The organism is Croceicoccus gelatinilyticus (genome assembly GCF_018398395.1).
Lineage (GTDB): Bacteria > Pseudomonadota > Alphaproteobacteria > Sphingomonadales > Sphingomonadaceae > Croceicoccus > Croceicoccus gelatinilyticus.
The window spans coordinates 1-53,227 of sequence record NZ_JAHCBF010000013.1 but is presented as its reverse complement, the minus strand read 5'-3'; the positions used below and the strand labels follow the sequence as shown (position 1 = coordinate 53,227).

At 59.4% G+C, this 53,227-nt stretch carries 60 protein-coding genes and 3 pseudogenes; 10 read left to right on the top strand and 53 right to left on the bottom strand.

All coding sequences use genetic code 11. From position 1 onward, the window contains the following. Nucleotides 1-19 precede the first annotated feature (19 nt). From KIH45_RS17590 to KIH45_RS17575, 4 genes are all read right to left on the bottom strand, one after another. On the bottom strand, nucleotides 20-745 hold the full coding sequence (locus KIH45_RS17590; protein WP_213177309.1) for a CHC2 zinc finger domain-containing protein: 726 nt from the start codon (nucleotides 743-745) through the stop codon (nucleotides 20-22). Continuing rightward, nucleotides 745-1,731, bottom strand: a complete 987-nt coding sequence (locus KIH45_RS17585; RefSeq protein WP_213177308.1) for a Rad52/Rad22 family DNA repair protein — start codon at nucleotides 1,729-1,731, stop codon at nucleotides 745-747. The genes KIH45_RS17590 and KIH45_RS17585 overlap by 1 nt, the downstream gene beginning before the upstream one ends. A gap of 73 nt (nucleotides 1,732-1,804) precedes the next feature. Next, nucleotides 1,805-2,653 (bottom strand): hypothetical protein, encoded by an 849-nt coding sequence (locus KIH45_RS17580; protein ID WP_213177307.1) that lies wholly within the window; start codon nucleotides 2,651-2,653, stop codon nucleotides 1,805-1,807. A gap of 57 nt (nucleotides 2,654-2,710) precedes the next feature. Then, a complete protein-coding gene (locus KIH45_RS17575) occupies nucleotides 2,711-4,861 on the bottom strand; it encodes a DNA topoisomerase (RefSeq protein WP_213177306.1) in 2,151 nt (716 codons plus the stop codon). Nucleotides 4,862-5,029: 168 nt separating this feature from the next. Between KIH45_RS17575 and KIH45_RS17570 the strand changes: the two genes are divergently transcribed. Beyond that, a complete protein-coding gene (locus KIH45_RS17570) occupies nucleotides 5,030-6,127 on the top strand; it encodes a hypothetical protein (RefSeq protein ID WP_213177305.1) in 1,098 nt (365 codons plus the stop codon). An 84-nt stretch (nucleotides 6,128-6,211) separates the two neighbouring features. Here KIH45_RS17570 and KIH45_RS17565 read toward each other — a convergent pair whose 3' ends face one another. The 10 genes from KIH45_RS17565 to dgt form a co-directional block, all read right to left on the bottom strand. Beyond that, complete coding sequence (locus KIH45_RS17565) at nucleotides 6,212-6,664, bottom strand: DUF805 domain-containing protein (protein ID WP_213177304.1); 453 nt, start codon at nucleotides 6,662-6,664, stop codon at nucleotides 6,212-6,214. 71 nt (nucleotides 6,665-6,735) lie between these two features. After that, the gene (locus tag KIH45_RS17560; protein WP_213177303.1) at nucleotides 6,736-8,751 is read right to left on the bottom strand and encodes an ATP-dependent helicase; all 2,016 of its coding nucleotides are present in this window, start codon (nucleotides 8,749-8,751) and stop codon (nucleotides 6,736-6,738) included. A 53-nt stretch (nucleotides 8,752-8,804) separates the two neighbouring features. Beyond that, nucleotides 8,805-11,996 carry a type IV secretory system conjugative DNA transfer family protein gene (locus tag KIH45_RS17555; RefSeq protein ID WP_213177302.1) on the bottom strand — a complete coding sequence of 1,064 codons (3,192 nt, stop codon included), beginning with the start codon at nucleotides 11,994-11,996 and terminating at the stop codon, nucleotides 8,805-8,807. 48 nt (nucleotides 11,997-12,044) lie between these two features. Then, nucleotides 12,045-12,581, bottom strand: a complete 537-nt coding sequence (locus tag KIH45_RS17550) for a hypothetical protein (RefSeq protein ID WP_213177301.1) — start codon at nucleotides 12,579-12,581, stop codon at nucleotides 12,045-12,047. 175 nt (nucleotides 12,582-12,756) lie between these two features. Further along, nucleotides 12,757-13,140 (bottom strand): hypothetical protein, encoded by a 384-nt coding sequence (locus KIH45_RS17545; protein ID WP_213177300.1) that lies wholly within the window; start codon nucleotides 13,138-13,140, stop codon nucleotides 12,757-12,759. A gap of 26 nt (nucleotides 13,141-13,166) precedes the next feature. Further along, nucleotides 13,167-13,583 carry a hypothetical protein gene (locus tag KIH45_RS17540; protein WP_213177299.1) on the bottom strand — a complete coding sequence of 139 codons (417 nt, stop codon included), beginning with the start codon at nucleotides 13,581-13,583 and terminating at the stop codon, nucleotides 13,167-13,169. A gap of 66 nt (nucleotides 13,584-13,649) precedes the next feature. Beyond that, entirely contained in the window at nucleotides 13,650-14,261 is a 612-nt protein-coding gene (locus tag KIH45_RS17535) for a hypothetical protein (protein WP_213177298.1), read from the bottom strand. A gap of 47 nt (nucleotides 14,262-14,308) precedes the next feature. Further along, nucleotides 14,309-14,935 (bottom strand): hypothetical protein, encoded by a 627-nt coding sequence (locus KIH45_RS17530; RefSeq protein ID WP_213177297.1) that lies wholly within the window; start codon nucleotides 14,933-14,935, stop codon nucleotides 14,309-14,311. Between the two features lie 73 nt (nucleotides 14,936-15,008). Continuing rightward, nucleotides 15,009-15,266: a hypothetical protein gene (locus KIH45_RS17525; protein WP_213177296.1), complete on the bottom strand. Its 258-nt coding sequence runs from the start codon at nucleotides 15,264-15,266 to the stop codon at nucleotides 15,009-15,011. A 4-nt stretch (nucleotides 15,267-15,270) separates the two neighbouring features. Further along, nucleotides 15,271-16,572 carry a dGTP triphosphohydrolase gene (gene dgt, locus KIH45_RS17520; RefSeq protein ID WP_213177295.1) on the bottom strand — a complete coding sequence of 434 codons (1,302 nt, stop codon included), beginning with the start codon at nucleotides 16,570-16,572 and terminating at the stop codon, nucleotides 15,271-15,273. A 198-nt stretch (nucleotides 16,573-16,770) separates the two neighbouring features. Here dgt and istA point away from each other — a divergent pair, with 198 nt between their 5' ends. From istA to KIH45_RS17505, 3 genes are all read left to right on the top strand, one after another. Next, nucleotides 16,771-18,297 carry an IS21 family transposase gene (gene istA / locus KIH45_RS17515; RefSeq protein ID WP_213177311.1) on the top strand — a complete coding sequence of 509 codons (1,527 nt, stop codon included), beginning with the start codon at nucleotides 16,771-16,773 and terminating at the stop codon, nucleotides 18,295-18,297. Then, a complete protein-coding gene (istB, locus tag KIH45_RS17510; protein WP_213177294.1) occupies nucleotides 18,287-19,093 on the top strand; it encodes an IS21-like element helper ATPase IstB in 807 nt (268 codons plus the stop codon). The genes istA and istB overlap by 11 nt, the downstream gene beginning before the upstream one ends. 371 nt (nucleotides 19,094-19,464) lie before the next feature. Then, nucleotides 19,465-20,634, top strand: a complete 1,170-nt coding sequence (locus KIH45_RS17505; RefSeq protein ID WP_213177293.1) for a helix-turn-helix domain-containing protein — start codon at nucleotides 19,465-19,467, stop codon at nucleotides 20,632-20,634. A gap of 178 nt (nucleotides 20,635-20,812) precedes the next feature. Here the strand turns inward: KIH45_RS17505 and KIH45_RS17500 are convergent, their stop codons facing one another. Continuing rightward, entirely contained in the window at nucleotides 20,813-24,529 is a 3,717-nt protein-coding gene (locus KIH45_RS17500; protein ID WP_213177292.1) for a MobA/MobL family protein, read from the bottom strand. A gap of 93 nt (nucleotides 24,530-24,622) precedes the next feature. On the opposite strand from KIH45_RS17500, the gene KIH45_RS17495 reads away from it, so the two are divergent. Next, a complete protein-coding gene (locus tag KIH45_RS17495) occupies nucleotides 24,623-25,210 on the top strand; it encodes a hypothetical protein (RefSeq protein WP_213177291.1) in 588 nt (195 codons plus the stop codon). Between the two features lie 554 nt (nucleotides 25,211-25,764). Then, on the top strand, nucleotides 25,765-27,606 hold the full coding sequence (locus tag KIH45_RS17490; protein WP_213177290.1) for a hypothetical protein: 1,842 nt from the start codon (nucleotides 25,765-25,767) through the stop codon (nucleotides 27,604-27,606). Between the two features lie 232 nt (nucleotides 27,607-27,838). On the opposite strand, the gene KIH45_RS17485 is transcribed toward KIH45_RS17490, so the two are convergent. The 23 genes and pseudogenes from KIH45_RS17485 to KIH45_RS17375 form a co-directional block, all read right to left on the bottom strand. Further along, entirely contained in the window at nucleotides 27,839-28,087 is a 249-nt protein-coding gene (locus KIH45_RS17485) for a hypothetical protein (protein WP_213177289.1), read from the bottom strand. A gap of 505 nt (nucleotides 28,088-28,592) precedes the next feature. Continuing rightward, nucleotides 28,593-29,669, bottom strand: a complete 1,077-nt coding sequence (locus KIH45_RS19225; RefSeq protein ID WP_225900024.1) for an RNA ligase family protein — start codon at nucleotides 29,667-29,669, stop codon at nucleotides 28,593-28,595. 178 nt (nucleotides 29,670-29,847) lie between these two features. Then, nucleotides 29,848-30,147, bottom strand: a complete 300-nt coding sequence (locus tag KIH45_RS17475; RefSeq protein WP_213177288.1) for a hypothetical protein — start codon at nucleotides 30,145-30,147, stop codon at nucleotides 29,848-29,850. An 88-nt stretch (nucleotides 30,148-30,235) separates the two neighbouring features. Next, nucleotides 30,236-30,580, bottom strand: coding sequence for a hypothetical protein (locus KIH45_RS17470; protein ID WP_213177287.1), 345 nt, complete (start codon nucleotides 30,578-30,580; stop codon nucleotides 30,236-30,238). A gap of 245 nt (nucleotides 30,581-30,825) precedes the next feature. After that, nucleotides 30,826-31,128 carry a hypothetical protein gene (locus tag KIH45_RS17465; RefSeq protein ID WP_213177286.1) on the bottom strand — a complete coding sequence of 101 codons (303 nt, stop codon included), beginning with the start codon at nucleotides 31,126-31,128 and terminating at the stop codon, nucleotides 30,826-30,828. A 16-nt stretch (nucleotides 31,129-31,144) separates the two neighbouring features. Next, entirely contained in the window at nucleotides 31,145-31,567 is a 423-nt protein-coding gene (locus KIH45_RS17460; RefSeq protein ID WP_213177285.1) for a hypothetical protein, read from the bottom strand. Nucleotides 31,568-31,603: 36 nt separating this feature from the next. Then, on the bottom strand, nucleotides 31,604-32,206 hold the full coding sequence (locus KIH45_RS17455) for a hypothetical protein (RefSeq protein ID WP_213177284.1): 603 nt from the start codon (nucleotides 32,204-32,206) through the stop codon (nucleotides 31,604-31,606). A gap of 111 nt (nucleotides 32,207-32,317) precedes the next feature. Next, nucleotides 32,318-32,605 (bottom strand): hypothetical protein, encoded by a 288-nt coding sequence (locus tag KIH45_RS17450; RefSeq protein WP_213177283.1) that lies wholly within the window; start codon nucleotides 32,603-32,605, stop codon nucleotides 32,318-32,320. Further along, complete coding sequence (locus KIH45_RS17445) at nucleotides 32,602-33,099, bottom strand: hypothetical protein (RefSeq protein ID WP_213177282.1); 498 nt, start codon at nucleotides 33,097-33,099, stop codon at nucleotides 32,602-32,604. The genes KIH45_RS17450 and KIH45_RS17445 overlap by 4 nt, the downstream gene beginning before the upstream one ends. Before the next feature lie 73 nt (nucleotides 33,100-33,172). Continuing rightward, nucleotides 33,173-33,346 (bottom strand): hypothetical protein, encoded by a 174-nt coding sequence (locus KIH45_RS17440; RefSeq protein ID WP_213177281.1) that lies wholly within the window; start codon nucleotides 33,344-33,346, stop codon nucleotides 33,173-33,175. A 75-nt stretch (nucleotides 33,347-33,421) separates the two neighbouring features. After that, nucleotides 33,422-34,879 (bottom strand): hypothetical protein, encoded by a 1,458-nt coding sequence (locus KIH45_RS17435; protein WP_213177280.1) that lies wholly within the window; start codon nucleotides 34,877-34,879, stop codon nucleotides 33,422-33,424. Nucleotides 34,880-34,949: 70 nt separating this feature from the next. Then, nucleotides 34,950-35,933, bottom strand: coding sequence for a hypothetical protein (locus tag KIH45_RS17430; RefSeq protein ID WP_213177279.1), 984 nt, complete (start codon nucleotides 35,931-35,933; stop codon nucleotides 34,950-34,952). 118 nt (nucleotides 35,934-36,051) lie between these two features. Continuing rightward, the gene (locus tag KIH45_RS17425) at nucleotides 36,052-36,324 is read right to left on the bottom strand and encodes a hypothetical protein (protein WP_213177278.1); all 273 of its coding nucleotides are present in this window, start codon (nucleotides 36,322-36,324) and stop codon (nucleotides 36,052-36,054) included. 83 nt (nucleotides 36,325-36,407) lie between these two features. Next, nucleotides 36,408-37,232 carry a hypothetical protein gene (locus tag KIH45_RS17420; RefSeq protein WP_213177277.1) on the bottom strand — a complete coding sequence of 275 codons (825 nt, stop codon included), beginning with the start codon at nucleotides 37,230-37,232 and terminating at the stop codon, nucleotides 36,408-36,410. A gap of 177 nt (nucleotides 37,233-37,409) precedes the next feature. Continuing rightward, the gene (locus tag KIH45_RS17415) at nucleotides 37,410-37,712 is read right to left on the bottom strand and encodes a hypothetical protein (protein WP_213177276.1); all 303 of its coding nucleotides are present in this window, start codon (nucleotides 37,710-37,712) and stop codon (nucleotides 37,410-37,412) included. A 135-nt stretch (nucleotides 37,713-37,847) separates the two neighbouring features. Further along, on the bottom strand, nucleotides 37,848-38,186 hold the full coding sequence (locus tag KIH45_RS17410; RefSeq protein WP_213177275.1) for a hypothetical protein: 339 nt from the start codon (nucleotides 38,184-38,186) through the stop codon (nucleotides 37,848-37,850). Between the two features lie 142 nt (nucleotides 38,187-38,328). Beyond that, on the bottom strand, nucleotides 38,329-38,520 hold the full coding sequence (locus tag KIH45_RS17405) for a hypothetical protein (protein ID WP_213177274.1): 192 nt from the start codon (nucleotides 38,518-38,520) through the stop codon (nucleotides 38,329-38,331). A gap of 45 nt (nucleotides 38,521-38,565) precedes the next feature. Further along, entirely contained in the window at nucleotides 38,566-38,922 is a 357-nt protein-coding gene (locus KIH45_RS17400; RefSeq protein ID WP_213177273.1) for a hypothetical protein, read from the bottom strand. Next, nucleotides 38,919-39,443, bottom strand: coding sequence for a hypothetical protein (locus KIH45_RS17395; RefSeq protein ID WP_213177272.1), 525 nt, complete (start codon nucleotides 39,441-39,443; stop codon nucleotides 38,919-38,921). The genes KIH45_RS17400 and KIH45_RS17395 overlap by 4 nt, the downstream gene beginning before the upstream one ends. A gap of 92 nt (nucleotides 39,444-39,535) precedes the next feature. Continuing rightward, nucleotides 39,536-39,709, bottom strand: a complete 174-nt coding sequence (locus tag KIH45_RS17390) for a hypothetical protein (RefSeq protein WP_213177271.1) — start codon at nucleotides 39,707-39,709, stop codon at nucleotides 39,536-39,538. A 200-nt stretch (nucleotides 39,710-39,909) separates the two neighbouring features. Next, nucleotides 39,910-41,175, bottom strand: coding sequence for a hypothetical protein (locus KIH45_RS17385; RefSeq protein WP_213177270.1), 1,266 nt, complete (start codon nucleotides 41,173-41,175; stop codon nucleotides 39,910-39,912). Between the two features lie 199 nt (nucleotides 41,176-41,374). Further along, nucleotides 41,375-41,947, bottom strand: coding sequence for a hypothetical protein (locus KIH45_RS17380; protein ID WP_213177269.1), 573 nt, complete (start codon nucleotides 41,945-41,947; stop codon nucleotides 41,375-41,377). A 154-nt stretch (nucleotides 41,948-42,101) separates the two neighbouring features. After that, a pseudogene (locus KIH45_RS17375) lies at nucleotides 42,102-42,868 on the bottom strand (IS5 family transposase). 437 nt (nucleotides 42,869-43,305) lie between these two features. On the opposite strand from KIH45_RS17375, the gene KIH45_RS17370 reads away from it, so the two are divergent. Then, the gene (locus KIH45_RS17370) at nucleotides 43,306-44,256 is read left to right on the top strand and encodes a hypothetical protein (protein WP_213177268.1); all 951 of its coding nucleotides are present in this window, start codon (nucleotides 43,306-43,308) and stop codon (nucleotides 44,254-44,256) included. 25 nt (nucleotides 44,257-44,281) lie between these two features. On the opposite strand, the gene KIH45_RS17365 is transcribed toward KIH45_RS17370, so the two are convergent. The 7 genes and pseudogenes from KIH45_RS17365 to KIH45_RS17335 form a co-directional block, all read right to left on the bottom strand. After that, entirely contained in the window at nucleotides 44,282-45,235 is a 954-nt protein-coding gene (locus tag KIH45_RS17365; RefSeq protein ID WP_213177267.1) for a hypothetical protein, read from the bottom strand. Between the two features lie 100 nt (nucleotides 45,236-45,335). Continuing rightward, nucleotides 45,336-46,102, bottom strand: a pseudogene (locus KIH45_RS17360) (IS5 family transposase). Between the two features lie 84 nt (nucleotides 46,103-46,186). Next, complete coding sequence (locus KIH45_RS17355; protein WP_213177266.1) at nucleotides 46,187-46,621, bottom strand: hypothetical protein; 435 nt, start codon at nucleotides 46,619-46,621, stop codon at nucleotides 46,187-46,189. 4 nt (nucleotides 46,622-46,625) lie between these two features. Then, entirely contained in the window at nucleotides 46,626-47,006 is a 381-nt protein-coding gene (locus KIH45_RS17350) for a hypothetical protein (RefSeq protein WP_213177265.1), read from the bottom strand. Nucleotides 47,007-47,030: 24 nt separating this feature from the next. Next, nucleotides 47,031-47,300, bottom strand: a complete 270-nt coding sequence (locus KIH45_RS17345; RefSeq protein WP_213177264.1) for a hypothetical protein — start codon at nucleotides 47,298-47,300, stop codon at nucleotides 47,031-47,033. Nucleotides 47,301-47,354: 54 nt separating this feature from the next. Next, nucleotides 47,355-47,537, bottom strand: a complete 183-nt coding sequence (locus KIH45_RS17340) for a hypothetical protein (RefSeq protein WP_213177263.1) — start codon at nucleotides 47,535-47,537, stop codon at nucleotides 47,355-47,357. A gap of 48 nt (nucleotides 47,538-47,585) precedes the next feature. Continuing rightward, complete coding sequence (locus KIH45_RS17335) at nucleotides 47,586-47,924, bottom strand: hypothetical protein (RefSeq protein WP_213177262.1); 339 nt, start codon at nucleotides 47,922-47,924, stop codon at nucleotides 47,586-47,588. 59 nt (nucleotides 47,925-47,983) lie between these two features. Between KIH45_RS17335 and KIH45_RS17330 the strand changes: the two genes are divergently transcribed. Further along, complete coding sequence (locus KIH45_RS17330; RefSeq protein WP_213177261.1) at nucleotides 47,984-48,190, top strand: hypothetical protein; 207 nt, start codon at nucleotides 47,984-47,986, stop codon at nucleotides 48,188-48,190. Between the two features lie 6 nt (nucleotides 48,191-48,196). On the opposite strand, the gene KIH45_RS19555 is transcribed toward KIH45_RS17330, so the two are convergent. Together KIH45_RS19555 and KIH45_RS17325 are read right to left on the bottom strand one after the other, a co-directional pair. Then, nucleotides 48,197-48,490 carry a zinc ribbon domain-containing protein gene (locus tag KIH45_RS19555; RefSeq protein ID WP_225900023.1) on the bottom strand — a complete coding sequence of 98 codons (294 nt, stop codon included), beginning with the start codon at nucleotides 48,488-48,490 and terminating at the stop codon, nucleotides 48,197-48,199. A 19-nt stretch (nucleotides 48,491-48,509) separates the two neighbouring features. Then, nucleotides 48,510-49,430, bottom strand: a pseudogene (locus KIH45_RS17325) (RNA-guided endonuclease InsQ/TnpB family protein); the annotation flags it as partial. A gap of 26 nt (nucleotides 49,431-49,456) precedes the next feature. On the opposite strand from KIH45_RS17325, the gene tnpA reads away from it, so the two are divergent. Further along, nucleotides 49,457-49,870: an IS200/IS605 family transposase gene (gene tnpA, locus KIH45_RS17320; protein WP_213177259.1), complete on the top strand. Its 414-nt coding sequence runs from the start codon at nucleotides 49,457-49,459 to the stop codon at nucleotides 49,868-49,870. Between the two features lie 142 nt (nucleotides 49,871-50,012). Here tnpA and KIH45_RS17315 read toward each other — a convergent pair whose 3' ends face one another. From KIH45_RS17315 to KIH45_RS17290, 6 genes are all read right to left on the bottom strand, one after another. Continuing rightward, nucleotides 50,013-50,447 carry a hypothetical protein gene (locus tag KIH45_RS17315; RefSeq protein ID WP_213177258.1) on the bottom strand — a complete coding sequence of 145 codons (435 nt, stop codon included), beginning with the start codon at nucleotides 50,445-50,447 and terminating at the stop codon, nucleotides 50,013-50,015. Beyond that, nucleotides 50,444-50,737 carry a ParD-like family protein gene (locus KIH45_RS17310; RefSeq protein WP_213177257.1) on the bottom strand — a complete coding sequence of 98 codons (294 nt, stop codon included), beginning with the start codon at nucleotides 50,735-50,737 and terminating at the stop codon, nucleotides 50,444-50,446. Before KIH45_RS17310 ends, KIH45_RS17315 begins: the two co-directional genes overlap by 4 nt. 129 nt (nucleotides 50,738-50,866) lie before the next feature. Beyond that, nucleotides 50,867-51,598 carry a hypothetical protein gene (locus KIH45_RS17305; protein ID WP_213177256.1) on the bottom strand — a complete coding sequence of 244 codons (732 nt, stop codon included), beginning with the start codon at nucleotides 51,596-51,598 and terminating at the stop codon, nucleotides 50,867-50,869. 189 nt (nucleotides 51,599-51,787) lie between these two features. Further along, on the bottom strand, nucleotides 51,788-52,087 hold the full coding sequence (locus KIH45_RS17300) for a hypothetical protein (RefSeq protein WP_213177255.1): 300 nt from the start codon (nucleotides 52,085-52,087) through the stop codon (nucleotides 51,788-51,790). A gap of 51 nt (nucleotides 52,088-52,138) precedes the next feature. Further along, nucleotides 52,139-52,393 carry a hypothetical protein gene (locus tag KIH45_RS17295; protein ID WP_213177254.1) on the bottom strand — a complete coding sequence of 85 codons (255 nt, stop codon included), beginning with the start codon at nucleotides 52,391-52,393 and terminating at the stop codon, nucleotides 52,139-52,141. A gap of 71 nt (nucleotides 52,394-52,464) precedes the next feature. Then, on the bottom strand, nucleotides 52,465-52,674 hold the full coding sequence (locus KIH45_RS17290; protein ID WP_213177253.1) for a hypothetical protein: 210 nt from the start codon (nucleotides 52,672-52,674) through the stop codon (nucleotides 52,465-52,467). 58 nt (nucleotides 52,675-52,732) lie between these two features. On the opposite strand from KIH45_RS17290, the gene KIH45_RS17285 reads away from it, so the two are divergent. Beyond that, nucleotides 52,733-52,936 (top strand): hypothetical protein, encoded by a 204-nt coding sequence (locus tag KIH45_RS17285; protein ID WP_213177252.1) that lies wholly within the window; start codon nucleotides 52,733-52,735, stop codon nucleotides 52,934-52,936. Nucleotides 52,937-53,227: the final 291 nt, after the last annotated feature.

Below are 53,227 nucleotides of genomic sequence, written 5' to 3'. Positions count from 1 at the left end.
TGGCAGTGGAATCTCATAATTAAGGGCAAAAAATATCCCCGAACGCGTCGTGTCTCAGATTTAAGGGCAACGCGACACCTGGGTTGGCCGTACTCACCCAGCCCGGGAAAAGCTTCTTGGCCGCGTCTGCTGCCTTTTCGCCCTCGTTCCAGATGATGGGATCATTGGGACGGGCCACGATCTCTTCGAGATTGTAGAGCGGCCTTGGCGAAGGCATCGCCTTTTGCCGGAGCTTTTCCTCTCCTGTCTTGTTGTCGCGTGTCCACGACCAGGGAATCACCTCCTTGCCGGCGTCGGTCTCGTAGCGCGCAATGAAGCCAGCCGTTTCGCCGTTTGCGAGCTTGTAGGTCCAGACCTTGCTCGGAAGGCCGAGAGCGTGATGCCAGAAATCGTCGGCAGTCCCACGAACCGCATTGGCCGGAACCGGCATCAGTGCTTCGATGGGGTCCTCGATCGGAACGACGACTTTCTTCTTCTTCGGCTTTTCGCTTGTGCTGGCGGGCGCGCTGCTGTCGATGCCAAGCGTGCTTTCGAGAGCTGCCTTCACCTCTGCCTGAGAACAGCCGCCAAAGCAGTAATAGAGAAGCATCCCGTCAGAGCCATCGGTCAATGACAGCGACGGGGTCCGGTCTGCATGGGCAGGACAGCAAACGGAATAGCCCTTGGAAGTCTTGCGCGGCGCTGAGCGCCCCGAGCCGCCAACGGCTTTAGCTACTTCCGATGCAGACCAGTCGTTGAGAGACATCAGGCCGCGATCCTGTCGATGTCGATGCCATGATCTGTGGCGGTGCTGCGCAGGCGGTCACGGATCTGGCCATCGAGGCTGTTGATCGTCCGAAGGTGAAGCAGGACCATGCCTTCCCGCTCATGCGGGGAACCGCGCTCTGAAAGCTTCCTCACAAAGGTCGCACCCCAGTCGATCTGGTCTTCCCGCGTGACCGGCTCGCTATCGAGGTTGAAATTGTCATTCGGCGTTCTCTGTGGCCGCGATCCGCGACGGGGTTGGCGGGTTTCCGGTTCGGGCGCCGGGCCGGATGCGTGACTTGCAGATGACTTGGCAGTCTCCTGGGTCTGCTCAGCGGGAGTGGGGCGCGGCCGTTCGGTCTCGGCCTTCTGCTGAGGAGGCGGCGCTCCCCTGCCCTCGGACCTGGATCGAATTTGCTTGGCGCGCTTCAGGCCCTGATCGTTTCCGTTGTGCGCGTAGACAATGTCTTCCTGGTGTCCACCTGAGGTCAGGAACATGCCAAATGCCTTGCCAAGGTTGGTCGCACAGCGCTTGAAGCCGTCCGTTTCCGCCCCCTTTACGGCCATGGCAATCGCGTCCTTGGCGTGCTTGCCGATTTCGGCTTCGCCATAGCCGAGACCGCTACAAGTGAACGTGGTATCACTGCTTTCTGGGCTGCGGGCCTTGATACGAAGGGTGACCTGCGTCGTCACAACGTAGATCCAGCAGTCCGTTTCGACGTCCTGCTTGGTTCTCTGCCCCTCGACGAACTTCTTGATCGTGCGCTTATCTTCAAAGCGGGTGATCTCAGGCTTTCCTGACTGACAGTCCCAGCCGAGCGGTCCGAAGACTTCGTTGAGGCGGTCAGCGTCAACGTCGCCCTTCACGTAGCTGTATGTGGTGCGGCCTCCGCCCGAGCGTTCGGACACGAGCTCTGCAGGGATCGGCGTATCCAGTGCCGTGACGATGGCTTCATCGTTATGCTGGTTCACGTTGTAGCGGGTCATGAAAGCCTCCTCGTGGCGCCTTCGCAGAAGTTAGAACGAATAAGGAACAAAGGGAATCCCTTCCAGTTTCCGGTCAGAACAGCGCTTCTGCAGCGCTGCTCTTTTCGGTCACCTTCACGGTCTTGCGACCGCCCTTCTCCTCGATCGAGATGATCTGGCTGCCGACATCGACATTGCCTGCCGCGGACAAGAGATGGATCAACATGGTGTCGATCTCGTTGCGGCGTTGTTCGTGGCCCTTGAGGCCGCCTCGTGCCTTCGTGATTGCATCGGCGAGGTCGGCGCGTTCGGCGGCGAGCGCCTTGATGTTCTGTGCACTTGCGTCGGCGCGAACGGTGGTCTTGCCGCTACGGATGGCAGAGCGGTCGAGATCATAGTCGACGACTGGTTCGTCATCTTCGATGACCATGCGGATCATCTCGCCGACTTCGGCCCTGATCTGGGCTGCCAGCTCGTCTTCGAGCTCGAGGTGATAGAGTTCGCTGCGATACCCGTCGATGAGAGTGCCAAGGAAGACGTGCTTCACACCATATGCGAGCGCGATAGCCTTCAGACGGACAGTCGGCTTTGGCGGCACGGTGTCGGGGGCCTTCCAGCCGAACATCTGCTGCTGGGTTTTCATCTGGACGACGAGCACCGCCGGCTGGCCGCCGGTCCGCAGGCTCGGTTCGATCTTCCAGGCACGCGAAGGCATGATGCCTTCAGCCACGGCCGGTTCGAGGCTCTGCTCGATGCGCAGCTTGTGATCCTTGGCGATGCCGAATGCAATTTCGCGCGCCAGACGGCCCTGCCAGCGGCCGCGATCGCCAATGTCCTGATCTTCGGCCTCTTCGGTCATCTTGTTCCAGATGGCCCACGGGCTCGTCTTGGTGTCGAGGCCGAGGATGGCGGCCACTTCACCGGCTAGGACATAGTCACGCATTTCTTTTCCTTCCTTGTCGTCAGGTCCGCACCGCCATCCCGGTACGGGTGACGATGCCTATTTCAGCCAGCCGCGACCGCGCAGGTCAGCTTCGGCGTGTTCTTTCTTGGGCAGGTGCCAGCGCTTGGTTTCACCATTGAACCTGCCACCCAGCGCCTTGACCTGTTCCCGGTCATCGAACGGCACGACGAGCGCATGGCTGCCCCCGTCGAAATCCTTGAAGGGCTTCGGCTTGCCATCGAACTTCTTGTTGGCCTTGGCCTTGCGGGCCGCTTGCGGCGGTGCCCTGAGGGTGGCGCTCTCGATGTTGAGGCATCGGCGGATTGCATCCACGTTGCGGGACTGCAGGATCTTTCGGGCCTGGGCCGGCTCGCATTTGCGCTTCTCGACATCGCTCAGCATGAATTCGAGAGCCGCGGTTGCCGTGGGGTCGACGAGCGTTGGCAGTTCCTTGTCGCAAAGCGCGACGAGATCGACGCCCAGGATTGTCGGAGAAAGCTTCCCTCGGTGGGAAGTGATATACATCCGGTCCTTCAGCTTCTTGATCGTCTCGCCCCACGTCGACTTGGTGCCGATCGTCTTGGCGTGCTTGAGCTTCTCGCGCAGAGCCTTGTCCTTCACGACCTTGTTGAGATCGCGCATAGCCGAGATGATCGAGCCTTCAGTGAACTGGGGCGGAGCGATGGTGAACTTCTCTTCGGCGAATGCGCGGTCGATCTGGCCACGTTCGCCATCGTTGAGATCAGGCAGGTTCTGAGGTTCTTCCTCCTGCTCGACCTCGTTCTCGGATGCTTCTGCAGCCTGGTCGGCGTCGTTGAAGAGAACCCGCCAGCCCTGCATCTTGATGACGCGGCCCGTAGCGGCGAAGCGGCGACTGTCGTGCGTCCAGCTGATGCTCTTTTGCGCATAGCGGCAGTCGGGCAGGACTTGCGCAAGAAACTGGCGAACGATGAGGAGATAGAGCTTGCGCTCGTCCTCGGTCAGTTCGTCGAGGTTGGCCGGTTCCGTCGTGGGAATGATGCCGTGGTGGTCGGCACCAGACTTCTCGAGCGCCTTCGAGTTGAAGACAGTATCGCGCGGCTGGAGGCCGTCATAATCGGGTACATGGAGCGGGAAGTCTGCGAATTTCTGTTCGCCCTTTAGCTGGACGCTCTTTGCCGAGCTGAGGGCCGAGATGTTCCGCAGGATGTCGCGAACGTCATACCACTGCTCGTCCTCGAGGTGGATGCCGTCGGTACGCGGATAGCTGATGAGCTTGTGCTCATCATAGAGGGCCTGCGAAAGCTTCTCGGTCTTGTCGGCTGGCCAGCCCCACAGGTTGTAGGCGCGGATCTGCAGGCTCGAGCTCTCGAATAGCTTGGGCGGCGCCTCGTTCTTGATCTGGCTGTCGACCTTGAGGCTGATCGTCTGGCCCCTGACAGCGTCGATGATGCGCCGAGCCTCGGATGCATCCTTGATCCGGTCTTCCTCGCTTGGCCGGTGCATTAGCCTTACCGGCTGATTGGCCGCAGTCACATCGATGGCGAGGTTGAAATACTTCTCCGGCTTGTGGTTCTCGATCTCGAGATGGCGGCGCACGATGATCGCAAGGGCCGCGGTCTGCACACGTCCGACCGAAATCGGTTCGCGGTAATCGGCCGGCTGGTAGCGGGTCGTAAGCAGGCGGGTGAGATTGAGCCCTTCGACCCAGTCGGATTCCGCACGGATGCGCGCTGCCTCGGCCAGGGGATACTTCTCGTCATAAGGCAGCAGGCTTTCTTCCTTCGCTGCCTTGGCGATTGCCGAGACGTTGGCGCCTGAAGTCCAGAGGCGCTTTTTCGGAAGCCTGTGAAGGTCGTAAAATTCGAAGATGGCCCAGGCGATGTATTCGCCTTCACGTCCGGCGTCGGTCGCGACGACGATCTCGGTGGCCTTGGTCAGGTATTTACCGATGCCCTTGAGGCGATCGTACTTCTTCTCATTGCGCTTGTAGAGGAAGTTCCAACCCGGCGGGATCATCGGGAGGTTTTCGGGCAGCCACTGCGCCCACTTCTCCTCGTAGTCCTGCGGCTCGGCAAGTTCGACCAGGTGTCCCGCTGCCGCGACGACGATGCCCCTGTCAGTTTCCCAGGCATACCGGTCCAGGCGGCGGGGGTTGCCGAGTGCCTTGGCAAGATCCTTACCGAAGCTCGGCTTCTCTGCCAGCCATACGCGGACGCTTGAACTCATCATATGCTCCCAGTGCGAGGTGATCCTATGTTTTTAGGATGGAGCAAAGTTTTTTCAAACGGAATGCTTGCAGGCGATATTTCCGGGGTGATACCATTCGGCAAGAGGACAAAATCCACTCTTTCTGGATGATGTCAGGGTTTAGTCACTTTGTGGATGGAGCGTCACATGGACTTTGATAAGAGCACTGAAGAAGGTCGTAAGTATGGTCTCGTGCACCCGCTGCAGAGCGAGAATGCGGAGATGAAGAAGATGGCTGACGATGCGGGCTTCCCGCGTGGAGCCGTCTCGTTCGACCGCAAGGAAAAGGCCTATCGTGTTTACGAGGACCTCGTCCCCGACGATGTTGATGCAGCCAAGCTCTTCGCGAAGTACACTGCTCCCGAGCAGGTCGCGAAGTCGAAGGAGGAAAGCGCAGTGCTTGAGAAAGGCACCGACACCCTGAAGCAGGCGGCTGGCACCGAGATCGACGAAGCCAAGCTCTACTACCCGCTCAAGGGCGAAGAGCGCGACGCCTTTCATGCCCATGCCAAGGAAAGCGGCGCCAAGTTCCGCTACAACAAGGACGCCGGTGCCTTCCAGCACCTCGAAGGCCCGACGGCAGGGTTCGAGCGTTGGCAGACCCCGGAAGCGAAGGCGGCTTGGGCTGAAGCCGGCAAGGAAGCCGGATCGCGTGCGGCTCGTTCCGAACGCACTACGGCTGAAGGCCTCGACGTCATGAAGGAGCGTGCCAACGGCCGTCACTTCGTCGCCGACAATGCGAACGGCTTCTTCCTTCCCTCGAAGGACAAGGAAGCTGCGACGCACAAGAGCCAGCTCGATGCTCTTGCCAAGGCGCCGAAGGAAGAGGTCGCGGAGGTTTACAAGATCACCGAGGCCGGCAAGAAGGCTCTCGAACGCAAGAAGTACGCGATGCAGATCAACGCGGCGCAAAAGCTCGACCCGAGCCTGACCGCCGACAAGTTCAACAAGATGAGCGAGGAAGATCGCCGCAAGGCTTCCGACTTCGCCCGTCTGCCGGGTGACGACTTCAAGCGCCTGATCGGCCTGACGGCTGGTTTCTTCGCTGCGCGTGAGCGCATGGTCGAGCTGGGTCTGATCCAGACCAAGGAAGCCGCGAAGAAGATGCAGGCCGAAGCCGACAAGGGTCAGCAGGCATCCGACACGAGCAAGTCGGAAGGTAAGTCGGCTCCGAAGGGTCAGAAGAAGCAGAATGCGATGGCAGCGGCCCTGAGCCAGGAAGCTGCAGCGGGCATGGGCCGTTGATCACGCGCGAAAGGAGGTGATCCTTATCTCGGTGGGAGGCGCTTCGGCGCCTCCCATTGCGTTGAGGAAGGGAAAGAGGGGGCGTTACGCCCCCTCTTTTTTGTCGAGAGAAATCGTCGCCGGTGCGCGCGCGGCTGGCTCCTCGTAACTATCCTCGTATTCCATGTCGGGATTGAGCGGGTCGGGACCATATTCGTTCGGTCCGGTCACGCCCGGGGTCACCAGGATGTAGATGCCGACGCCGATGGCACCGAGCATGCTTAGACCGCCGATAACGGAAAGCGGCGCGCCACCTTCCAGGAATAGGCCGCCAACGAAGGCCAGGCCAAAGAGTACCCAGCCCAGCTGCGGGCCCTTGCCCATGTCGTGCAGGCGCTGGAACGTGATCATGATCCCCGGATAGATCAACGCCAGCGAGAGCAGGAGCCCGAAGTCACCCATGAACTCCAGGATCTTTCCGAGAAAATTGAAGCCGACCGACAGGCCGAAGTAGTGCAGTCGCCGCATACGGCCATGCGGCAGCAGGATGTTGTTCATTTTGGTTTCCCCTTGTGTGCCAAGTCCCTGTTATGGCCACCTAATTGTTAAGATGGCCACCCCAGGGTCGTTTAGGACTGGATAATGCCTGCCTCGGTCAGGAAGCGAGACGGACGACGTTGACGGCCATCTCGGCCGCTCCACGATACGATGAGCATCTTCTTGGGACGCGTGAGCGCCACGTAGGCCAGTCGGCGTTCCTCGCTGATGTCGTTTGGATTGCGCCGCGTCGCGTTCGGGAATTCGCCTTCCTCCCACCCGGGAAGCGCGACGATGTCGAACTCGAGGCCCTTGGCACCGTGCATCGTCGTGATGTTGATGCCGTCCTTGCCCGCATTGAGATCGAGCTGGGTGAGAGATGCCAGCGTCTTGGTGAGGCCGATCTGGCCAACCATCTCGTCTGCAAGGCGCAGGAACGCGGGAAGCTGGTGATCTTCCGAGCGCGTCGAATTGGCGACCTTCTCGGTAATCCCGAGATGATCAGCCAGAGCAGCGAACGGCGCCGACGGCGGGTTTTCGAGAAACGCGCGAACCTCGACGATTTTCTCGGCAAGAGCTGCTGATCCGCTCGTCGTCTTTCCGCGACCATGCATCTCGAGGAGCATGGCAATCGGGCCGATCTTGGGGCCGTTCGGCTGCTTGTTGTGGCGCTTCTGCAGGCGTGCCGCGTGATCGATCATCGCTGCCTCGGGCAGATAGACTTCCGGGTAGATGGCGATCTGTTCGTACATCAGCGGATTGTCCGCCTTCGTCGAGATCTGCATCCAGTTGACGAGCGCACGGATCGGTTCTGCGCTGAGCCGGATGGATTCGTGCAGGTTCACCGGCACGTCCTTCGCGGCGAAGAAGCTCGCGAACTCCTGGCACATGCGATTGGAACGGCACAGGATGGCCACCCGCTCGAACGGAATGTCGAAGCGGCGGCAGCCCTCGAGGATGTTTTCGAGAACGGCCTGCTTCTCGGCTGCCTCGTCCTGCTTCTGGAGGGAGCGGACAAGTGCATCGGGATCTCGCGCGGTCCGGATGTTCTTTGCATGCCGGTCCGTGTTGTGCCGGATAAGGCGCGAGGCGTGCGAGAAGATCGCCTTGGGCGTCCGGTAGTTGTCGCGGATCTGGAGGATGTCAGCCTCGTTCCAGTAGCGCTGGAAATCGATGGTTGCCCGCACGTCCGAGCCGCGCCAGCCGTAGATTGACTGGTCATCGTCGGCCGCGGCGTAGAAGCAGGCTGCGTCATTACCGGTGCCCACGATGTTCTTGAGCAAGCGGATCTGCGAACGCGAGAGGTCCTGGTATTCGTCGACGAGAACGTGCGCGAACATTCCGCGCCATGTTTCCGCGATCTCCTCGTTCGTCTCGATGAGGCGCGTCGGGAGGTAGAGCATGTCGTTGTAGTCGATCATGCAATAGGCCAGCTTGAAGCGCTCGTACTCGGTATAGACCCGCGCATCCTCGAACGAGACGCCACGCGCCCAGTCGACATCGCCAGCATCGATCGCATCGACTGCTTCCTCGGGCGACTTCATCGCGTTCTTGGCTTCTTCGATGAAGTCCAGGATGCGGTCGATGGTCGGCTTCTGGTTCGGCGTGCCGGCCATCGGGTGTTCGGTCGAATACATCAGCTTGGTGACGACCTCTTCCTGCTGCTGTCGGTCCATGATGGTGTCGACGTTGAACAGGTTGAGCTCTGCGGCGTGCTCGCGAATGATGCGCAGGCCGATCGCGTGGGTCGTGCCCACCCACAGATTGTCGCAGTCCCCGTAGATTGCAGGGGTGACGCGGTCGAGCAGCTCGTTTGCGGCAGCATTCGTGAATGTGCACATGAGCAGGCGTTCAACCGGAACGCCGCTGCTGGCGAGATGGACGAAGCGGGTGGTCATCACGCGCGTCTTGCCGGTGCCTGCGGGCGCGAGCAGCAGTGCGTTCCTGGTCGTCTTGATGGCGGCCTCGCGCTGTTCGTCGCTCAATTCCGCCAGCATCCTTTCGACGACCTGGCGGTCGACCGAGTTCCCGCTCGGCTTCGGGTCGTTCGTGGTAGCGATAGCGAGCGTTTCGTTGAAGCTATCGTCGTCTTCGAAATCGAACTGCATTTTCAGCTCCTTCCTGTGCAAGTCTGGCGGCACAGGAAGGAGCTTTTCCTTCCTTATGCCGATATCGGCTCCGGAGTGTCCCGGTACTTCTCGAGATTGATTGCGGCTGCGTGGTCAGGCGTCGGCAGCTTGCCGAGTTTGGCCTGCTTGGCCTTGAACTGGGCGATGCGCTTCTGGCGCATGCGCTCGGGCATGGGATAAGCGGGCGGCGGGCCGAGGCCCGTACGCGGGTTGCAGACCTTTGCCAGCATGGCGGGGTCCTTGAAGAACATGACCGACTTCATGAAGTAGGGCCGGTTCATGAAGCCCTGTGCGATCACGATGTGAGTTCCCGGCTTCATGCCCGAAATGTCGCCGGCGCGGATGAAATCGACCTTTTCGAGATTGGTGCTCTCGTTCGACTTGCCCCATTCCTTGAAGTCGCCGCCCTTGGTTTTCGAGCTGCTGGACCGCTTGATGGTCGTGGGGCCAACCATGTCCTGCACCAGCTTGATCGTGTCCTTGTCGTTCTGGGGCAGGATGTATTTGATCGCGGTCGTCGCGTAGATGATCTGCTGGTCTTCCTTCGAATAGATCTTGCCGATCTGGCTGTCGGACTGCGCGATCATGCAGTACATCGTCTTCTTCGAACGGCCGAGGTCGGGACCGGTCATGACGGCCTCGATTTTCGGGAGCTTGGCGAACTCGTCGATCATGAAGCAGACCGGATAGGGTCCAAGCTTCACGTTGTTGCGGTTCACCTCGCCGGGCCCGTAGGCAAGGTATTCGCGGCTCAGGACTTCGTAGAGCAGTGCCGTGATGGTGGCGAAGGCAGCAGCTTCAGCCTGGTTGACGCACACGTAGAGCGTCGAGGGCCGCATCTGGCCATGTTCATCGCGCATTCCGCGAAGGTCGGAAGGCAGGAAGTCGCACGATGTCGTGCGCTCGCGCACCGCGGCGTTCTTGAAGGGCAGGAATGCCTTGTCCATCGTGCCGAGAATACCCGAGCGTTCGTTCGGGGCCATCGAGATCAGCGGCGTGATTTCGGTGACCGCACGCGGGCTGTAACCCCGCTCGCGGCATTCCTTGACGATGGCCTTGAGCCAGTCGGACATGGCATCGCCTGAATGGAACTTGCCTGCGTCGGCTGCTTCCTTCTTGTCCTGATCGTTCTTGTCGGAGGCCATCTGCTGGCCTTCGGTGATCATGTCGATGAGCATCGGGATCGATGGCTCCATGTCATCGTCATGCCACTGCTCGGGGATGTTCTCGAGGTTGCGCTGGATCGGGTCGGCATCCGCTACCTTCGAGCAGATATAGTGGAGGAAGCCGACGAGAGCAGCGCGGCCCTTCTGTTCGAAGTAGTCGGCGTTGCCGCCCTTCCCGTTGCTGGGGCTCAGGACGTTTGCGATGGCGTCGAGATAAGTGTCGCGCTCTGCACTCCCAGCCGGCGGGAGAAGCTCGGGGGAGAGAACGTTGAAACGGGGATAGAAGATCGTGCGTTCGGGATCGTCGAGCCGTGCCGGGTCGATCTTGTCGGTCGCCGACCAGTTGATCATGAAAACGTCACCGATCTCGGCGCGATATCCCGACGTCAGGTCGAAGAGCTCCGGCTTCGGATCATTGACGATGAAAGACGACTGCGGAGTGTCGAGGATGGACGGAACCACAAAACTCGCGGTGTTATGGGTGACTGTGAAGTCGTCGAGTAGGTAGAGCCTATCTCCATCAAGGACGATGCCATAATATTCACCGCTGCCGATGGCCTCGATATCGAAGCCAACATTTGTGACGTCCTTCATGCTTTTCCGCGCACGAGCTTGTTTGCGCGGAAGACGGGTTGGAATTCGATCAATGTTCCCAGAAATACAGACACGGTGGTATTTACCTACGGCTCCATTGTTCACGCAGGTTTTTTCACATTCCGTGGGATATGCAGCCATGCCCAACGAGCGAGCAATGAAAGCTATATCGTCGACGAGCCTCTTACTTACGGAGATAAAGTCGAATACATTGCATTCCTCGTCATAATGGCCATCGGTATCGATGAGGCCGGCGAGAACTGCGAGGCGAGTTTTCTGGCTGCCAAGCTTATAGTTTGTCGGAATTGATTTTGCATAGGTGTTGGCTGCGAGGCCTTCATCTCGAAGCTGATCACGGAGAGGATTTTTGCCAGTTCGAGGCAGCCCCTTCGTGTTGCCTGCGCTGATGGCATAAAAAACGGACTGAGAGCCTTCTTGCCGCTCTTCGCGAACTTGCAGACCCCATGCGTCAGCCGTTTGGTATGCAAGCTCCTTCATTTCTGGATCGGCAGTGTGCAAGCCAACCTTAGAAGTAGTCGTACCATCGCCAAGCAGAGCCCCTACGAAGTAAGGGTCAATTGACGGCTCTGCCAATGCTGGAAAGTCTATGGCTGCACGCCATTGCTTCCATTTTCCTTTTTGCTCCGACGACCAGTTCAGCCATTCTTCGACCGTGACTGTGGTCAGGTCTCCACGCTTTGGAAAAACTGAACGGTTGCGTGGCTTCTTGGAACAGCGCAGCGAGAGGATATGGTCGCCGTTGCACTTGAAGCTTCGCCCCTTTGTCGGCGTCACCTTGTACATCGGGCCGTATCCCCAGTTGGTCGCGAGGATATTACGCGGCTTGCCATCTGGCCCCATTAGTTGATCGCCGACAACCAGATCGCGCGTTAGCTTGATGGAGCCATCTGCCATCATCACTGGCTCGTCGGGTGCAAGACATTTACCTGTTCCCGGAGGTGCGAGTACGAGCGTAGACAATGTCTCGATCAGTCGCATGGGCTCCTTCGTCTCAGGCCATAACCCGAGATGGAGGTACCGCCCTCCCCTGATGCCAACCTGGTCACGATCTTCCATGATGCGAATGTCGCGCAGAGTTCCCTTGCGCGCGTCGCCGTGAATGAGATCGTAGAGCCGGAACGGGTTGAGAGCTGCCGCGAGGACAACTGGCGCCAGCGAGATAACCACGCAGAGCATGATGGCGATGATCGTGATCGCCTCGTCCTGCGCGTACGTGTATTTCGCGCCAGCGATGAAGACATCGGGATTGTAGAACTTGGAAAGCGCGGCCTTGGCCGTTTCCCATGTTCCCTGGCTGAATCCGTTGATGCCGAGATAGGCAAATACCGGACCCAGCTGAACGAGGTGGATCAGCAGCAGCAGCGTGCTGACGGCGCCAATGCCGATGATCGCAAAACCCTTGTTCTTCTCCTGCCCGTAATGGGTCGGGATCGTCTCAGCCATAAGTCCTCCACGGGCAACAGTGCCCATGAAGGTTTTAGGATGAGAACTCTAAGCGACAAAGCGCCTCGCCCGTTGACGTAGCTTGTCTCCGATCGAGGCGATCATTGGCCACTGTGCGTATGTGACCGTCATGATCCCGAGTTCCTTGGCTTTTTCGAGACGCGGATCTCCGTGCATTGCATCGCTTACATGGACGAGCACGCCGCGGGTCGGGATGCTCACGTCTCGCCAGCCATGTTCGGTTGCGAGATCCTTCGCTTCCTGCCTCTTGCGCCCCCTGCCCTCGAAACTGACGACGGGGACGCCGCTCTTGAGCATGGCGATCGCTTTCGGCTCCTTGACCGGAAGGCCTCGCCACCGGCGCTTGCTGAGCCAGTCGGCTTTCCAGTGCTTGGGCCGCTCGAGCCTTCCCTTGGCTTTGACCATGGCCCTGTTCGCTATGGGATGGTCTTCTTCTGGGACCATGGCGCGCTCGCCGAAGACCAGCGTTGCCTCGATGTGGCTGCACCAGTCGACGCCCTGACAGCTGCAGGTGATGTATCCTGCGTCCGGGACCTCGATGTAGTGGAAGTCGTCGTAGGTCATGCTCCTGCATCGGAAGGTCTCTGTGGGCATATGCCTCTCCTTCTGGATGGATTGCAGATACGAAAAAGCCCGGCACTGAGGCCGGGCTTCTCGAAGGTATGAATTTGGATGTTCGCGTCAGGTCAGTTTTGGCATCTCACGAGCGTCTAATAATTTATCCGCATCCACTTACGAATTATTCCTTGAGCGCCATGCCGCACGCCGCTGTTAGCGCGAAATCTATCAATGTCGCGTGATGGGTCAGGTCCTGAGTGGCCGTGTAGCTTTCCCATTTGCTCTTTAAGTCAGCATGGGTTGCTCCAGATTTGATTGCCTTGTCGATCTCCGCCCTTTTGCTGAACATTTCAGCGAGGAGGCTTGTAGTTGTTTGCGCTAGATCCATAACCCTCGGGCAAGCGTACGCCTTGATCTCGGCCTTCGTCCCTTCATCAATAGTAGAATTGAGATCGTTGTATGTCTTGCCGAGCCAGAGAGGGAGGTCCTGTCTGTTTTCCGGTACCTGCGCATAGGCCTGGGCAGGTGCGCAGGTTAGCGCGATCGCCGCGATCAGCTTTTTCATGATTACCCCTAATCGATTGGAAGCGCTTATTCTGCGAGTGCGCTGTAGTCGGTCTTCAGCTGAAGGTCTGCCGAGACGCTGACACATAGGCCGTCGAGAAATCCGAGAATTTTGTGATGCTGAAGAGCTATTGCAAACCAGCGCCCTGCCTCAGTTGTAAGCTCTTTCTGCTTTTGACGGCTGGCACCGAGCGACGCTTGTTCCATTGCCTTGGAAGTCGCCGCGATCGCGTCATTTCTGACCTCGATTTCTTCCGAACGAAGCTCGTCGGCCCACTCGCATGCTTTCGGAGCCCGAATTTCAGGCGGCTGGCTTAGAAGAGAAAGCGCCTTGCCCTGTCGATCAACCAGCGCTTCTATGCGTTCCGAAGCTGTTGTTTGTGCAATTGCCGACTGTGCAGCTGTCGCACCGGCTAGCACCAAGGCAATAGCCTGAAGTCTCATTCTTTTCCCCCACCTGAGCAAGGCGCTACGTTGGCGCACTTACTCGGGGAGGTCCATGACTTTCGGTTAGAACTGGAACTGCATGTTCCATCCAACGACGCCGGCTTGGATTCCGGTCGATACCAACTGTGCAATCCAGGCCATTTCCGGATCGCGGTCGGCCATGTAGCGAATGACGCCGTAGTGAACAGCTGCGGCGCCTGCCTTGATCGCGATCATCTTCTCGGTGCTTGGGTCTCGGCCGATGAGCGGATTCCCTTCTACGCAGTCACCGCGATCGAGGCAGCGCTGCGTGGTCGCATAATCCATCGCGTTGAAGAACTGGAAGGCGTATTCCATGTTCAGGACACGACGACGCACGCGGACTTCATGCTCGGTCAAGCCATACCTGATTGCTTCCGGGCTTCGCTCGGGCGGGCCCATGACGACACCGCCGCCGCCATAGGGACCAGGTGCCGTGGTTGCAGCTTCACTGATCGCTTCGATGTTGCTTTCGCCCGAGACGCTGCCGCTAGCGTCGGCATACGAAGCATCAAGGTTGACGAGCTGGCCTGGTGCCGGAGTGATCCGCGATCCGAATTCATCGGCAAGGTCGAAGGTGATCTCGGGGTTTGCATGGGCGATGCCGGGCACTGCAGCAAGGGCGATGGCCGATGCGATGATTTTGGTGGACTTCATGTGGGGGCTTTCGTGCTTGGCACGCCCTGCGGCGTGCAGGGTAGGTGTCAGGCGGCTGAAGGCTTGATTTCGGCCCGGTCCGCGATGGGGCGGCCGGTCTCGTCGAATTCGATCTTTATCCGCGGACGGCGGCTCTCGGCATTGGATTTCCAAGCCGAGAGGACGGTTTCGCTGCGAACCTCTTCCTCGTCGGCACGCCGGCGGGCGGCGCGCTCAAAATCGTTAAGCTGACGCGTGGCGATCGCGAGGCGGAAAATGATGAGAGCTGCGGTGACCAGGAGAATGATCTGGGCCTGGATGTCGGTGCCGTAGTGCATGAGCAGCGCACCGGAGGCCGATGCAATCACGGCCCAAAGGCCAACTTCGAGCATCACGCGCCGCGTGCTCTTGGCAGTGTGCGCATTGACCTCGACGTGCGTGTCACCCGTCGTGTGGTTTAAGAGAATGATGGGCCGGTCCGGCTTCGCGCTCACGCCCTTTTCGGGAAGCACGATAGTGACATCGTCTCCGGCGATCGGGTCCTTGGGAGAACGCCAACGGAAGGACGTAATTGTGCCATCAGCCTCGATCAGCGTGGCTTGGTGCCCTTCCCCGACTTGTCCGCGCTCCCAGCCGAGAACGTGTCCGTCAAAGCGTCGGTAGGTGTTGTATTTCTTCGAGATCCGAGTGCTCATAAACCCATCCGTGATTGCCAAGGCAATTGTAGGATGGGCCTATGCGCGCCCCAAACCTGATTTCAGGATGAGGTCAGATAGCGGAGATCTCGATGGCCTTGAGGCCATCATCCGTCCGCTCGACCGTAAACCTGTAGGTGCGGGTAGTCTGCTCGGGACGCTCGAGGTGAAGAGGATTGGCCAACACTTCGAGTTGCCAGTCCGTGTCTTCGATCATGACCGTCTCGGGCGTGATGCCAGCAAGCTTGGCATGGACGAAAGCTCTTTCGCCCCGTCGCATGTCGATCCATTCGCCGAATGCGATCTGTTGAAGCTCGTCGTCCATGCTCATTTCCCTATCCGATCAGACGCTGATGCGTCGTCTCCAGAAAACGGTCGGTCATGCCGGCAATATAGTCTGCCACGACCCGATTATCTTCGCCTGATGCGACGAAGAGCTCGCGGTGACGTTCCGGTAGGTATCGCAGCGGCTGGTATGTCATGGCATCGTAGAGGTCGATGATCATCCGCTGCGTGCGCACGCGCTCTTGCTGGACCTTGGGCGAGCAGATCACGCGATCGTAAACGCACTTCTTCAGCAGGTCCATTAGGTGTGCTGCCTGGGGCGCGATGCTTACCCGGTAACGATAAAGCGGATCGGTCATCTCCTCGTTTACGCTCATGCGGACATTGGCGAGGAAGTAGTTGACGATCGAGCCGGTGATTGCACGCCGCGTCTGGCTTCCGCTCATCAGTAGGGAAACGACCTGGCGATGGTCGGTGATCGGTTTGCGGGTCGCGCCTGTCAGGTAGGCGTTGTGATGCTCGACAAAGCCCTTCCAGGCATTGGCAGGAACATCGGCAGCGAGCCAATCGGGCTTCATCATGGATAGCGCGATGGCGTCATCGAGATCGGCGACCGAGTAAGCAAAGTCGTCGGCCAGATCCATGAGCTGCGCATCGAAGCTCTTCATCCGCTCTGCCTTGATGAAGGCATAATCGACATCAATGCCGGCAAAGAGCCATTCAACGACGGGTTCTTCGGAATCGAGGAAGCACTTTGGCGGGAGGTGTTCGGGGCCAATAAGCGGGATGCCGGAAATTCCGCGGCGCGGCGGCGGGGTCGGACCGTCTGAGGCCTCGGTGTAGCTGATCGGATACTTGAGGATTCCAAGCAGCGAACGGCGCGTGAGGTTCAAACCGAACTCGGCGGTGTGGCTTTCCAGTTTCGTCAGGATTCTAAGGGTTTGTCCGTTCCCTTCGTAAGGGAGACAGCTATTAAGGGCCTCCTCGCCGGCGTGTGATCCGCACGGATGTCCTAGGTCATGGCACAGTCCCACGATCTGCCAGATGAAGGGATCGGCAAAGAGCGCCTCGATGCCCGGTGCCAGGCCATCGGTGTTCTTCTCTATCGGCGCCACGATCATTTGTGCCTGCAGGCGCTGGGCGATGCCCAGTGCGATCTGCGACACCTCGAGCGAATGGGTCAGCCGCGTGCGCGGAATGTCGCTGTCGCCCGAATGGATCTGGGTCTTGCCTGCAAGCCGGCGAAAGGACGAGCTATGGATGACACGGGCATAGTCGACTGCGAGCGGCGTGCGCGGGTCCTGTGAGGAGGCCGCGCGCGGCAGGAGACGTTCGTACCAGTTCTCGTTCATGCGAATTTTCCCTTAAACCACCTTGTCACCATCAAGCCGTGTTTCATGCGGCTGGGCGCACCAGGAGAATACCCACGCCGTCAGGCTGTTGATTTTCACTGAGAGTTGACCCGGGAGGGCAGATAATTTCCGTCGAGATTTGACCCATGTTTGAAGTGCTTCCGATCGAGGGATTGGAGGCGACATGGAGTGATCGAGATGGATTTACTGAGTGTGATCCGGCGCTGGCGTTTTCGCGACAAGCTGCCGATCCGGGAGATAGAGCGGCGGACGGGACTGTCGCGTAACACGATCCGCAAATATCTGCGTAGCGGTGTGGTGGAGCCGAAGTTCCAGGTCCCCGATCGGCCGAGCAAGCTGGACCCGTTTGCCCATAAGCTGTCAGGCTGGCTGCGGATCGAAGCGGGCAAGTCACGCAAGCAGCGGCGCACAGTGAAGCAGATGCATGCCGATCTGGTGGAGCTGGGTTTTGACGGGTCCTACGGCCGGGTTGCGGCGTTCGCCCGCAAGTGGAAGGCACAGTTGCAGTATGAGCGACAGACCAGCGGACGCGGGACTTTCGTGCCACTGGTGTTTGCGCCGGGCGAAGCCTTCCAGTTTGACTGGAGCGAGGACTGGGCGGTCATTGCCGGCGAACGGGTGAAGTTGCAGGCAGCGCATACCAAGCTGTCGCACAGCAAGGCGTTCATCGTCAGAGCCTATCCGCTGCAGACCCACGAGATGCTGTTCGATGCCCTGACGCAGGCTTTCCGGGTTCTGGGCGGCGTGCCGCGGCGCGGGATCTTCGACAACATGAAGACTGCGGTTGACCGGATCGGCAGTGGCAAGACGCGGCAAGTCAACGCCCGGTTTGCGGCGATGGCGAGCCATTACCTGTTCGAACCGGAGTTCTGTAATCCGGCCTCCGGGTGGGAGAAAGGCCAGGTCGAGAAGAACGTCCAGGACGCCCGGCGACGCTTGTGGCAGCGCATGCCCGCCTTCCCCGATCTCGAAGCGCTCAACGCATGGCTGGAAGAACAATGCATTGCAGGGTGGGGCGAGGTCCAGCATGGCAGCCTGCCGGGCACCATCGCCGAGGTGCATGCCGCCGAGATCGCCAGCCTGATGGAGATGGGCCGCCCGTTCGACGGCTTTGTCGAGCATACCAAGCGGGTCTCGCCGACTTGCCTGGTTCACTTCGAGCGGCATCGCTACAGCGTGCCGGCATCCTTCGCCAACCGGCCGGTGTCCTTGCGGGTCTATCCCGACCGTATTGTCATCGCCGCCGAAGGGCAGGTGCTATGCGAACATCGGCGGATTATCACCCGCGCGCATCACCTGCGGGGCCAGACGGTCTATGACTGGCGACACTATTTGGCAGTAATCCAGCGTAAGCCCGGAGCCCTGCGCAACGGCGCGCCCTTTACCGAGATGCCCGATGCGTTCCGGCAGTTGCAAGCCCACCTTCTCAGACACCCCGGCGGCGACAGGGAGATGGTCGATATCCTGTCGCTGGTCCTGCACCATGACGAGCAGGCGGTGCTCTGTGCTGTCGAGCTGGCGTTGGAAGCAGGTGTTCCCACCAAGACCCATATCCTGAACCTGCTGCACCGGCTGATCGACGGCAAGCCGACGACCACTACGGCGATCGACGCACCGCAAGCGCTCGCCCTCAGACGTGAACCCAAGGCCAATGTGGCACGATACGATGCCTTGCGTGGGAAGGAGGTGCGCCATGCGTCATGATCCTGCCAGCGCTGCCGTGGTGGTGATGCTGCGCGGCCTCAAGATGTACGGTATGGCACAGGCTGCCGACGACTTGATCGAACAGGGCGCCCCGGCGTTCGGCACGGCGGTTCCGATCCTCTCCCAGTTGCTCAAGGCCGAAGTGGCCGAACGCGAGGTCCGTTCGATCGCCTACCAGATGAAGGCGGCAAAGTTCCCTGCCTACAAGGACCTGGCCAGCTTTGATTTTGCTTCCAGCGAAGCGAACGAGGCCATGATCCGCCAGCTTCATCGCGGTGACTTTATCGACGGCGCGCACAACGTCGTTCTGATCGGTGGTCCGGGGACCGGAAAAACCCATATCGCCACGGCCCTGGGCGTTCAGGCAGTCGAGCACACCCGCAAGAAGGTCAGGTTCTTCTCCACTGTCGATCTGGTCAACGCGCTGGAACAGGAAAAGGTGCTGAACAAGGCGGGTCAGCTTGCCGAACGCCTGCTGCGCCTTGATCTCGTGATCCTCGACGAACTGGGATACCTGCCGTTCAGCCCATCAGGTGGCGCTCTGCTGTTCCATCTCCTGAGCAAACTCTACGAGCGCACCAGCGTCATCATCACCACCAACCTCAGCTTCTCCGAATGGGCCAGCGTGTTCGGCGATGCCAAGATGACCACCGCCCTGCTCGACCGGCTGACTCATCACTGCCACATCCTCGAAACCGGAAACGACAGCTTCCGCTTCAAGGCTTCCGCCGCCAACAGCACAACCAGAAAGGAAACAAGCCGACCCTTGACCAAACCCCAAACCAGGGGAACATAGGACCCACAACCCGGGTCACTTCTCGATGAAAATCCCGGGTCAACTCTCAGTGAAAATCAACACATTGTGGATAAGGAGCGGAATTTGTTTCTCGTTCCGATCACTCCGCTTTGATCGGCGACCCAAGCCCCTGACTCGTCTCGGGAATCTGAATTGTAGGAACGCGATGAGCGGTTTGTCCCATTTTAGGATGCGTCGATTGACGGGTTGATTAGTCGACTGTATCTAAAAATTAACCGTCGGAGCGTAGGCATTCATCTCCGAGGTTCTGGAGGAAAGTCAGGAAGCCCCGTTCGCTTTCTCGGTCGATCCTCCAAGAACCCACGAGTGAAGCTCCGGAGGCCAAAGGGTCCGCTTGAGGAGATTTAGACGTGTCTTCGGCCGCAATGAAACTTACCAGCGCATCGGTTCCAGTCGTGGAGAATGGCGTAGTCCGCTACACCGTTTTCCCGAACGCCCTGCGCGATCTTCGCCGCAAGAAGGGTTATGACACCCTTCAGGCTTTCGTGAACGATACGAACATCGAAGTGAACTACACCCGCCTCGCCAAGATCGAGCGTGGCCAGGTCTATCCGCGGGCGGATGAGATCCGGTCGATCAGCTCGGCTCTTGGCGTTCCGGTGTCGAAGATCTTCATCGACACGACTGACCCGCAGTTCGACCGTGAAGCGTGGGCCCATTCCCACATTGAAGCGTCGCTGCTCTACGTCGGCGGAAATCGTGAAGACATGCGGCTGGCCGCAGCCATGCGCATTCGTCGCAAGGAACTCGGCCTTTCGACCACCAACCTCGGCAAGTTCAAGCTGCCGGCAGCAACTGCGAGCCGCATCGAAAATGCGGAGCGTCCGTTCAGCCGCTGGCCCGACAAGGTGAAGAACGCAGTCCGCCGCGTCTTCGGCGCCTCGTCGATGCTCGATGTCTCGAAGGCGGTGAACGCTTACGAGCGTGACGGCAAGCTCGCCGAGATGATGTACGAGCTGTTCTCGCCCGCTTCGATTTCGGAACGGAACTCGCGCGCGCTACTCAACCTTCTCACGAGCCTCGATGACAAGAAGCTCGCTGATCTCCAGAAGAAGGTCGAGGGTCAGCTCCGCGCCGGTAAGGGACTGTCGGTTGAAAGCGGCGAAGTCGATATCGATCGACTGCCGGTCGTCGACGAGATTGATGTCCTCCAGTCGGGCGCTTCGATCTCGGTCTACCAGGCGAAGACCCGCGATGGCGTCTCGCAGCTTGAGGCAACCTCGGAAAAGGCCAAGCGCGATAACGCAAAGTCCAACGGCCTGGTCATTCGCGTTGATGAAGCGATCCTTGGCATGGGCATCGTCCCCGGCTCGCTCGTCCACTTCGAGGAACTCGAACGCTCGGCGGTCAAGGACGGCATGATCCTCGCGCTGATCAATGGCGACAAGGTTCGCATCGTTGGCGCTCGCGCAATGGGCCGTGGGTTCACGCTTCAGCAGACGTCGCCGGAATGGAAGGGAACTCTCGGCCAGGTCGAAGGCAAGATCGCCGTCATGACCAAGATGGAAGTGAAGTTCTGATCTTCTGATCAATCCAATTCCGAGTGATCTCTCACTCGGTTGAATGAGGGCGTCCGCAAGGGCGCCCTTTTTCGTTTCCTCTCACCCACTCATTTCTGCCGAACTTTTTGTCGGGCCCGAGACAGTGAGCGACGCAATATCTCAGCTCGCGCTGGAACTGCGCCGCTCACCTGATCGATCAATCTCCGAGATCCAGTCCGCGCTCCGGCCCGCCGTGACGACCTGCCTGACGATTTGTCTCGCGGTCGGCCTCGAAAGTTTCGCGCAATCCCTGCTCGAGTTTGTCGGCCAGTTCGCGCAGCCGCTTGTCGCGGTCGATCTTCGCTGCGAGCTGACGCCGCTTGTCCCGTTCGCCAGCGAGGTGGGCCTCGATCCACTGGTCGATGACCGGATCGGTTCCCGTCTTGTAGGTGCGGCCATCGGTTGCCCGTTCGAAACGCTTTGCGCGTTCGGCGGCATCGGCCGGAAGAACGACACCTTCGCGCTCTGGCTTCTCGGTCTTCGGCTTGACCGGCTCGGGGACATACGGCTGCGATGCGCGCCGCGGCTTCCAATCCTCCGGATTGTCGGAGAGTTCGGGGAACTGCGTGTCCGTCGGCTTGCGGGTATCGGGTCCGCCCTTTGCAGGTTTTGCCTTGGCCTCGTTCGTCTTTGCCTCCGCTGCTTTCAGGCGCTGTTCGATGACAGCATTCTCGAGAGCTTGCTTGAGGGCGGGATCCTGGCTGAAGTTCGCGGCGATTTCGACGAGCTCTTTCGGTGCGCGCGGATTGATGGTCGGGGCTGCCCCCGCCTTCCCTTCGATGACTTTGCCGGGTTGCTTCTCGATGTATGCGAGCACGCGCTTGATTGCCCGCTCGTTCGTCCGGACTGCCCCCTCGATCCGCTTGATCATTTGCGGGTCGCTGATCTGGGCGATCTCCTTCAGGTCGAAACGTGATGCATCGGTCTTGCTGAACTCGACAGTGAGGTCGTTCGCCGATGCCTTGATAGCCGGGCGAAGATGACCATTGCGAATGGCATCGATAATCTTCTCGTTGTCGTTCGCAACCGGTGCGGGTTTCTCCGCCGGCTTCGGTGCGACAGTCTCGGCGGCATGTTCGGCCTGTTTGGGCTCCGCGACGCGCGCGGCGGCGGCCGCAGTCTTGGCCGCTTCGATCGCCGTGATCTGGGCGCGCACGTCGTAGTCGTTGCCGAACTTGGAGAAGATGGCCTGAAGCGTGCGGTCACTTGTGCCGAGACGATAGCAGTCCTGACTTGCGTGACCTTCGGAGAAGGGGCCGGGTCCGTCCTTGGCCTTGAGCATACCCGGATTGGCCCGAAGTGCCGCGTTGAGAACTTCGATCTGGCGGTCCTGCTCTGCCTTGATTTTCACAAGACGCTTCTGGGCGACTGCGTATTCCGGTGTGCCGATCATGCGGAACTCTTCGCGCGTCATGCTCGACGGAACGATGACACCGAAATCCTTGATCAGCCTCATGTTCGATTTGATGAACTGGTCGACCATCTTCGACGCGGCAGTCGCCGCAGCTTTCTTCGCTGCATCGCGCGTATCGTTCGCAGGCGCCGGAACCTTCGCGTTCTCGTTTGCGGGCTTGGGCACATAGGTGCGTTCGAACTCGGCCCGCTGTTCGGCGCCGGTCTTCAGTATTGTGGTGATGACGTCGGACGAGACCTGTGCCTTGTCCTCGTGGCGCTTGGCGGCTGCCTGACTATTCGCGATCTGGGCGATTTCCTGGGCCATCAGGATTTCGAGACCGACGAGATGGATGTTCGCTTCTTCAAGCTTCGCGCGATAGCGGTCGAGGTTGGCTGACTGCCGGCGGGTTGCCCGCTTTTCCTCGATTGCCGTGACGTGCTTCTCGGCGACCTTCTTTACCTTGAGCGCGCGCGACTTCAGGCGTTCGTAATGTTGCTCGATGTTGTCGGCGATCGCGCGATGTTCGGCAGCGATCCGCGCGGCCTGTTCCCAGCGGACCATTTCGCGCTCGACTTCGGCGCGCTGCTGCTCGGTCGGCTCGACTGCATCCATCTGGATGTTCCAGCGCTTGAGCTGCTTGTCGATCCGGTTCTCGGCCGCGAGCTTTTTCTCTTCGAGATTCGACTGCACGTAAGCCCACTGGTTGAGCTCGTTGCGTAGACCCTTCTCAGTCGGGACGCCGAGCGACTCAAAACGACTGGCCTGTGTGCCCAGATGTTCGTCGGCTTCCTTCTCGATGCCCATCTGGTCGTAGCGTCGCGGATCAAGGCGTCGAGCGACGCCAGCGGCTGCGAGTTCGTTGTTCGTCAGATTGGCCAACTGGCGGCGCAGCGTCGGGATGAAACTGGCGCGCGTTACCTCGCGATCCTTCTGCTGTTCGAAGGGGTTGGTCTTCATCATGTGCCTGTTGGGCTTCCTGTAAGTCCAAGGCACAGTGAAGTCCCACTGTCCGACGTGCTGGCGGATAGCGGGATCGTTGATCGCCTGCTCGGCAATCTCGTGCTGGCGCTGCTTCTTCGGGCCAGCCTTCTCGTTCGGCTCCTGCAGGTGGTCTTCAGGCTGCGCAGTGAAGCGCTTGGCCGGGCGGTCATGGTAGACCAGGTGGAAGTGCCAGTTCCGATCATCGTTGGTGTGATCAGGAGCGTGCATGACGGCGATGAACGGAAGGTTCCGCCTTTCGAATTCTTCGGTGAAGCCCTTGAGGATCCGAACGCGGGCTTCGTGGTCGACCTCATAGGGAAGCTCGCCGACTATCCGGAACTGCACGCGGCCGCCGCGACCGTCCTCAAAACGGGCACCGAATGAACTGGCCGCCTCGCGCTCCTCGCGGGCTGCCCGTTCCTCATCGGTTTCGTTGGCCTTGCGCTTCTCGCGCGGCTTCCAGCCATGACGCTTCATGATCTCGCGGACGAGCTGGTTGTCGCGCGTGCGGACGACCGTGATCTCGTCAGGCTTTGCAGCTGCAATGGCCTGCTTGAGTTTCTTAGGGCAGTCGTCGTCGGCGGCGACCTTAAGCCAGAACTCCTCGTTTCCTTTAAGGAGCAGCTGCATCTTGTCGTCCGAAGGGTCGCTTTCGTTCTGCTCGACGAGCTTCCAGAAGTCGCGACGTTCGGCTGCATTCTCGGAGATGTTGGAGAAGAGAACGGCAATGCCGTTGTCGTTGTGCGCCAAGGCCTCCTCACGCTCGATATAGACGCTGGCCATACCACCGACACCCAGAGCGTCGGTTGCGTTCTCAGCGAGCCCCTGGACGGCTTTCTCGATGTCGGCCTTGTCGAGACCAAGCTGGCGAGCAAGTTCAGGGTCATTGGCTGCGGCCTTGAGCAGGTCAGCTTCGATCTTGTCGATCTGCTCACCGTCGGTCCGCGCGACGGCCTCGTCGCGCTCGAGATAGCGGCTGTGATCGCTGGCCGCGCCCTTGCGGTTCTTGGTGCCGCGAGCCGTGGTCTTCTCAAAGCGCGTCTTGCTGATCGCTTCATGGGAGAAATGGAAGCTGGTTGCACCGTCGGCATTGGCCGGGCGGATAGAGCGAGAGGCAGGCTGGTTCAGCTTCGTCGGGCGAAGCATGGCCTCTTCTTTCTTCTTCGGCCCCGGGCGCTCGCCCCAAGTGGTCTGGGCGGGGCGTCCGTTTTCCTTTCCGCCTACCGAGCCGGTGATGTGTGCATCGCTGGTCGGGATCGTCAGGCGCGGGTCGCGCGCCAGGTCGGCTGAGCCGCGCAAACTGGAACGTGCAGAAGAGCCCTGATCGCCGCCTGATGGCGGCGCGGTGAAGTTGCCGCCTCGGTCATCGGTCAGCTTGGGCTCGCCATTGGCATCCAGTGTACCGCCGCTACGCCGGAGCGTTTCGCTCTTCTCGGCGATGGACTGCAGGCTGGCCCTGCCCTGACGGATCTCGTTGTCTTCGAAGTTGCTTGCCATGGTCTGTATTATGGCACGGAGACCGGAAAACGAGAAGAAGATGTAGGATGGCGGTCTGCCTCATCAGGAAGGCAAAAATCGAGTCTGAAACCCATGCGTCCTGCAGGAAGATCGGGTCTCCTTTCGACGCTTGGTTCGGCTGCAAAACTAGAGGCAGAACGGTCGTCGTTCTCGCTTCATTTTTGGAGCGGTGCAGATGACCGGAAAGCGCATGAGATTTTGAGCCGCGCGAAGCGCGATAACGCATCAAAAAATCTCATCAATCCGCGCCGCCTTCTCGACCAGGTCGGACCATCTTTATCTCGGGAAGAGATAGCCCCAAGCGCAGCGCCCCAAGGCACCGGCAGGTGCCGCCCAAAAGGGTTCGAAGAAACCGCCAAAGGAGGCCTGAAAGGACGACGTGCGAGCGAAGCGAGCCTACTCCCGGACGTTTTAACGGACGGGCGCAATCAAACAGGGGTGCGCCGAAGGTGCGCCCCTTTTTGTGGTATTGCGCCTCAAAAAAAGACTATCCTGATATTGGCGCTTGTTGGTCCATTTTGCAGGATTTTTGACCTGGTCAGTTCAGGACTGCTCGGATTTCCGCTGCCGCGATCTTCGGATGCGGCTAAATTTACGCCGTTTGGAGGCGTTCTGCAGAGGGGGCATTTGTTGGTGAAGGCCCAGAAATCTGCGATCTAAAGGCGTGGTAGCCGTGAAGCCCTGCGAGGTAACGCGAAACGCTACAATCGCTAGTAATCATCGTGTTTCTCACGAATTGCCGCGAAACCATCGGAGTCCACGCCTCGAGAGGGTGAAAGCCGTGAAGCCCCGTGAGGTGTGCAAAATGAGGGGGTTGCCGGTCGGGCGCATGAACTTGAGGCGACAAGCGGCATTGCGCTACTTTCCTGCCGCGAAGCCCCGTGAGGGTACGCGGTAAAAAAGTTTATGCCGCGAAGCCCTGTGAGGGTACGCGATTTAGATTTTCATCCTAAAATGGAGTTGTCTGGCAGCTGTCTGCGGCTGGCAGCGTCGATTTTATGGGCTTTGCCGTGAAGCCCCGTGAGGTGTCGCGACGATAGTTGGCGGGATTTCCGGACTCCATTTTCACGGCGCGGCCTTCACCTGTGGCTGCTTTCGGCAGCATAGAAGGATGCAATAATGAGCGATCTGTTGATGCAAATTGTGATTGGCGCGGACTCGATTTTCGCGGTTTCAAGTTCGGGTTTCGCCACCGTTGTTGAGGTGGCTTGAGCATGGAAAATGTCTCGTCTGACAAGCGTGATGGTGCGTCCGAAACCAACGGGTCGAAGGGCAATCAGAAGGCCGATAAGAGCCGCTCCTATCGTTTGAGACGCGCCTATGCAGAAGACGTTGCTGGCGCCATCGGCAGCAGTGATCCCGCATTCGTTGAGGCGCTAATCGAGATTGATCGATGTAAGCTTGATCCTGCCAAGCTGAGCCTCTCGGGCTCTTTTGAAGATCGGTTGAATAGCGCGGTCTCTTTCATCCAGTCGTATAGGGGCAGCGCCTTCTATCCAAACTCGCGAGAGTTGGACTACGACCCGGCGAGGGATGCAGATCGTAGGTTTCGAGAGAACTCAGCCGTTGAGAAGATGGTGTCGAGTGAGATGGATCTCTTGAGGCTCATCGTTGCAAATGCAGCTGTCGCTTCGGCTATCCAGAGTAAAGCGGATGAGCACCTTCGACTACAGGCGGTGTTGGAGACGGAGCTTTCTCGAAGGCGGACGCTTGCAGAGGGCTGGAGGTATCAATTGCCCAAGGCTGTCCTGCCTCTCTACTCGGCCCTCCATGTAGGAAAAATCGGCCGAGATAAATGCCGTTCGGGTTCCTCCTTCATGCGAGAGTTCATCGATCTGGTAGCGCGTCATGCCGCTGAAGGCGTGACACGAGCCGACCTGGTCGAAGCCTGTGAGATCACTGCAGAGCAGTTCGAACAGGAACTCCGTTCGGCTCAACCGGCAGATGGATCGAGCGAGACCTTCACTGATCTTCAGGCCCGCCTGGAGCGTGAGCTCGATCGCATTGGCGAGGAACTTCAGGCCATCGATCAGGATGATGCCGAAGGCGTCGAGCAGCTTCAGGCAGAGATGCGGGCGCTCACTAAGGTGAGTGCCCTGGGCGGTGGCATCGATGCGGCTGGCCGTATCCAGTTCAAGGATGCTCTGGCCCTGATGGAGCGGCTGGGCGAAAGCCAGTCGGCTGCATCTGGGAAGACTGAGCGGTCGACTAATGGGATGGCTGCAGATCCCGATGAGACGCCCCTGCCCTCCCCTGAAGTTGTGGCCAACTGGCCAACGTCGATCGAAGATCCGCGAGTGGTCGAAGCCATGACGGTGCGGACAACAGGCTTTGGGTCGACGCCGTCGAGCGAGCCGTTCGTCGGCTATCTCTTTAATGCTCGCCCTGCCCCTTTCAGCTTCGTCCCGATGCGGCATGCAGAAGCGAGGAAGGTGACGTCTGGAGTGCTTGAGCCCGCAGACCTGGTCCGGATTGAAGTACCGAAGGGGCTCTTCAAGGTGGAGCAGCTTGATGGTCATTCACCCGTTCTAGGACGAGGTCATCAGCTTATGCTCCCTCCCCATGCATCGGCAGAATGGTATGGGCAGCAGCTTGGTTGGGGTGAGCAGGACTTGCGCAAGATCCAGCCCTTTGGGAATGCTGGAAGCCCGGACTCCATTTCAACGAGCGGCTCGGTGGAGAAGCTGGAGGAGGCTCTCGCTGGGGTTGCCTCGTTACAGCTTCGCAAGCTGATTACGGCACAGCCCGAGCATCTTCTTGCGGACTCCACGATGTTCAACGAAGCCGTCCAAGATCTCGCTCGATGGTGGATGTTTGTCCTCTTCGCTCGGCACTGTTCGAGGAATTTCGAAATCGTCATGCCAGGGGCGATGTTCCATGGTGTCCACGGCCCCGACTTCGTTATCGAGGATGGTCGGCCGGTCTTTGGCGATAGCCATTTTCGAATTCAGGACCCGATGATCCTTATGCGTGAGGGCCAGTTTACTGATAAGGAGATCGTGGACTCTGGACGCGGCGAACGCCGCCGCCGCAGGATCGGTGTACTCGCCAAGTAGGCCCCTCGGTTTTCCCTCTGTGGGCATAAACGGAAACGGCCCGCTTCCTGTCGCAGGGAAGCGGGCCGTTCCTTTTGGTCGTTGGTCCCGACGCCGCTTTAGGGGGGAGGCGCCGAGACCGTGGAAGGGCCTTTGGCACCGGCTATCCGGTTTGCCAAGCCACTATCTTGGGTGTTGTTGGATGAGGCGAAGCCTTAACGGGCTGATCCGTTAAATCAGGACCAGATGTCCTTCAGCGCGCGATCTCAAGGACCGGATCGTAGCGCCATGCGTGGACGTCGAGGCCGCTGTCCGTGACGGCATCGTTGCCGATGGTGCGCCACTGGCTGAACTTGCGATCGGCATGATAGCAAGCTGTCAGCATCTCGAAGCGGCGGCTTCCGCACTCGGCGATACGGATCGCGAGGACAGGCTTGTCCGAGCCGGGCACGCCCTGCGTGACAGGGGTGAAGCCTTCCGGTGCGTCGCTGTGATGGATCATCTGGTTTTCCCTTCTCTCTATGGAGTTCGATTGCCCTGCGATCGAATGGATCAGGTGCTGCCCCGGCCCGCGCGCGATGCAAGGGACGGGCATGGCGGCGGTCGCCGGGGCAGTGCCGCCGGCCTTCTCGCCCCGTAGAAACGGGGTCCGAAGAACCGGCGGAAGTGACTAGCCGCAAGGGCTGGTCGGCCAACTGCAGGCAAGCAGCTGGCGGAGCAAACCTCGAGGGTGGCGCCCGGACCCTGCGGGGCATTCGCAAGGTCCGGGCTGGGAAGTCAGGAGACAGACGAAGGTATCCTCGTGCGTGACGCAGGCAGGGCCGATGGCGTCGCGGCTGGCTAGAGACCGCGGGCCCGTCGGATGCCGTGCGTTCCTTGCGCGCGGTTCCTTTTTCCATCTCCCTACAGGAGACACTTCCCTTTTGATCCGATGATGAATTCGGCGCCGGTGCGCCGCCTGGGGAGGCGTGCTTGTCGCCTCCCCTGCCCGCCTTGGGCGGCTGGCTTCAGATTGTGGCGTCGGCGGCCAGGCCGTTCGGCACGAAGGGCTGCGAGGCCCAGTTGTGCTTGGCGGTCTGGACGTGATCGCAGCGGACGAACTTGCCCACGGCCTGCGGGTATTCGCTCATTGCGAAACTGCCGGCGAGACGCACGACGTAGCCTTCTCGGCTCTCCCAGTCGCGGCGTTCGTCATAGAGCGCGCGAAGGGCAGGCTCATCGTAGATGCCGTCGTAGAGAACGCGGACAGGCGTGATGCCGAGCAGCTCGAACCACTCAAGGGTTTCATCCCACGGGAGGCAGATGTTCCGCTCGTTCCAGACCTGAAAGCCGAGGAAGATGTGAGGCAGGTCGTCATAGGCGATCGAGTGAACGGCCGTGACGTTCTCCCCTACGATGCGCCAGCCTTCCGGTATCTCGTGCTGGAAGGTCGAGGCCCATGCCTTGACGCGATCGCGGCTGGGATGGCCCCTGCCATCCGGTGAGCGAGCGTGAAGATCGCGGGTGTAGATGGAGGTGTTCTCGCCATCCATCTTCTCGGTTGCGATGATGCGGCGGCCTTCGAGGAAGGTGCTGGTCGGCATCATGCGATCATCGTCATGCATCCCGGCCGACCACGGCAGGTGGTAGGTGCGGGGCGAGCGGATGAGATGCGTGAACTGGCCAAGGACGCCGCCGGCCGAAAGGATCTTCTGGACGGATTCGTCATGGAAGAGCTCGCCCTTGAGGCGGGTGCCGTTCGGCTGGATGGGATTGCCCCACTTGTCGTAGCGCTGCCCCTCGTAGAGGTGGGCAGGCAGGACAATGCGGGCAATACTGCACATCTCGCGAAGCGTGTCGGCGCCAAGCGTGGTCTGCTCGGCGAGGATGTGACAGGGCTCGCAGACGGATGCGCCGTTCTCGAGGAAATAGCCGCCGATCTCGTGCGGTTCACGGAACAGGCGGCGCTCGATGATGTGGTGGGCATCGGCTGCTGGGGCGCCGCAGTTGACGCACTGATGGCTGTCGCGGGCAAAGACGCCTTCGCGGAATTCGTCACGCGAAAGGAGCTTGGGCGGCTGGGCCTTGGTGGGCTGGCGGGCCATGGTCTTTTCCCTTCCCTATGGATGATCGGCATAGATCAGCCGTTAGATGCCGGCCCCGACTTTTCCGGCTGTGGCGGCAAAAGAAAACGCGGCTGCGGCTCGCCAGGGAGGAACGAGCTGCAGCCGCGTCACGGGGACATCGGAATGGATGTGGCCCCTTTTCTGGTAGGGCTTGGTGTCAGGCGGCCACGGCCTGAGCGGCTGGGCGCGCGGGCACCGGCTTGTAGGTCGACGGGGCGGCCGGGTTGCGCATGGGTACCTTCCGGGCGTCGAGCTCGAGCGCGATACGCTGGGTCGCCTGAAAGCGCTGGATGCGACCGTCTTCGGTCTCGGCCTTGTCGTAGTAGAAGCGATCCATGGCCCAGAAGAGCGTTGCGACGTCCTGGTCCGATGCGCTGTTCGAAACGCCGTATGCAGCCTGAAGGGCCAGTGCGTGAGCATCCTGGTTGATGGCGTCGTGGTTGATCGCGTCGGTCATCCTTTTTTCCCTTCATCCTGCCTTTATCGTGCTTGCACGTTCCCTGCTGGAGGTGCGGCGAGCACCGGCCTCTTGCGGCTATTGCCGCTTAAAGCCGATCGGCGATCGGCTTGGGGAGATAGCGGCTGAAGGGAGAGAAGAACGCGAGAATGAACGCTGTCACAACCAGCGCAGGATCATGGATCGCGACGTGCGCGGCGACGGCGCCTGTTGCCCCGGCGCAGATGAGGACGAAGAAGACCGCGTAGGTCCTGCCGTCTTCGGCGATGCGCTCGAGGTAGCGCCGGTTCTCGGCTGTGAGCGGTGCGATGAACGCGACGATCGAGAAGATGACCGCATAAGCGGCAAAGGCATCCTTCGCAGTGTCGGCGGCGATGATGTGAGCGACCATCAGCCCGATATCGAAAGCGAAGATGAGGCCAAAGCCGAGCATGGCCCAGCTGGGCGATGCGATGCCGTAGTGATCACGCAGGGCGTCGATCTCGCTCCGCAGGTTGGCCTTTATGAGGGTTCATTTGGAAACGCGGAGGTAGCAGTAGTCCGGAGCGGTCGAACGGTTCGTGAGGGCCGAGCGCTTGGCGAAGATTGAGCGGAACGTTTCGTTGGCCATGACCATTTTCCCTTCAAATTTGGAATTCGGATTTCCTGATCTGAAGGGGTTGGCCGTGCTTGGACCCATCACCCCTCGCTGGGGGTGATGGCGTAGCCGAGAGTGATCGTCTGTCCTGACGTCGAGATCTGGAACTTCTCGCCCTTGCGCGCCTGATAGGTCGCCATGTCGGCCTCGATCTGCTTGCGAAGCTCTGGCGGGCAGTCCTTGGCGATTTCAGCGCGCAGGTCCGAAAAGAACAGGTGCGCAAGTCGCTTCCAGTCGCCGTGCTCTTCTCGCAGGCGATCAGCGTAGCCGATGCCGGTGGAGAAGATTCCGACGAAGATGCGCTCGTCGAGCGGCTGGGTTGCGTCGTCCTGGGTGACGGTCATGGCAGGCCTTTCCTGATCAGTTGGGTTCGAGGAGTTCGACGCAGGCGAAGTGCTTGCCACTTTCATCGAAATAGTCGGAGTACCAGTCCTTCTCGGTGAGAAGGCCGGACATGGCCTCGAAGCGCGAGGGCAGTTCGACGACGTCGGCCAGGCGGCGGGTTTCTTCGAATGCGTCGACCATCGCGCTGTCGGTGCCGAGGTAGATGATGAAGGCCTGCAGGCGGCCGCCGGACTTCGTGAACGAGAGCGAGTAGGTCTCGGTCAGTTCGACGGCGACATCCATGTTGGCCCGGTTGGTCATCTCAAATTCGGCGCGCAGGCCATCGAGGTCGATGGTGGTGTTTTCGAACTTCTCGCCGCCGATAACGGCCTCGGCGATGTCGGTGTTGAGACCGCCCATTCGGCCGACAGTCTCGCGAAACGTGGTCTCGATGATCATGGACTTTTTCCTTCAACCTCGGTTTTGCAGGGCTGCTTATGCAGTCACGATGATGTTGCAACGCTGCCAATGGCGTTTGTCGCGGGTCCAGGACTGGTCGATGTAAAGGCCCTTGCCTCGCAGGGCGCTTTCGACCTCGTCGAGCTCTACCGGATTGTTCATTTCGTGGTCGTTGACCCACTCGATGTAGAGCGTGTCATCGCGCTCCGAGGTTTCGAATGTCGCGCGAAATCCGTGAAGCGCAGTCATGACGGTTTCATAGAGCGTCACTTCTTCGGCGGGGGGGGTGTACATCGGAACCGTCGACCAGTGTGCGTCACCGCCATCGTCGCGCAGGTGGTAGAAAGCGATCGGCTTTCCCCATTCCTTTGCGGCCGCAAGAACGGGGTCGACCACGGTGATGAGCTTCCGCATGTTGGGGTCGATGTTGGTCTTCGACTTCGCCGTGTTCATGAACGCTTCGAGGAGGTCCATGTCGAGGCAACCGGTGAACTGGGTCGAGTAGATGCTCGGACATGCATCTTGACCGCCCGGGAAGTGGATTGCGATGAAGATGTGCAGCTGGTCATGCAGCTTGCCGACGCGTTCGAGCTGCGTACCGTCTTCTGCCTTGGTGTGCGCGTAGATCACGATGCTCATCTTTTTCCATTCCCTTATCAAGTTCATGGAAAATTTGACGATCACCAGATCATCACAACGTAGCTTGTCGATCGTGAGGCGGTGCCTCGCGATCGACAAACCGGACTTTGGTCAGCGGCTGGCCGCAACCGGGTGGACCGTAATGGTCCGCAAGGGGTCAGGGACGAAATCGGCGACAGAATCGACGATTTCTAGCCCCAGTTCGTTGGGGCTGACGTCCGGGCTGGATCCGATGAGCACCTCGTAAGCGCGGTCCGGTGCGGTCATGACCTGGGCCGAAAGCGGATCGAAACCCGACGGGCCATCCGGCGGGCTGATCACGCGGTTCTTGAAGGCCTTGTTGAACGCATCCTCGTCGATGACGCGCACGCGCATGGTGATGACGAATTCCTCGTTCACTGGGCTTTCTCCTCGATCTGCACTTCGAAATCGGCGTTGCGGCGCCACTCGTTGTAGGCGGCCAGATTGGTGATGACGGTGCCCTCGACGTATTCGAGGTGCCGGCGGTGATGGAACTCGAGCACCTTCACCATGTCGGCCGACATCGAAGGGCCGGCGGCACAGCAGGTGATATTGGGCGGATCGCCCCAGTTGAGCTTGCCGGCCTTGATCTGGGAGGAGATGCGAAGGCCCTCGGAGGCTTCCGCGATCTGCTCGCTGCTCCTGTCGGCGATGAGGGATGCCATGACGCGGCGCGAAGGCGACGAGGTCATGCAGACGTTGAAGCGCGTGCGGCACGCCTGGCAGGCGATTTCGACGAGCGCGACTTCATCGGCGTAGATGTCCGGCGCATTGTCCGGATGGAACTCGGCAAAGCGCGGCACGCCGCCTTCCTGCCACCAGACCGGCTTGCGGTCAGTCAGGTCGAGCAGGTCGCTGAAATACTGGTGCATGGAAGAGGACTCCGTTTCTCGTGGACGGAATGATGGGCGGGGACCGGCCCTTGGGCGCGGTCCCCTGCCCTGTTCAGGCGGCAAAGCCGTTGGCGCGGGCCCAGGCAGCGCGCTCTTCGGCGGAGTAGACGCGCACGGCGCCGCCGGGAGCAGCCTGGTTGGGATGCCAGTCAGCGCGGCGCGGAATGGTTGCGGACTCCGTCGCGCGGCCGCGGTGAGCGTGGCGAGCGTGGTTCATGCGAGCCATGATCTTTTCCCTTCATCGATTTCTTGGGAAAGAGATGCTCGTCAGGGGTGGAGGCTTAGCGTCTCAATAAGAGATTCACTCGAAGATTGAAGGCGGCTCAAGATCGCGGCTTTGCAGATCTACCCTACGGGCTTCCGCTTCGGTCGCCCTCTTCTTTGCTACCTTCTCCTTGTCGATAGCCGTCAAAGGATCGAACTCACTGTTGGCGGGGATGCGCTTTACCGCCTCCAGCCATGCCTTGACCGGGTCGGGCTCGATGCCTGCAGGGGGCTCGGCCAGCCTGACGAGCTTTGTCACCGGGCATGATGCGCGCACTGGTGCATCGAGGTTCGTCTGGGTCTCCCAGTTTGACGTGAAGTCAGGGTCGCTCTTATGGGGCCAATTGGCCTTCAATTCGAGCGCGCCGATGTACTTAGTCGCGGGGGACTGGACTATCTCGACGCCTCTCTCGCGGTCGAAGGTGTACTTCAGAAGTCCATCGTAGTCGTAATTGCCGACCTGCAGGACGGGCGGCGCCATCTGAGCATGTCTGGAATCCGGGAGCGCGAGGGATAGAAGCTCGACAGTGGCTTCGGTGCCTGCTGCTGCCCATTCTGGCGCCTGTTTGAAATCGGTGAAGCCGTTCTCATGAAGCTCCTGCGCGCGGCCCCATGTCAGGGCGGTGAGCCAAGCGTAGTGCTCGATCTGCTGGCGAAGCTTTTCTATCTGATAGTTCGCCTCGAGGGTATCGACGCTCGTATGGTACTTCCCACCTTGCCAGTCATAATGAAGCTTGCCGCGTTCGAACCGTAATCTCGCACCGACTGGCAAGTTGTACTTGGAATTCGCATGATCGATAAGGATTTGATGAATGTTGTCGAGGGTGACCGTTTCAGGGTTCACCGTTGATCCGTGATACACGCTTTCATCCAGTTCGACGGCTTCGACGTTGTATGTAAGCGAATCTCTGAGAAGTTGCGCTTGTCCCTCCACCTCTTCCTTGAGTTCGAGCGTAACGTCATCTTCGTCGATTGGGTTTAAGCCCTCGCCTTCTTGGTGAAACAGGTCCGCCGAGCGCTTCATAAGGAGATGAAGATACCTGATGCTTTCTATCTCGATTTTTTTGCTGAATATCGGATATCCACTCAGGTAGTCCGGTTTGACCTGGAATACTCTCGCAAAAAGAGACAGCAGGCTATTTTCGGCGAGTATTTTGAAGTTTTCCAAGACATTGTAGTCTTCAAATTCGTAAGCGACATCAATCAGGTCAGACGATGCCCAGGGTCTATCGATACCATCATCGATTAAGTTGTCCCTGATCTTCTTCATGCCTTGGTGGATGGCCCCCTCGGGTTCTTCGACCCAGTCCCACAAGATTTCGCGAGCGGCTTTATCTGCCCAAAGATCTGCAATATCCAGGTAGGAAAATGAGAGCAGATCATCAAAAATTCTTTCACAGGGAAGCCGGACCTTGGGGTCAGGAGACTGCATTCTCTCGATGAGAACTTCCGCACTGAAAGGGGTTAGATCGTCAGGCTGAATGCGGGGGTACATGAGCTATCCTTCGAAAAAATTTGATTTCGGCCATTTTAGGATGACGCCAGGATCGGCCCAAACCTGAAGATCAGGCCGCCGCAGCCAGCGGTTGGGCCGCCTTCGTCGGTCGGGCCTTCCACCAAGCGCGAAGCGGCAGGAACTCGTTACGCTCGCCAGCCTCGGCGATCTGGACGGCCAGCTTCTGGCAAAGCTCGTCGGTGTTTTGGAGCAGGCGTGCCATCAGGCGCTCGTCAGCTGCAATGGCCGGAATGTCGTCCCACGGCAGGTCCTTGTAGAAGAACGCATCGATGATCTCTCCTGCCCTGCTATCGCGGGGAATGAGGAGCGACACGCGGCTTGTCTGGGGATCGAGCGTGACGAAAGCTGCCCAGCCATGGACGTCCCACATGCGGCGCTTGTCCGGGATCATCTGTATCTCGTTGCGGCCCTGCTCCAGTTCGATCGAGAGCGCGCGGGAGAAGTGCTGCGCCAACGGATCGCTGCACGCCTCGATGCGGGCAATGAAAGCCTCGTCGAACTGCAGGGTCAGGCCGCCAGGCGTCGAGTTGGTGCGGGCGAGAAACAGGCGTCCCAGTTCGCTGGTGCCCTCGATGACGCTGCGGAAGGTGCAGGCCTGCGAATAGCTGGCTTGCGGCTGGCGCATATGGAAGTTGATGAGGTCCAGTTCAATGCGGACCGGGCCGACCGAGAGGACTTCGGCGGTATAGTCGACGACGGTTTCCTGCGCGATCTCGAAGACGATCCAGTTGTAGGGATCGCGGCGCGTGGGCAGCATGTTCGTCTCGTCGGTGTCGACGGGGACGATTGCGTAGTTCAGCGAGGCATTGAGCGGGCCGAGGCGCGTGTAGAGCATCGCGCCTTCGAAGCGGCCGGAGAAGTTGGGCACCGGTACCGCGCCGAGCTGGATGCGCGCCTGGTCGATCGACATCATCTGCGGCTGGGCATGCCGGTTCATGTGATCGGCAGCGTTCACGATGATCTTCTCGCCTTCCTCGGTACGGATGGCCGGGAGGATGGCGTAAAGGCCGGGAACGAGCTTTCCGAGTTGCATGGCGCTTTTCCTTTCGCGGATGTGTCTTGGGGAGTGGCGCCCGCAAGGGGCACTTTTCAGATGTGTCGGCAGAGAAAAACCCGCCGCGGCCGAAGCCGGGCGGGTTTGTCACGGTGGCTTAAGCGATTGCGCGAGCTTCCTCGACCATCGCGAGCATGCGGCCACGTGCATTGTCGTTGTGGCTCTGCACCTCGAAGCCGCGCTCCGGGAAGGCTTCGACGAAAGTCGCGAGCGTGAGAGCGGCTGCGCGCTCCATCGCTTCGTGGGTTGCCGATCCGGCGGTCACAGCCGTCGTGTTGAAGTCCACAAGCTGGGTTTCCCAACCGGCTTCCTCCGGGTTGGGAACAGTGATGACCCAAGTGCCAGCGAGCGTCTGTGCGAGCTTGAACATGATTTTTCCCTTCTCAATTTCAAATTCGAAAGAACTGTCGATCTCGAAGGGCCCGGTAAATTTGGGGCGTGGAGTGTTATTGGTTACTCGGCCATCCACCTGTGCATCAGTCCCAAGTCGTTTTGGTCCATATGATATCGAGCGTAATGGGTGATCATATGGCGCTCTGCGGTCCGATAACTGGACAAGTCGGTTATGATCGGGGAACCGGTTTGCTTGATCGATTCACTGTTGGCATCGATTGCTCGATTGACCGCATCGGTATCGACGGTGATGGGCCATATGGGCCGGATCTGCGCTGAAGCGCGCTGCAGCACGAGCAGTTGGAACCTGGTCAAATCGGTTATGTCGTCATCGAAGTACAGATCGCCGCCGAACAGGCCACATTTGGGCAGCTCGCAGGCAATCTCGATGGTGGTCTTCAGGCGGTACCAGGCTTCCATCATGAGGAAGCCAGCGAAATCGAGTATCTGATCGTCGCCGATATAATCTTCTGCTTCATCAAAGCAGAGACTGCCGACGAAGTCCTCAGGCCATGGTGTTCTAGCCACTTTCGCTAGAAAGGCGAGAACGAGCTCATTCAGATGCCGGTGCTGCTCCTCGCCATATTCGAGCGGGTAGCGGTAAAATTCATCAAGGCGCGACTTGCGCTTGTCCTCGGAATCACTGCCCGGGATGGTCAAGTTGGACATAACCCGAGCGATCAGTTCGCTAGAATCACGGATGATCGAATTGACCATGCGGATCCATTCGTCTTGCTGGCGCAGGTCCTGAAAGTCGAGGTAATGCTGGATGCGGCGTTCAATCGTTGCGGGGTCCTTGGTCTTGATATCTTTCCGCCACTTACTGGTTATGGCTTCTAAGGCTTCCTCCGCTGCCCGAATATGGTCGTCTTTGGAGTTGCTCATTCCCGCTTATCCTCAAATTTGGTCGTCGGGAGATTTTAGGATGGAGTTCAAGCAGGACAAAATCGTTTCTGTTTAGGCCGTCTTCCCTGCTTTCCGTCGGCGCCGACAAAAGAAAACCCGCCTCGGCGTGAGCCGGGCGGGTCTTCGTTTCAGCGATCAGCTGGTGAGGCGGCGGCCTCAGGCGGCCTTGGGCTGCGGGAGCGCGACGACGCTCAGGAACTCGCCGCCCTGGCCGCCTTCGTTGGCGGGCGCGCGGTTGAAGACGCAGCGCAGTTCGTGGCTGGTGCCCTTGCGCATGTTCTGCGAGATGAGCTGGGCGGCCTTGCCCATGGCGACGATCGTGCGTTCGACGGTGCGACCGCGCAGGGTCAGTTCGCCGCGGAACTTGATCTTGTCGGTGCCGGTCGAGGTCTTGCCCTTCTCGGCGGTGGTCAGCTGCTTCACGGTGAAGTTGTAAGCCTGGTTGTTGGTCTTGCTCATGATCATTTCACTCCAGTTTTTCCATCTGGCAGAGGTGCCAATTTGACGTGCTCCTTGAGGGCCGAAGGACCTTTTTCCATTCGACCCACCCGGGGCGATCAACTTGTTCTTCGAAAGGTTGGACCCAGGTTCGCTTCAGGCTTGCTGAAGTCGGACCTGCAAAGTCTCGGCGATCGGATCGCCGGGGCAATCGATCAGGCCCAAGATGGTGTATTCGCCATCTGTGCCGTCGTTCAGCTGGTTGAGATCGAGTGTCCCACTGCCAAAGTCGATGCGGAAGCTATCGACGACGAGCGCGTCTGGATCGAACTTGTGGACTTCATCGCCGATGGTGATGACCAGGTCGCGCTCTTTCTCGAGCAGGCGGACGAGATCGCCGGCGAAGGCCCTGGTGGAACTCGCATCGTTGCACTCGTGGCCTGCGCGCACGTTGCTCATGAGGTTGAGGAGGCCGCTGATGGCTGCACCGTTCATGTGTTTTCCCTTCACTTTGAAAATGCAAAGGGAAGCCCCTCGTGGGGATCGCCCGGGGCCAGCGGCCGGGCGAATGCGCTGACATGAAAAAAGGCGCAGCCCCGTTTGGGACTGCGCCTCTCTGGTTATCGCTATTCAGGCTTCAGGACAGGGCGCACGGTTTACTGACCGTGGCGGCCTCGTTAGCGCGCTCGATCTCGTGGATGCCGGAGAGGACCATTCCTGCGAGCGTCAACGCGCCGATGCAGGCAAACGGAGCAACAATGATGAAGGTCTCCCAAGCGCTTTTCTTGATGCCGAGGAAGGTCGCCTTGGGCCGGGCTGTCTGCTGCATCTCGTTTTCCCTTCATTAACTGATGTCAGGGATGACCGACAGGCCTCAGGCCGGCTGGGTGCCAGCCGCCTTGGGAAACCAGTTGTGGAGCGCAACAGCAACTGTTGCGGCCTTGATCTCGTGGTGGGGCGCGAAAGACCGGAGCAGCGCCGTGACGGTCTTGCGAATGACCTCAGGGGTAGCATCGACACCATAGGTGCGGCCGGTCATGCCAAACTGCTCCTCGCCCAGGTGTCCCTGGTTCATGAGCATCTGTGTCATCTGCGCCTCTTCAGGCAGCAGTTCGAGCAACTTCTCTGCATCACCCTTCGAGACGTCGAGATACCGTTCAATTGGACAGCCGAAGGCCATCTCGACATCGGGAGCCTCGAAGAAGGGAAAAACAGGGATCGCGGGGTTCAAAAAACCTGCTCCGACCACTTGTCGAATTGCGCCTGGCATTCTGCGAGGACGGCAGCCGGCCCCTCTTCAGTGAGATCGATCGTATGCACCGGCGGGTTGCTGTTGGTGTCATCGTCGAACCGGATCTGGAGCGTCGTTTCGCGAAGGGTGAAGTAGATGTCCTCGGCATAACGGCCTTCGTGGCCGTAGAGTTCGTGTACCTTGCCATCGGAAAGCTTGAACTCGCCCTTCGGAAGATCGCCTTCGAGGCTCTTCAGAATGATCATCGGATGCGGCTGGTCCGACTTGAGGGGCTTCGACCGGTAATTGCATACCAGCGTTGCCTGGACTTCCGGACCGCCCTCACGGCTCGTGAAGGGCTCCCAGCGCCAGAAGGACATCACGGTGCCCTTCCACTCGTCTTCAACGCGACCGGCGCCGACGGTGGCTGCCTCGCGCCTTTCAGGAATGAGACTATCGATGTCCTGGTCGCAGGCGCAGGCGAGGAAGAGTGCCATGGCGGCGAAGAAGGAACGGAACATATCAAATACTCTTGGTAATGCGGCTGGTGTCAGCCTGTAGAAAATCGGATTCCGCCCCGTCAAACGACCGGGGCAGATATCCGCGAGAGGCCTCAACGGGCCGAGGTGTAGAAGCGCCAGCGATCACCGCGGCGGCGGGTGATCATGCTGTCGAGCCGCCGGCAGGTCTTGAACTCGCGGAAAGCTTCGCCGGTGACGCGCCGACCATCGATGTAGAACCGCCGATCGGTATGATCGTCTTTCATGGTCTCGAGTAGCTGGGCCATGGCCATGCTCCTTGGTTGTTGGACTTCGTGTGACGGTACGTCCCTTGCTTTTTCCTTCGCTTGGACGCTTCATAAGGCAATTCTGCTCGCAGGCTTTCAGGACTGGTCGATCACCTTGTCCCCCAACGAAAAAAGCGGCCCCGCAAAGGGCCGCTTTCTCGTCTGTCAGGGGGGCGTAACGCTTCAGGTCGGGGAGGCGCTCATCCTCCCATACTCATCTGGGCAGCTGCCGCTGCTGCTGCCATCGCGTGCTGGTCGGCGGTTCGGGGGCGTTCGATCTCTACCTGCCGGTTCAGGACGCTCTGGGGTTCGGGATAGGTCGCAGCGATCCGCAGCTTCTCGAGCGCCGAGGCTCCACCGCCGGTGAACATCTCGTGAGCCATGCGGGCTTCAGCTGGCTCGCTCACCAAATGGAAGTTGCCGCGCATGATCTGCTCGTTGTCATCCCAGTCAGCGGGACCGCCGCGCTTGGGATTGTGGAACTCGTCGGAAGCCTCGAGCTGGAGGTTCACGTCGGTCAGCATCATGGGAAGCGCGACAGCAGGCTCGCAATAGGTGCCCTTGGCATCGTCGAGGAAGCGGGCGGCAGCGAGAAGGTCGCACTTCTGGATGATGAGCTCGCCGGCGTCGGTACGCGGGCTACGAAATTCGACGAAAGCCTCGAGGACTTCCTTCTGGAGGGGCGGAAATTCATTCGGGAGCGCGTTTCCGGCATAGAACCGCTGGGCCTTGTCCCATGATTCCTCCGAGATCTCGCGGAAATGGTCCCGGCCCGGCTCGGCGTGTTCGAGCGCTGCAAGCTGCTTGATGCCAGCCGCCTCCATGGCCCTGACCTTCTCGATGGCCGAGGCCTGGTCGGTGATGGCTTCCTTCATCTCGGGACTGAAGGAGGGATCGAAGAGCACGGCGTCGTAGACAAGCTGCTCTTCCTCGTTGAGCTGTTCGTACTTGCCCTCGGCGAGGTGTGCGATGGTTTCGCGGGCGCCGTCCGTCACACCGTACTCTGCGTAGAGGGCTTTCTCGCCAGGCGAGAGATCGGTGTCGTCGCCGCGCGTAATGGCGTCAGTGACACGGGTTGCGATTATCTGCAGGCTGGTGTCGGTGACGATCATAGCGATACCTTGTTCGGTATCGAGACGGGTGGTGCCGGTGACCTCGACGTCAGGCTGGACATAGAGGATCTTGTCCGGCGCGTTGCTGGCCCTGATCTTACTCTGGCTCTCGACTTCGCTCAGGTAGCGGGCTGTCGCGCGGCGGAATATCCGGCCTTCTGCCGAAACGCCATCGAGAAGGTTCTCTGCCTTCAGTTGGCCAGCGTCTTTCGTGCCCTGTTCGAGTGCAAGGGCTGCTGCTGTGATTATCTCGGTGACGTCCCGCGAATTCCGGTTTGTCGCCACGGGCCTGAAAGCACCAACGACGTATTTCCCTGCGGCGATCCTGTGCTTGCTGTCTACCGTCTCGAACATTGGCCTTCCATTCCTCGATCAGTGAGTGTTGGCGTAATGGTACCCCGTCTGAGCGGGTAGCCACAAACACTTTTAGGATGGGGTCTAGAAGGCAGGACGTTTGAGGATCGTCAGGTTGCGTGCATCTAAGGCCGTCGACATGACAGAAGCCGCACCCCTTGTCCGGGATGCGGCTTCTCTCTTTTCAGGCGTCGACGGGTTAAGCGGCGAGCGGTGCGCTGTAGTAGAGCGTCACGAAGTCTTCATCGACAGGATCAACGAAGCCGTGTTCATCCATCTCGGCTTCGTTGAAGCTATATTTCGCGATCATCGCCGGGTCGTCCATGTCGACGACGTTGTCGTTGACGGCGAAGCTGCCATTGCCGCCAGCATCGAAAGAGACATTGCCGACGGTCAGGGTATGGTCGGAGAAGCTGACGATGAAGTCTTCGGCCTGCTCGATGACGGTTAGTCCGTCGACGTGGGGCGAGGCATAGCTCTGTTCGCTCTCCTGGTCCGCTTCAGCCGGGAGGAAGACGAGAATGCCATCGTCATTCGATTCGATGGGCGCCAGCAGGAGACCGTTTGCGCCGAGACCGATCGTACGCAAACCGTTGCCTGCGCGGTTGGCGCCGATGCGCACTGCGACTGCGGGCTGGCCGTTGTGCTCGAATTCGACGACTGGCTCGGCGGGGAAAGAAAAGGCTTCGACGAATGTATCGCCAACTTCGCCGCAATCGCCGAGGCAAGAAACGACATAGCGACCGGCGGGGAGAGTTGCGGAGATCTTCATTTCATTTTTCCCTTCAAAGCTAATTTGCATCTCAAAAATCATTCAAATTGATTGAACTGCTGGTGTGCTGGCGACAGCTGGAAGGCTTGTCCTTCCCAGGCCTCAATGCGCCGCGTGCATCTCGTGCCAGTCGTCGCATTCATCGGTGTCGCAACTAGGCCCTGTTGACAAACTGATTGGTCCAGAGGCGGGCGGCGGCGATATGTATGAAGCCGAGATAGCTTGCTGAGGTTTTGTCGTATCGGGTTGCGAGGCGGCGCGAGCATTTGAGCTTGGCGAAGCACCGCTCAATACGGTTCCGCAAGGCGTAGGTGACGGTGTCGTGCGGGATCGGCTCTTTGCGATTGGCCTTGGCCGGGATCACTGGTGTTCCGCCACGCTCGGTGATCGTTGCCCGGATATGATCGCTGTCATAACCCCGGTCAGCCAGGAACACGCGAGCCGTCGGCAGGTCATCGTCGACCAGAGCATCGAAGCCTTTGAAGTCAGATACTTCACCTCCCGTTACTTCCGCCCGGACAGGGAGGCCGTGAGCGTTGGTAATGAGGTGGATCTTGGACGTGAAGCCACCTTTTGAACGGCCAAAACCCTGTCTTTGAGTCCCCCTTTTGCGCCCGCTGCCAAGTGGTGCGCGCGGATCACGGTGCTGTCGATCATCTGGACGCTGTCTGGCGCTGCGCCGCTATCGTTGAGGGCATCGAGCACCAGTTCCCAAAGTCCGGCCAGGGTCCAGCGCCGGAACTGGCGATACACGCTCGACCACTTGCCGAACTCTTCAGGCAGATCACGCCAGGCAGCACCGGTTCGAGCAATCCAGAAAATGCCATCGAGAACAAGGCGGTGGTTGGAGGCCGGGCGACCGCCTTGCCCCCGGATCGCTATCAAAAAGGGTTCAAAGAATGCCCACTCGGCATCCTCCATCAGCAACCGCGCCAAGATAACCTCCGCAAAAGCTATCTTGAATCACATCTCGCAGCGATTGTGAATCCAGTTTGTCAACAGGGCCTAGACAGCATTGCCGTGGACTGTTTCCTAAAAACGTCAGGCCGCTTGCCGCCCCATCTAGGTCATTCCGACAAGATTGCGTTTCGCATGAAAGCCGGCGGGCAGCGCTGGGCCATTCTTGGCAAAATGAGGAAGCCACATGGCGCTGATTGATACCCCGCAAAACTGAGACAACCACATAATTCTTACCGCAGGTTTGAGACGTTGGAGCCCCACCGATACGGACCACGTTATAGTATCGCCGATCTTCTGAAACCACGTGGAAACTTGACCTCCACAATTTGAATATTAGTTTTGCGGCGGGATAGTCGTCGCAGACTGCGCCAGCACTGACAGATTAGGGGGACGTCAATTTGTTCAAAACGGGCTTGGGGATCGATATCGGCGCTTTGATTGTTGGTGCAGTGGCGCTCATGGGATTCACGTCAAGCTATGGTGCCTGGAGCGCCTATCGCGGGTTTTCGCTCGGTGAGGATTGCCTGCGCGCACTCGATGCCGACTGTGTCAGGAATGAAATCGACACGGCTTTAGGGCCCAACGGGACGCAGGAAACGATGCGGAAGAACAGCGCGTACGGCCGCTGGATTTGGGCGCTCCGTTTCGCCACGACGCAGGGAACCATGGAAGAACGCGTCAGCAAGCTGATCAGTGGAGAGAGTGAGCAAAAGACCGAGGCTGAAATCCGGGACCTGGAACGGTCTTGGGGACGTCCATTACCTCATTTACGTGAGCCTCCCGAAAGTCAGCTGACCTTCGCTGAACAGTTGCGCACTCTCGCCAACGTCTCGAATATCATGGATGCATTAGGCCAGAATGACGGTGCCGGGCGCTATCGCAATATGGTCGCCGACATGCAGAGCGAGCGTTCTCTTACCAAGGTCGGCGTACGCCGAGTGCGCGAGGACAATCGCTACGGGGGAAATAAGTATTGGCCGTCTGGCGGAGTGCCGTTGTCTTTTCGCTGCTCCAATCCGGACGAGGTTGCCGAGGCCAGAGGTAACGACCTGTATGGCGAAAACACTTTCGATCTCAGCGTACAGCATCCCTGCTATCTTCCCTATTTCACCAAGCGCAGCGATGAGGAATTGCTCGAATTCATCGAACTGAATCTTAAGGAGATGAATAACAAGCTTTTGTCGCAGGGCGAGGCGGGGCATGACGACCTGATCGGGATGGACCGCGCTGACGATGAGCCACCCACAGGTGAGTTTACTCAAAACGACTATATCGAGCGTATTGCTTGGCTGGCGACGATTATCGCCTATAGGGAAAACGGCGGGGGCTGGGGTACGCCTGACAGGTAAATTCGTCGGACGAGCGGGTGCCTTTCTATGAACCGAACGTATATTCCCGACTGATTGCCAGCTTGCGTTCCAGCTTGCTGATGCCTTCGCGAAGGCTGGCTTGCGTCGACGGATCGATGGCGTGGGGATCTTCATCGATCATCGCCCAATCCGCATCTTTCTTCGCCTGTTGTAGCCGCTTACGCGACGCTCCGGGCGTCAGAAGTGGATAGTGATCCAAATAATCCATTTCGGAACTTGCTTTCGCCAATGCCTTTCTAGCCCTGCGGCGCTCGAGAAAGCGACTAAAAAGCAAGTAAGCCAACATCGCCGTGCCCACCGTCGCGAGCGTTGGGGCAAGCAAGTAGGACTGCCGTCCGTCTAGGACTGTGACGAAAATGGTATCCCAAGCCAAAGCAATCCACCATGCGAGCAGCAGCAAGCCTACCGCAATGGCCAAGCCTCCAACGCCAAGGGCACCCAGCCATCGCTTATCTTTCGTTGCCTCGTAAGCGGCAGTGGCAAGATATTGCACCCGCGCCGCGGCAAGTTTTTCGGGCACTTCGAACAGGACGTTGACCTTGCGCTGATTCTCAAGGCCCAAATTGGCAGCGAAGTTGTTGCGCATGTCTGTAGCGCCTTCCCGCATCTTGGAAAGCCTTTCGCGCAGCATGAAATCGCTCAAGAAGCTGTCGTCGAAATCTTTCAATCGCACGCGCAGGACTTCACTATCGTAATAAGTCCTAGGTGAAGGCTTTGACTGCGCGAGTGCTTCGAAACGTTGGCAAAGTTCGAGAAATTCGTCCTCAGCTTGGCGCTGAGCATATTCTTCGTTGCGGCGCTGCTGTTCCTGCCGTTGCAGTTGGTCAGTGATGTTATCGAGAGATTGATTCGCTTTGCGGGTTTCAAAGTAATTGAGGGTCCCGACTATTTTATCGTAATTATCTCCCGCCATTGCTCCCCTTTCCAATGCAATTTTGCCCCAATATTGCAGGAGCATGCCCTAGCGTCAGGGGCAGGATAGTTGCGTCGCGATTGAATGCAAGTGTTCCGCCAAGCACTAGCAATGTTGCAATGAACGGCTTCGCACCTTCACCCACCTAGGCCCTGTTGACAAACTGATTGGTCCAGAGGCGGGCGGCGGCGATATGTATGAAGCCGAGATAGCTTGCTGAGGTTTTGTCGTATCGGGTTGCGAGGCGGCGCGAGCATTTGAGCTTGGCGAAGCACCGCTCAATACGGTTCCGCAAGGCGTAGGTGACGGTGTCGTGCGGGATCGGCTCTTTGCGATTGGCCTTGGCCGGGATCACTGGTGTTCCGCCACGCTCGGTGATCGTTGCCCGGATATGATCGCTGTCATAACCCCGGTCAGCCAGGAACACGCGAGCCGTCGGCAGGTCATCGTCGACCAGAGCATCGAAGCCTTTGAAGTCAGATACTTCACCTCCCGTTACTTCCGCCCGGACAGGGAGGCCGTGAGCGTTGGTAATGAGGTGGATCTTGGACGTGAAGCCACCTTTTGAACGGCCAAAACCCTGTCTTTGAGTCCCCCTTTTGCGCCCGCTGCCAAGTGGTGCGCGCGGATCACGGTGCTGTCGATCATCTGGACGCTGTCTGGCGCTGCGCCGCTATCGTTGAGGGCATCGAGCACCAGTTCCCAAAGTCCGGCCAGGGTCCAGCGCCGGAACTGGCGATACACGCTCGACCACTTGCCGAACTCTTCAGGCAGATCACGCCAGGCAGCACCGGTTCGAGCAATCCAGAAAATGCCATCGAGAACAAGGCGGTGGTTGGAGGCCGGGCGACCGCCTTGCCCCCGGATCGCTATCAAAAAGGGTTCAAAGAATGCCCACTCGGCATCCTCCATCAGCAACCGCGCCAAGATAACCTCCGCAAAAGCTATCTTGAATCACATCTCGCAGCGATTGTGAATCCAGTTTGTCAACAGGGCCTAACGTCCGTGAGCAGAGAGCAGTGATCCATCAAAACTGATGAAGAGCTTGACAATGTCGTGCCGTTTATTTCCGGTTTGGACCAATCGGTATTTGAGAAATACCCGGACTATGATGTCACCATCTGCTTTGCATGGGCCATCTGCTTTGCATGGGCCATCTGCTATGCATGGGAATGCCTCGACGCCGATGACGGCGTTCTCGATCATGATCGAAAGGGCCCCGAACTGTTGTTTGATGGAGAGCTGGAATGCTTGCCCATAGTCATAGATGAACTTTTCCGCAGTCGGCGTCGTCGAGATCTGCTTTTTGTAGGTCTTGAAGATATAATCGGCGACAGCCTTGGCGACGATGGTATTGTCGAATGATGCCTGAACCTCAGATCCTTTAGAGGCGGGTGCGGGCCTGCGCCGGAGCGCGCCATCGTGGGCCATGTAATTATCCTCGGTTCAAGATCTGGATGATGCTGCCGTCCTTGCGCATCCAGATGTTGACCACGCTGCCGCCATTGCGGCCGCCGGTCTTGTGCATGTATTCGAGATCGACACGGGCGTGGATGGCCTTGCCATGCTCCCCGCATTCGATGTGGGATGCCTCGACTTTGATCACCGCGGATTCGATGATCAGTTCGAAGACGCCGAACTCCTGATCGACGAGCAGATTGAAGATGCGGGTGCGATCAAGGCAGGTCTTCTCGTCGGTGGGAACGGTCGAGATTGTCATCCCGAACTTCTCGGCGATGACATCGGCAACCGTCTTGGCGACGATGGTGGTGTCGCAGATGGGCACGCTCTCGTCGTGAATGGCCTGGGTGGTCATGATTTTTCCTTCCCTTTGAAGATATCAGGAAACGGCGCGCAGATTGCGGCTGGTACCTGCGGCGGTCATCGAGCGGCGCACGAGGGCAAGCTCTGCGAACACGGCGCGTTCGTCCGTGTCGCCGCAGGCAAGATCGGAGAGGAGCACGCGCTCCTTGGCCTGCAGCTCGGCGAAGCTCGCCTTGATGACGAGGTGGGTGTCATTGGCGGCCGAAAGGCACTTCGGCGCCCGGCCGATCAGCGGCTGGCCAGCAAGACGGGCACGGATACGCTGGGCCTTGGATACGGTGATCATCGACTTTTCCCTTCGAACCGGATGTTCGGTCCGGTCCGTCAGGACGAAGTCGGATCAATACTGCTTCCATGGCGGGAGGTTCATCGCGATCGCCGAGCAGGCAAGGCCGATGCTGGCGGGCGCGCCTTCAAGGCGGTAGCGGGCGACGGTATTGCGGCTGATGCCCAGCCGCTCACCAGCCTGCTGGTTGTTGAGCGAGAGATGGTCGAGCCAGGCGTTGAAGTCGTCAGAGGTCATGCGAGCTGCCTTCCTCTTCCTGCACAAGATAGTGCACGACGCCGGAGTTCATGCACTGGTTGGTGCAGAGGGAATGTAAGCCTCCTCGGCGAAGTCGAAGGCGCGGCGCGCGAAGCTGACCGCGTTCATGATCTCCTGTTTCTCGCGCAGATCGTTCTGGGCGACGTAGCGGAGGGCCTTCATGTGGAGGCGCGAGCCACTGAGGGCTTCGGCGCAGACATGGTTCCATACCTCGCCGTCACCGTCGAAGATGTCGAACTCCTCGATCGCCGACATCTCGAGATGCGGCTCATCGTCTTCGTGACGGTCGCTTCCGTGCGCGGGGCTGACGAACCAGCCTTCAACGCGGGCTGCTTCTTCGTCCTGGTCGTTCCAATCGATCTTCATCGTCTGCCTCTCAAGGTCTGGCGTGGGCTGGTGGGGTGCGAGTTGGCGTAGAACTTCCGGTGGAGGCGCTTTCGGCCGAGAGGTACGTCGAAGACGGACAGCATCTTCTCGAGCACTTCTGCAGAGGCGACGGGCTCAGGCTCAGGCACGCGGTCGATCTCGTCGGTGACATCGATCTCGTCCGGGCTGACGCCATGCTTGGCGAGGACCTCGGCGACCTGGCTGTTAACATCTTCCCCGCCCTGAAGAGACGGGGATTTCCTTGAGTTGGGCTAGGCCGCAACCGAGAGGATAGTTGACGCTTCGCAGGGAGCTAATGCCTTGCCCTCAGCGTCCAGCAACGGAGTGTTCCCCCGCCGTTTAAGGTTGATCCCGCGCGCAAGGATATTACGGGCGGCATTGATGTCGGCATGCGCTTGATGATCGCAGACATTGCACCGGAAGGTCGCTTGGCTCTCGCGATTTTCTGGCGCGGTATGACCACATTCGGCGCATTGCCGGGACGTACTCCTGGGATCGACGGAGATCAGGATACCGCCGCGTTCTCCGAGTTTGTAGCCGAGCATGGTGGCAAAACGAGCCCCAACCGCTGGCAAGGATCGCCCTGTTCAGACCAGACTTGGCTCTAACACTGCGGCCTGGCTCTTCAGCAGAGCCCTTGGCTGACCGGGTCATTCCCGAGATATTGAGCGCTTCGATAGCCACGAGGCCGTTGTCGTTGGCGGTCGAGCGAGAGACCGCGTGCAGCATGTGCTGCCGGCGCCGGACCTGACGCGCCTTCAGACGAGCAAAACGGCGACGAGCCTTGGCATAGCGCCGCGAGCCGCGCTTGCGCCGGCTCAACGCCTTCTGGGCCCTGCGGATGGCGGCATCGGTATGAGCAACGCCATCAGGCAGCCGGTAGATATCGCCAGCAGACGTAGCGATCGGCGCGGCAACGCCGCGGTCGATGCCGATCTGGCCAAGCGGCGTTGCGGAAACCTTGAATTCGCAAGTAACAGCGAAGCTGACGGCCCATCCCGAAGCATCGCGGCGCAAGGTCGCCGTGCGGATGCTCTTTTCCATTCCGGCCAGCTTGCCGCCATAGCTGTCCCGCATCCGGATCCAGCCGATCTTGGGAATGAAGACCTCCGACCAGCGGCGCGAGATCCGGCGGACCTTAACTTCGCGGCCGTCGTGCCGGAAACTGTCGTCGAGATATTTGCGGCGCGGGCGCGGATAGGCGGCACGGCGCGCGAAGAAGTTCTGGAAAGCGCGCTCGAGGTCGTTGAGTGCGTGCTTCTGAGTGGTCTGAGCCCGCGCGGCGATAAAGTCGAACTCGGCGCGCAAGGTCTTGATCTCGGCACTCTGGGTCGACCGGCCAAGTTTATGGCGCTGACCCCAGGTGCGGCGCTGCTCGAGCATCAGGTTATAGACGAGCCGGGTCACCCCAGCAGTGCCTTCTAGATCGGCAATCTGCTGGGTGGTTGGCTTGAGCCGGTAGACCTGACCTCGGATGAGCTCCATAGAGGGTAGGTATGGAGGTTGGTCTGATGGTTCAAGAGTCGGCTTATCGCAAGGGAAGGCATGTAGTTTCTGCGCTTCATGTGCATTTGGTCTTTGTCACCAAATACCGGCGAGCCGGACTGATCCACGCCGACCATGACCGGCTGCGAAAAATCTTCGCCGGAGTGTGCGAAGACTTTGGCGCACAATTGGTGGAGTGCGATGGAGAGGAGGACCATGTTCACCTGCTGGTGGAATACCCACCTCAGGTCTGCATCTCCAAACTGGTCAACTCGCTGAAGGGCGTATCAAGCAGGTTGCTGCGCAGAGATCGCCCGGAGATTGCACGAATATCGAGCAAGGGGCTTTGGTCCCCGTCATACTTTGCTGCCTCATGCGGCGGAGCACCGATTGATATCGTCCGGCGCTATATTGAAGAGCAGAGAACGCCGGTCGCGTAGGCTCCTATCCCTCCCCGCCCTGAAGTGACGGGGCTTCTCGGAGCAATTGGGTGAGCGAACCGGGCGCGCCGATCACGATCTTCTTGGTCATGGAGAAAGGCTCCAGCTTTGCAGGGGGCAGGTTTCCCTTCCCCCTGTCTCGTCAGACGGTCACGCACTCGGCGTAGAGCTTGGTGATGGTGTCGCTGACGGGCGACGCGATCTTGAGAAGCGTCCCCCTCTCGAAAGCGAGCTGGAGGCGGGGCCTTGCCGTCTCGGCCGACAGTTCGTGGACGAAACCGAAGTCTGCTCGCAGGACGAGGCCGGTAGCCTCATCGTCAAGCCGGGGATCTTCGTCTTCCATGACGACGTGCAGGACGTAGACCTGGTAGCCGGCGGCCTGCGCCGCGGTGATCAGGCTCCAGTTGCAACGGCCCATGACGATGTAGCTCGCCTTGTCGGTGAGCAGGCGTTGCGGGTTTCCGTCGGAGGCGTCGACCAGGACGCCGGGGAAATGACGCGAGGCGAGCGAATGGGCAAAATGCCTGACGGCCGGACGCTGGGCGCCGACGACGATAGCAAGGGTGGGCTTGGTCACTTGGCGTCGTCCGCGACCTTCTCGGCAAAGGCTTCCGGCGTCTCGCCTTCTCCTGTGAGAATGGCGAAGATGCCCGCGTTCCAGTGGTCGAGCTGCTCGTGGCTGAGTTCGCGGGTGTCGAGTTTGCCGGTAAGCGCTGCGCGCATGCGCTCGTAAGGGAGCGAGGCCTCGAGCGCCTGCCCGAGCCGGATCCAGTGCCTCACCTGTCCTGCGATCGATCGGTCCTGTGCTTCCGCCTCTTCGCGGAGCACCTGCATGAGATCGTCAGGCAGCTTGATAGTCTGGGCCAAAATGAAGGTCTCCTTGGCGGCGCGCGGGTCGTCCGGCGCCTGGGCTCTTCATTTTAGGATGGCTGGCGGCTGGACAGAAATGCTCCAGCCGCCGTCCACCAAGGATAGTTTCCGCAAGGCAGGCGGAAATCAGGCCGCGAGGGGAAGCCGCGGCGCCGGTTGCGGCGCAGGCTTGCCCAGATAGAGCGAGAAATACCCATGCTCATAGACAACATCGTCTCGCTCCTTGATCAGGGCCTTGGCGACAGGCGTCGCCAGCTCCTCCAGCAACGCGCGACCTGCGGCATCAATCGTGACCAACTGATGTTGCCAGTTGGTTCTCGGCTTCCCGTCCTTGGTGTTGAATTTCAGGGCCGCCATCTCCTTGTCCCCGGGGAGAAAGTCCATGACTGCTTCTAGTTCTTCGTCGATGATGATGAACATCATGTCTTCGAGACGATGCTCGCGGGCCGGAATCTGGATCGGCGTCCAGTCATCGAAGCCGTGCACGTCTTCGACATCGAAGATTTCCGTCTTGCCGAGCGAGGTCTGCGAGACGGTGAACTCGGAGCCTTCAACTGCGACGGTATCGCCCTTGGCAAGGTCCATCACGATCCAGTTGAAGGCACACTGTTCATCAGGAAAGAGATTGGTCTCGTCCGTTTCGACGGGAACCAGGATGTAAGCATCCGCCGCCGTCAGCGGACCAAACGGCGTCATTACGCTATGCCCGCTACCAGCAGAGGTCACTTCGAAATGCACTGCATTGGCGGGAAGATCGGCTGGAATCTCGTAGAGCTCATCCGCCATGCGCCGGTTCACGTGATCGGCGAAGTTTGCAACGAAATAGCAGACGTCGTCGTCGTCTTCGTCGTGGTCCACGGGAACGAGAGCATAGAGACCGGCGCTAGCGACAGTGAAAATCATCGAGTTTCCTTCGTGATGCGAGATGGTGGACATGGTTTTTCCATCCTGATTGCGAATGCGAAAATCTTCCCCCGAAAGGGATCGTCTCGAAACGTGTCAGGGAACCTGCTCAATCAGGTTCAAAATTAGCCGCTGAGGCGGATATTATTGCGCGACCCACTCAGGCAGGACGGCGATACGATCGGCAAATTGGTCGATCGACATATCGTTGAAGTCCGTCAGGCTTCGAAGGGACTCGGTCCGCAGAATTGCGGCCAGTTCCTCTTCGGCCAGCGCATGAAGCGCGAAGCTTTCGGAAACGCATTGGACGAAGTGCTCTGCATCTTCGTCCTTCAGGTCCAGGGCGTGGACGGTCGTCGGAAGGTCGGCGACAGCGATTTCGCGTCCTCGCGCGGCCCCGAGGGCCTGCGCGATGGCTTCAAGGACGACGGCTTTCTCTCGCATGGCGTGCTCCGCAGCTGGACTGTTGGTGGCTGTCGCGGCTCTCGGCCGCGATCAGACCTTCACGGTGATCGTGGCACCGATGAAGTCGTCCTGCATGAAGGGCTGCCCTGCCCCGTAGCCCAGGATGCTGAGGCCGAGCTGCTTGAGCGCATCGATGACGGGCTCGAGGCGGAACATGTCGCTGATCGCGTTCTCGTAGCCCGGGAGGCGGATCTCGCGGCAGTCAGGCGAAAGCGACTGGTGGATCGCGCCGCCGTCGATGCCAAGGCCGCGCATGAGGTCGATGATCTGCTGGTTGAGTTCCATGTCTCTTTTCCCTTCATCCTGAATATTCGGACAGACTTGTCCTGGAATAAAAGGGAAAGCCTTCTGCATGGTCAGGCGACGGGTAGCAGGCCAGTGGCTGCGCCGTACCCGAGGAGGCCGGTCCATGTAATGGCCAGGCCGAGTGCGGCCAGCATCCCGTAAAGCGCCTTGTCGCGGTCGAGCCCGAGCTTCGGGACAGGCACGAAGAGCAGGACCGACGAGATGGCGAGTACCGCGACCATTACGAGGAACAGGGTTTCGAGGGTGGCTTGATAGGTCATTTATGTCTCTTGTCTGGTCAGGACACCATTATAGGATGGTGTCTGGAAAAGGAGAAAAATGATGGTGCGTGATTTCCTGCTGGTCGTTTTTGCAGCGGGATCAAACCCGCCCGTTCACGTCCAGGTGCCTGACCTGCCAACGCTTGAGGCTTGCCAGAAGCTCGGCGAAGAACTCGCGGCCGATATGAAGAGAGCCAACGGCTCCATGCGGTATCGCTTCTCGTGCTACGAGATCGCTGGAGATGCGCTGCCCGCAGATTAGGAGCGCGTCGCTACTGCCCATTGCGATCCGGTGGCGATCCGGCCTCGATGCAGGAATTAAAAGGAATCTCTGTCAGGAAATTAAAATCAGATGCAGGAAATAACCAAAATTTCGGCCAGCAAATAAGCGAAATTTCTTTTAATTATTATCGCGCAAATTCTGGCGCTTAACGCCGGTATGTGACGCGCAGGCTCCAGAACAGGAGCATGACAATTAGAGCGGTTTCCGTTCATTCCGGCTCATAGCCGCATGATTTAAAGTAGTTGGCGCATTCGTCGGGCTGGAAGATGT

Bases quoted from the DNA above. Each gene is read 5' to 3' on its own strand.
- KIH45_RS17590 (WP_213177309.1), bottom strand. From the start codon at position 745: ATGTCTCTCAACGACTGGTCTGCATCGGAAGTAGCTAAAGCCGTTGGC.
- KIH45_RS17585 (WP_213177308.1), bottom strand. From the start codon at position 1,731: ATGACCCGCTACAACGTGAACCAGCATAACGATGAAGCCATCGTCACG.
- KIH45_RS17580 (WP_213177307.1), bottom strand. From the start codon at position 2,653: ATGCGTGACTATGTCCTAGCCGGTGAAGTGGCCGCCATCCTCGGCCTC.
- KIH45_RS17575 (WP_213177306.1), bottom strand. From the start codon at position 4,861: ATGAGTTCAAGCGTCCGCGTATGGCTGGCAGAGAAGCCGAGCTTCGGT.
- KIH45_RS17570 (WP_213177305.1), top strand. From the start codon at position 5,030: ATGGACTTTGATAAGAGCACTGAAGAAGGTCGTAAGTATGGTCTCGTG.
- KIH45_RS17565 (WP_213177304.1), bottom strand. From the start codon at position 6,664: ATGAACAACATCCTGCTGCCGCATGGCCGTATGCGGCGACTGCACTAC.
- KIH45_RS17560 (WP_213177303.1), bottom strand. From the start codon at position 8,751: ATGCAGTTCGATTTCGAAGACGACGATAGCTTCAACGAAACGCTCGCT.
- KIH45_RS17555 (WP_213177302.1), bottom strand. From the start codon at position 11,996: ATGGCTGAGACGATCCCGACCCATTACGGGCAGGAGAAGAACAAGGGT.
- KIH45_RS17550 (WP_213177301.1), bottom strand. From the start codon at position 12,581: ATGACCTACGACGACTTCCACTACATCGAGGTCCCGGACGCAGGATAC.
- KIH45_RS17545 (WP_213177300.1), bottom strand. From the start codon at position 13,140: ATGAAAAAGCTGATCGCGGCGATCGCGCTAACCTGCGCACCTGCCCAG.
- KIH45_RS17540 (WP_213177299.1), bottom strand. From the start codon at position 13,583: ATGAGACTTCAGGCTATTGCCTTGGTGCTAGCCGGTGCGACAGCTGCA.
- KIH45_RS17535 (WP_213177298.1), bottom strand. From the start codon at position 14,261: ATGAAGTCCACCAAAATCATCGCATCGGCCATCGCCCTTGCTGCAGTG.
- KIH45_RS17530 (WP_213177297.1), bottom strand. From the start codon at position 14,935: ATGAGCACTCGGATCTCGAAGAAATACAACACCTACCGACGCTTTGAC.
- KIH45_RS17525 (WP_213177296.1), bottom strand. From the start codon at position 15,266: ATGAGCATGGACGACGAGCTTCAACAGATCGCATTCGGCGAATGGATC.
- dgt (WP_213177295.1), bottom strand. From the start codon at position 16,572: ATGAACGAGAACTGGTACGAACGTCTCCTGCCGCGCGCGGCCTCCTCA.
- istA (WP_213177311.1), top strand. From the start codon at position 16,771: ATGGATTTACTGAGTGTGATCCGGCGCTGGCGTTTTCGCGACAAGCTG.
- istB (WP_213177294.1), top strand. From the start codon at position 18,287: ATGCGTCATGATCCTGCCAGCGCTGCCGTGGTGGTGATGCTGCGCGGC.
- KIH45_RS17500 (WP_213177292.1), bottom strand. From the start codon at position 24,529: ATGGCAAGCAACTTCGAAGACAACGAGATCCGTCAGGGCAGGGCCAGC.
- KIH45_RS17495 (WP_213177291.1), top strand. From the start codon at position 24,623: ATGCGTCCTGCAGGAAGATCGGGTCTCCTTTCGACGCTTGGTTCGGCT.
- KIH45_RS17490 (WP_213177290.1), top strand. From the start codon at position 25,765: ATGGAAAATGTCTCGTCTGACAAGCGTGATGGTGCGTCCGAAACCAAC.
- KIH45_RS17485 (WP_213177289.1), bottom strand. From the start codon at position 28,087: ATGATCCATCACAGCGACGCACCGGAAGGCTTCACCCCTGTCACGCAG.
- KIH45_RS19225 (WP_225900024.1), bottom strand. From the start codon at position 29,669: ATGGCCCGCCAGCCCACCAAGGCCCAGCCGCCCAAGCTCCTTTCGCGT.
- KIH45_RS17475 (WP_213177288.1), bottom strand. From the start codon at position 30,147: ATGACCGACGCGATCAACCACGACGCCATCAACCAGGATGCTCACGCA.
- KIH45_RS17470 (WP_213177287.1), bottom strand. From the start codon at position 30,580: ATGCTCGGCTTTGGCCTCATCTTCGCTTTCGATATCGGGCTGATGGTC.
- KIH45_RS17465 (WP_213177286.1), bottom strand. From the start codon at position 31,128: ATGACCGTCACCCAGGACGACGCAACCCAGCCGCTCGACGAGCGCATC.
- KIH45_RS17460 (WP_213177285.1), bottom strand. From the start codon at position 31,567: ATGATCATCGAGACCACGTTTCGCGAGACTGTCGGCCGAATGGGCGGT.
- KIH45_RS17455 (WP_213177284.1), bottom strand. From the start codon at position 32,206: ATGAGCATCGTGATCTACGCGCACACCAAGGCAGAAGACGGTACGCAG.
- KIH45_RS17445 (WP_213177282.1), bottom strand. From the start codon at position 33,099: ATGCACCAGTATTTCAGCGACCTGCTCGACCTGACTGACCGCAAGCCG.
- KIH45_RS17440 (WP_213177281.1), bottom strand. From the start codon at position 33,346: ATGGCTCGCATGAACCACGCTCGCCACGCTCACCGCGGCCGCGCGACG.
- KIH45_RS17435 (WP_213177280.1), bottom strand. From the start codon at position 34,879: ATGTACCCCCGCATTCAGCCTGACGATCTAACCCCTTTCAGTGCGGAA.
- KIH45_RS17430 (WP_213177279.1), bottom strand. From the start codon at position 35,933: ATGCAACTCGGAAAGCTCGTTCCCGGCCTTTACGCCATCCTCCCGGCC.
- KIH45_RS17425 (WP_213177278.1), bottom strand. From the start codon at position 36,324: ATGTTCAAGCTCGCACAGACGCTCGCTGGCACTTGGGTCATCACTGTT.
- KIH45_RS17420 (WP_213177277.1), bottom strand. From the start codon at position 37,232: ATGAGCAACTCCAAAGACGACCATATTCGGGCAGCGGAGGAAGCCTTA.
- KIH45_RS17415 (WP_213177276.1), bottom strand. From the start codon at position 37,712: ATGAGCAAGACCAACAACCAGGCTTACAACTTCACCGTGAAGCAGCTG.
- KIH45_RS17410 (WP_213177275.1), bottom strand. From the start codon at position 38,186: ATGAACGGTGCAGCCATCAGCGGCCTCCTCAACCTCATGAGCAACGTG.
- KIH45_RS17405 (WP_213177274.1), bottom strand. From the start codon at position 38,520: ATGCAGCAGACAGCCCGGCCCAAGGCGACCTTCCTCGGCATCAAGAAA.
- KIH45_RS17395 (WP_213177272.1), bottom strand. From the start codon at position 39,443: ATGTTCCGTTCCTTCTTCGCCGCCATGGCACTCTTCCTCGCCTGCGCC.
- KIH45_RS17390 (WP_213177271.1), bottom strand. From the start codon at position 39,709: ATGGCCCAGCTACTCGAGACCATGAAAGACGATCATACCGATCGGCGG.
- KIH45_RS17385 (WP_213177270.1), bottom strand. From the start codon at position 41,175: ATGTTCGAGACGGTAGACAGCAAGCACAGGATCGCCGCAGGGAAATAC.
- KIH45_RS17380 (WP_213177269.1), bottom strand. From the start codon at position 41,947: ATGAAGATCTCCGCAACTCTCCCCGCCGGTCGCTATGTCGTTTCTTGC.
- KIH45_RS17365 (WP_213177267.1), bottom strand. From the start codon at position 45,235: ATGCTCCTGCAATATTGGGGCAAAATTGCATTGGAAAGGGGAGCAATG.
- KIH45_RS17355 (WP_213177266.1), bottom strand. From the start codon at position 46,621: ATGGCCCACGATGGCGCGCTCCGGCGCAGGCCCGCACCCGCCTCTAAA.
- KIH45_RS17350 (WP_213177265.1), bottom strand. From the start codon at position 47,006: ATGACCACCCAGGCCATTCACGACGAGAGCGTGCCCATCTGCGACACC.
- KIH45_RS17345 (WP_213177264.1), bottom strand. From the start codon at position 47,300: ATGATCACCGTATCCAAGGCCCAGCGTATCCGTGCCCGTCTTGCTGGC.
- KIH45_RS17340 (WP_213177263.1), bottom strand. From the start codon at position 47,537: ATGACCTCTGACGACTTCAACGCCTGGCTCGACCATCTCTCGCTCAAC.
- KIH45_RS17335 (WP_213177262.1), bottom strand. From the start codon at position 47,924: ATGAAGATCGATTGGAACGACCAGGACGAAGAAGCAGCCCGCGTTGAA.
- KIH45_RS19555 (WP_225900023.1), bottom strand. From the start codon at position 48,490: ATGCTCGGCTACAAACTCGGAGAACGCGGCGGTATCCTGATCTCCGTC.
- tnpA (WP_213177259.1), top strand. From the start codon at position 49,457: ATGGTTCAAGAGTCGGCTTATCGCAAGGGAAGGCATGTAGTTTCTGCG.
- KIH45_RS17300 (WP_213177255.1), bottom strand. From the start codon at position 52,087: ATGCGAGAGAAAGCCGTCGTCCTTGAAGCCATCGCGCAGGCCCTCGGG.
- KIH45_RS17295 (WP_213177254.1), bottom strand. From the start codon at position 52,393: ATGGAACTCAACCAGCAGATCATCGACCTCATGCGCGGCCTTGGCATC.
- KIH45_RS17290 (WP_213177253.1), bottom strand. From the start codon at position 52,674: ATGACCTATCAAGCCACCCTCGAAACCCTGTTCCTCGTAATGGTCGCG.
- KIH45_RS17285 (WP_213177252.1), top strand. From the start codon at position 52,733: ATGATGGTGCGTGATTTCCTGCTGGTCGTTTTTGCAGCGGGATCAAAC.